This window comes from Ruegeria sp. HKCCA6707 (genome assembly GCF_013033515.1).
In the GTDB taxonomy this organism is placed as follows: domain Bacteria; phylum Pseudomonadota; class Alphaproteobacteria; order Rhodobacterales; family Rhodobacteraceae; genus Ruegeria.
Genome location: NZ_WQEG01000003.1, coordinates 336,045 through 391,431, shown reverse-complemented (window position 1 = coordinate 391,431; position 55,387 = coordinate 336,045). Strand labels below are relative to the sequence as shown.

Below are 55,387 nucleotides of genomic sequence, written 5' to 3'. Positions count from 1 at the left end.
TCAAGATAGCGCGGATAGTCGATCAGCGAGGCGTGAATCAGCCCGGCCAGCGTAGGCCGCGCACCGCGACGAGCGGGCACACCGCCCAAATCGGTGGTCAGCCCCCATCCCGCATAAAATGGCGCGCCCAGAGTGGTCACCGGGATCTCGCGTAACAGGGCCTCAAAGCCCAGCAGTGAGGTCATTGTCCAGACCTCGTTCACATGCTGCAACAGGTCAGCAGGATCCGTGTGGCGCAGGATCACATCCGCAAGACCTTGGGTCTCGACTGCTCCGTCCCGCAACCCTGCTTCGACATCTGGGTGAGGCTTATACAGGATGACCGCATCCGGGTTGGCATCCCGAACAGCCTGCAACAGCGCCAGATTGCTGCGCACCTGGCTCGTTCCCAAACGGATCGAGGCGTCGTCTTCCACCTGTCCAGGCACCAGAATCCGATGACCCTCGGGCAGAGGCGGTGTCGGTTGGCCGATATTGTATTTGCTCAAGCCAGCCTGGCGCAGCTGAGTGATCAGTGCTTCGGCCCGCAGCTGTTGATCGGGTCGCAGAGCTTCCCGTTTGGTGATCCAGTGTTCCAGCTGGCTGGGCCGGGTCGGGTCATAGTAAATGCCCTCGTTATCCGTGACCAACGACAGCGGCGGTACAAGCTGCGCCCCCAATCCACGCGACCGCAGAAACCCATCCTCGACCCGCGTGACGGCCGATGCTTCGCCCGCGCGGCTGGCCCAGACCATGTGCGGCTGGTTCGGGGTGCCTTCTGTTGCGGCGGTAAACCTGACTTTCTTGTACCGGCCAAACATCCGTTGCAGATGCGGGCGCTTCCACAGACGCATGCCCGAGGCGGTCCAGCCCTTGTGATCCGCACGCCAACTGCGCGTTTGCGCCTCAAGCGTGTCGAGCACCATTTCCAATTCACAAAGCCGGTCGCGATAGGGGTCGTACCAGGTGGGATAGAGGATCATCGCGGCAGCAAAAAGTTGCGCTCGGGTCAGGCTGCGCTGGCGCCGAGGCAGCGGGTCTTCATCCTGCGTCAGGCCCCAACCCGAATAAAAAGGCTGACCAAAGACGCGCGGCTTATGCCCGGCTAAAATCGCCTCGAACCCCAGCTGCGAAGACAGGGTATAGACCCCAACTGCCCCCTCCAAAAGCGCCCAAGGACTTGCAGGGGCTTCCAGCAGTGAGATGCGCTGATTTTCGTCCTCGGCGGTGAAAAAGCCCGGGCGATGCCCCGCAGATGTTTCAGGATGGGTCTTGATCACAACCTGCGCTCCGGGGTTTTCCTCTTGCGCCATGACCAGCATTTCAAGGAATCTGGCCCGTGTGCCGCGATTTGCAGTGACCGAGGCATCGTCGCGGGTCTGGTCGACGACCAGAACATATCCGGGCTCGGGCAGTGCGGTGTCGTTGTCGAACGCAGAATACTTGCTGAGCTGCAATTCCTGCATCCGGGCCATCGCACCGCGCGCGCGGTTCAGTAGAGCGGTATCGTCCAGCGGTTCATTGACCAGAAGCTGCTCCAGGTCCGTCGGCGTTGACGGATCGAAATGCACCCCGGATCTGTCCAGCAGCAGTCCCAAAGGTGGCTCGCCGCCGCGCCCCGGGTGCAATGACCGCAGAAACGCATCTTCGACCCGCAGCACTGGCGCTTCGTATTTCTGCGCCATGCCCAAACCGCGATGCGCTGTCGGGCTGTTTCCCCAAACGCCAACCCAGTCACCCTGGCCCGGCACCCCCAAGCGGATATCGTAGCCCGACAGAGACAGAATGCGCCGGACGCGCCGCTGGGTCAGAAAACCGCCATTGTAAACCAAAAGCCGGGACCGTTTGGCCCCGGCCTGGGTATCCGTTGCAGGATCGGGCGTCATCCGCCTGTCAGGGTCGTGATATTGGCAAAGGGTGTCAGGCCACCGGCGATCAGAGAGACCGATTTACTCCACTGGGCGTAGGGGGCTTCAGTCACATAGATCGTATCGTCGTCACGGATGACAAAATCACGGGCCACGAACAGACCATTGGGTGCAGTCAGGTTCAACAGATAGATCACACGCTGTTCACCCTGCAAATTGGGCTGCCCCATCACATTGCGGGCGACATCCTCACGCTCATTACGCAGAACAAAAATACCGGTAGGGTCCGAGGACAGCGACTGCAAGCCACCAACTTGAGCCAGAGCTTCGAGTGCTGAAAGATCCTGACTGTCGAACGCGACGCGCGACTGCCCGCCAGTGGCCCCCAGCGCGATATAGGAGCGGCTGTCTTCTTCCACCAGGATACGATCACCGCCCCGCAAGGCGATGTCGGTCGTTGGCATACGAAACAGATCGTCGTACCAGATTGTTCCCTTCTTTCCGTCGCGGATGACCGTGACCAGGGCAATGTCGGTGGCGACCGTAACACCGCCTGCACCGGCCAGCATGCCCGAGAGCGTCCGTGTCGGATGTTCGATCGGATAAAGGCCCGGCACGCCGACTGCACCAGTCAGAGATACAGCAGAGCCGTTGCCAGGCGCGCGGCTGATCTGGACCTGCGGATCAGGGGTTTGATCTTCCAGCTTGCTCGAAATCAACATGCGCAATTGTTCAGGCGTATTACCGGCTGCGCGGACACGACCGGCGTAGGGGACAAAGATAAACCCGTCTGCATCCACCTGAACACCTTCCAAACTGGTTGCGTTGCTGGTCTCGCCTGACAACAGGCCGTCATCCACATTTTCCCAGATTGTAAGGCTAAGCACGTCGCCCGGACGCACCGTATCTGCCGTCACGCTTTGTGCATTGCGGAAATCATGAGAAAACCCATATTGCGGAACGGTCGACGTGGCGCGCGCAACGCGATCATCGACTTCAACGACGAAGGCGTTGCCGCCATTCGCGGTCGATCCTGCCAGAATTTCTGTTTTGTTCGGCCCTGCCTTTGGCAGCTGACATGCTGCCAAAACTCCGCAAACAGCTGCTATCGCAGCCATGCGCGCCCATCGCATGGAAGATAAATGCACTGCCGGATATCCTCAATATTCTGTGGTTCTTGTCTTTTGTTTTCGGCAACGTACCTGTTTTTTACGCCAACTTCCAGTTGCAGGTCTTTGAGATTAGCCGATGATTCGCAACTGTGGCCTCTCAGCCGCGCTGCTGGTGAAACGGGCCTGATAGGGGTCTTGCTCATTCAGCATCATATCGACGGCGCGCCTTAACAATTGACGGCGACCGCGTCGCGAATAAAACCCCCCGGGAACCTGGCTGGTCGCCAGCAAAAACCGTCGGTAGGTTCGATAGTACTCGGCGTCTGGTGGCTGAGGGTTGGCAAAGAACTCCGACACAGATTGTCGGGAGACAAATTCGGGCTTGTCATAGACCGACTGCCCGAAACTGCGCAACGGCAGGCCGCGCCACAAAACCTGCTGTCCTGCGGTCGAGTTTATGGTGACCGCCGATTGCGCATCGTCCAGCAGACCGGCCAATTTGCCCCCCGGAACATAATGTACGCGATCATCGATCTTCAGCTTGCGGGCCAGTTGCGCGACCAACCGGCGCAAAGGTTCGCGGTGGTTTTCCAGGGGATGTTCCTTGATCACAAGGTGGTGGTGTCGGGGCGCACCTTCGGCAAACCCTGTTACCATCTCCTGCACAAAGTCAGACATCCGCGCATAGCCGGAATGCGACTGGACCGAGCTATCATGTCCCAGTTGCAATAAAACGAGGTGGTAGGGGAAGCCGCTGCGATTGACTTTCCACGTTGCCAGCTCGCGCCGCAGGCGGTGAACCGGCATGCGCAGCAATCGTTTGAAATACAGCGCAAATTCCTGAGATACAGAAACCTCGCGATGTGACCGAAAATGGCGGTAATTTCGGTTCAAAAACATCACGAACCAATGATAGAGCGCACCATAGAAAATATGCTGCCGCATATCTCCCCAATGGGTTGGCGGCGGGGGTGATCGCTGCTCGGACCGATCCAGACATTGCTCCATGTCAGCCACGCTCATCTGCATCAGGCGGGAGTTTCCATTCGAGCCGTCGCGCTCATATGTGACCCACCAAGGGCGCAAATAGCCTTCTTCGAAGACATGAACCGTAAGGCCCGCAGCTTTTGCAATCTCAACAGCTTGTGCGTGAACGGGACGGGTGTCGCCATATAGCACCAGATCTGTCACGCTCAGTTCCGCGATCATCTGCCGGAAGGTGTCGGGCCAGTTCTCGGGCGTGTCCATGAAGGGCACGTAGCTTTGCGCATCGCGCCAAAAGGCCTGGTCACCTGCGTTGAAACCAACCCGCCATGCTCTCGCACCAGTCGCGCGTAGAACTTTTGCCAACGACCAGAAAAACGGACCATGGGGTCCTTGAAGGAACAAAAAACTACGCTGCCCTGAAGCGGAATAATCAAAGGACATGGGACTGCTTCTGCCTCTTTTCTTTCTGACAATGCCTGTTTGTGCCCATCGGAGCAAGGCAGGGCTTGCCCGCAAGCTCACTTGCCCTTACCTCGGTGCCAGTCAGCCTAAGCGAAAGAGGGTTAAGGAATGTTCACTGGGATCGTTACTGATATCGGCACCATTGCCGAGTTGGACCAGCAAGGTGATCTTCGCGCACGCATTCGCACTGGCTATGACACCAACGGGATCGATATCGGAGCTTCGATTGCCAGTGATGGCGTGTGCCTGACCGTTATCGCGCTGGGTCCTGACTGGTATGATGTCCAGATCAGTGCCGAGACCGTGTCAAAGACCAACCTGGACACATGGAGCCTCGGGAAGCGGGTCAACCTTGAACGCGCGCTCAAAGTCGGGGACGAATTGGGCGGGCATATCGTGTCGGGCCATGTGGACGGTGTGGCAGAGGTGATTGCCGTAAAAGATGAGGGCGACAGCAAGCGCGTGACATTGCGCGCGCCCAAAGACTTGGCGCGGTTCATCGCGCCCAAAGGCTCGGTCGCGCTGAACGGGACATCGCTGACGGTCAATGATGTGGATGGGTGCGATTTCGGCATCAACTTCATTCCGCACACCAAAGAGGTCACAACCTGGGGCGATGTCGCTGTTGGCGACCGTGTGAACCTCGAGATCGACACGCTCGCCCGCTATGTGGCGCGTTTGGCGGAAACGGTCTGAACTTCAGGCGTTTGGTCCAAACCGCGCGGTCAGCTTTTTGGCCAGCCACCAAAAGAAGACCATCAGCAGTCCCGAGGCATAGCCGTCAATCGCATAGTGCCAACCAAGATGCACTGACCCCAACAGGATAGTGAAGGCGAAGCCTGTCAGCGCCCAACCGGCCCAACGTGCATAGCTGAATCCATAGAAGGCCAAAAGCACGCTTGAGGCGACATGCATACTGGGCATTGCGGAAATGCCCCGCGCGGGACCAGCATTGTGATAACCCTCCAGCAACATGTTTTGCACGCTCAGCGACCAGACCGGGCTTATTTCATTTGATTGGCGCAGCATTTCCATCTGCGGCGCAAACTCGAGCCCCAGACCAAAGGCTTCGAAATAGACCGGGCCGACCGAGGCGAAAACCGTAGCTAAAAGGTTGCCACCGACGAACCAGCACAACACGAAAGCCACAAGAAACACGGTGCAACGATTTGGGTCTCTTCGATCCAGGCAAGCCACGCAAACCGCAATATAAAGCATGGGAAACCACATGTGATAAGCGACGTTCAGCGCGGTGGTCACGTAAGGTGACCCAAAGATGGGCCAAAGCAATACCCAGGGATCAAAGCCGCCGTGCAGCCATCTATCCCATCTCGCGAACTCGGCGTCCCAGAGAGACGGGTTCACCGCATGAATTTCATTCTTAAGGAACGTGTACGACGCAATCAAAGCAACGATGCTGCCAAAACAGAGCACTGCATCAGGAGCCTTTTGGGGGTCGGTCAGTTTAGACCACAGATCGTGTAGCAGCCATTTTATCGGTTTGGCAGGGCGGATCGAAAAAACGGCCACGCCAAAACGCCAAAGCACGAAATTGGCGAACATAAAGAGAAAAAGCTTGAACGAAAGCCCCAGCATGAGTGATGTCGAGGCATCCCAGAAAGACCTTCCGACATAAATGCTGACTGCGACCGCGCAAACCAGTTGTAATCCGACAAGCGACAACAGCAATCGATTGCGCCAAAAGGCGGTTCCAAAAGCGACACTTGAGGCGGGCACGTCAACGGTCTTGAACATGGTGCGGAGGGTCTTGTCTGACGTTGGAAATACTGCATACAGAACTCTGCCAGCTATCGGGCGATCAAAGGGCTTGTTTTGGGCAATTTGAGGACAAACCCGGGAGAGATCCGCCAAACGTCGGGTAAATGGCAACAATCGCAGGGCGCATACGCTCTGGTCTTTGCCTTGCGCGTGGTCTATCCCGCGTTGCAGAAATGCTCTTGTGAAAGGCTGCCCCATGAGCTTTGAAACCCCCGGTCCGGTCGAGGCCCAATTGCGCGACGCGATCAGCCCGATCGAGGACATCATTGATGAGGCGCGCAAAGGCCGGATGTATATTCTGGTCGATCACGAGGACCGCGAGAATGAGGGCGATCTGGTCATTCCGGCAGAATTTGCCGATGCGGATGCGATCAATTTCATGGCCACCCATGGGCGCGGATTGATCTGCCTGCCGATGACCGCCGAGCGGATCGATTCCTTGGGCCTGCCGATGATGGCGGTCAACAATTCCTCGCGGCACGAGACGGCCTTTACCGTGTCGATCGAGGCGCGAGAAGGTGTCAGCACCGGGATTTCCGCCGCTGACCGGGCGCTGACCGTGGCGACCGCGATAAACGAACAAAACACCATGGCGCATATCGCGACACCTGGTCATGTCTTCCCCTTACGCGCCAAGCGGGGTGGGGTGCTGGTGCGGGCAGGCCATACCGAAGCTGCCGTGGATATCTCGCGTCTGGCGGGGTTGAATCCCGCTGGTGTGATCTGCGAGATCATGAACCCCGACGGTACGATGGCGCGCCTGCCGGATCTGGTGGAATTCGCCAAAACCCACGATATGAAGATCGGAACCATCAGTGACCTGATCAGCTATCGCGCGCGCAATGACAATCTGGTGGTCGAAACCTCGCGCCAGATGGTGACATCGGAATATGGTGGCGAATGGGAGATGCGGCTCTTTACTGATCAGACCCATGGGATCGAACATGTGGTCATGATCAAAGGGGATATTGCAACGCCCGAGCCGGTCTTGACCCGTACCCATGCCTTGCATGAAGCGCCGGACATATTGGGGCTTGGTCCCAAATCCTCACGCGAGTTGCCGCGCGCGATGGAGAAGATTGCCGCCGAGGGTCGGGGCGTTGTGTGCCTTTTCCGTCAGCCGCGCAACTCGCTCTATGCGGCCGAGGACGAAGGCCCGCGCACCATCAAACGCACGGGTCTGGGGGCGCAGATCCTGTCCAAAATGGGGATTCAGGAACTGGTGTTGCTGACAGACTCACCGGAAACGAAATACCTGGGGCTCGACGCATTTGGTTTGTCCATCGTCGGCACCCGCTCAATTCTCAAGGATGACTGATCGTGGCTGAACAAGACAAACACGGCGTTCTGCCAACGCCGACATTCGACAAACCCGTGAAGCTGCTGATCGTGGCGGCTCCGTTCTATCGCGCCATCGCTGACAATCTGATCGCCGGGGCCAAGGCCGAGATCGAGGCGGCTGGTGGTACCTGCGAGGTGGTCGAGGTGCCCGGAGCGCTGGAAATTCCCACGGCTATCGCGATGGCAGACCGCCAATGCGATTTTGACGGTTATGTCGCGCTGGGCTGTGTAATCCGGGGCGAAACAACGCACTATGAGACGGTCTGCAACGATTCCAGCCGCGCCATCCAGTTGATGGGGCTGCAAGGTCTGTGCATCGGCAACGGAATTCTGACTGTCGAGAATGACGAGCAGGCCGAAGTGCGCGCGAACCCCGAAAAGATGAATAAAGGTGGCGGCGCGGCAGCTGCGGCCTTGCATCTGATCGCGCTCAGCCGTAAGTGGGGCTCTTCCAAAAAGGGCGTGGGCTTCAAGCCGCCGTCCGAGTCCATCCTTGTGGCGGGCGACAGCAACGGATCCACGACAGCATGACCCAGACAGACGCGCCCAAACCGGCCAGTAAAAAACGACTGATGAAATCCGCCGCCCGGCTTTATGCCGTGCAGGCGCTGTTCCAGATGGAGCAGTCGGGTCAGACGACCGAAGCGGTTGTGGCCGAGTTTCTGGATCACCGGTTTGGCGCTGTCTATGAAGGCGATGAAATGCTCGAGGGTGACACCAGCCTCTTCCGCAAGCTGGTTGACGATGCGGTGAACTATCAGGCGCCCATTGACCAGATGACCGACCGCGCTCTGGTCGCCAAATGGCCGATCGGCCGCATCGATCCGACTCTGCGCGCCGTGTTCCGTGCAGCCGGCGCAGAGCTGACCCAAAGCGATACACCGCCCAAAGTTGTGATCACTGAATTCGTCGACGTCGCGCGCGCCTTTTTCCCGGAAGGTAAAGAGACGAAATTCGTCAACGCCGTGTTGGATCACATGGCGCGCGAAGCCCAGCCCGAGGCATTCTGACACCTTTACGCGGCCCAAATATGCGCTAACCTGAATGTCACAGCGCAAAGGGGTTCGTCATGCCAAAACTGATCCGTCTGTATATCACCCAAGTGGCAATGGGCTTTGTCATCTCGGCAGTCTTTGTCGGTGTTCTGCTGGTCTTGAACGTGGCCAACCTGCGCACGCTCATCTTGGGCTCGGATATTGGCCTCGTTGCCTTGGCGATGATCTGGTTCATGAATGGTATCGTCTTCGCAGGCGTTCAGTTCGGGTACAAGATCATGAGCATGGCTGAGAAACCGCAAGGTCCGCGTCGTGGTACGTCGGTCGTCGCCGGCTTGAAGCCCGCAACAATCCGAGTTGAAAAAACCTAAGAGCCGCGTCGGAAGGCTCATCCTGCCGCGGGTGTGGCCTACGGAGCGTATTTTTGGTTCAAACGGCTTGAACATGACGCTGCGTTGTCCTTTCATGCCTGTCAGCGACAAGAAAAGGCAGCAAAAGAGCCGAGCTTTTGAACACTCTCACATATGAAGAGGTTATTGCGTCCCCGAGTTTTCGCGATGATCTTGAATCCTTAAACCACGCAATTGCCGAAGGGTTGTCAAAGGCTGGTGAGCCAGTGGCGATAAACGGTAACGTGTGCTACGGCCATATGCAGGAAGACTTCCACTTGACGGCTATGTCGCCTGGGATGGAGCCGAAAAGGCGTGCGCTTTTTCAAATGGCTCAGAGCAGCTCGTGTTTTGCAGAAGTGGGTGTGGCCGGAGGCCACGCTGCATTGTTGGCCCTTCATTCCAATCCATCGCTGAAGTTCATAGGGATTGACCTTGGTCAGCGGCTACGGGCGTCGTGGCCACCCGTGAACATCTATGTTCCTATTGTTTTCAAGTGGTTTGAGACCAGGTTTCCGACGCGCGTAAAGCTTTATCTGATGGATGCGATTGATGGTCTTCGTCAGGCGGTGGCAGAACGCCCCTTTGGTTCAATTGATTTGCTGCATTTGGACGCCGCGAAGAACAGCAGAGTCTCCGAGCTCGAGACAGCTTGGCCGGGATTGGCTGGTCGATGCTACTTGTTCCAAGGGGATAACAAAAACGGGAAGGTGAAGGAGAGTTCCAATCAGTTGATCGCAGAAGGGCGCGCGCGGCGGGTTAGCTCGTCTAGGTTTCAGAATTTCGCAAACGCCAATTTTGACGTATTGGAAACCGGGCCAGACGTGGCAGCGGGCAAGGTTAGTCTTGCCAGCCTCAAGGATGACAGGATTCTTCTTTGCGTTTGCCATCAGGATGATGAGACGTTGTTCTGCGGCTCCACCTTGGCGCATTTGAAAGATCGGGCGGATGTGACCATCGTCAGTTTCTTTCGACCCGCTCCAAACCGCAAAGACACAAGTACGCGTGAGGCGGCAATGCAGCGCGTCTGTGACTCACTTGGTTTTCAGAGAGTCCAGTTCCCATTTGCCGTAGAGCCTGATCATCGCAGGCTGAGGCGATTCATTCAGATGCCGACAGGGCCCGAGCAGACGCATCCCAAGATCGTGCGTCCGCTAAACCGTCACCCCTTGTTTAATCTTTTGGAGGGATCGGTCTTTGCCATGATGCAGCAGTTCGCCCCGTCGACTGTCATAACCCATAACAGCATTGGAGAGTACGGTCACATTGAGCATGTGCTTTTGCACCATGCGGTTTCGCGTGCGGCCACACGATATAAATCCGCTCGAGTGCTGAATTTCGGGGTTGGGCTAGATAAGCCGGATTTGCTTGTGCCGTCTTGTCCTGATCAGAAGAACAGGTTCTTTGACGAATACATGCCGCAATGGAATGGTCGTAAGATCTATGATTTTGCGCTTTCGGACGAAAGTTTTGTGAACCACAATCTTTCAGACCCCGAAGTCTAGGATGCGTATGTGGCGGGACCACCAGTCAACCGTGCGGTGTGATTCCCGAGGACCTGTATGTACAGGTGGGCGCCAGGTAATCAGGCCAGGACCTGAACAGAGCCAGCCCCCTCGGAATTGCTTAAGGCCACCAGAATGCTACCAGTCACAAGAAGGGCAGAACCCGCCACACGCCTAACTAGGGCGAATGGCGGGCAGGTACAAGGGGTCAGGCGTCAACAGGTTCGTGCAAGGCCGTACGCATCTTGCCAAAATGTTCGTCCCAGCCATTGTCCAGTGCCAGGATCAGTCCAAAACCTTCGGCGGTCTGAGGCAGCCCTTCATGGCGCAGGGCCAGACGGGTGCCACCCGGAACAGGATCGAGCGTCCATTTGACCACGCTCACCGCATCGCCCATCGGTTTGACGGTAAAAGTGTATTCCAGATATTCGGGCTTGCGCGCGGCTGTCACCGTGCCCCAGATCAGCAGATCGCCGCTGGTGGTTCCAAACATCTCCAGCTTTTGACCAGCGGCCAAGGGGCGCTCGGGTTTGTGGAACCACTCGGCCAGCCGATCAGGTTCGGTCAGATAATCCCAAACCGTGTCTGGATCGGCGCGCAGAAAGATGGTCTTTTGCAATATAGTCTCGGTCATTTTGCTTTCCTTTCAATGGCTTCTTTCAGATTGGCCAGGCGATCATCCCAGAACTGGTCAAAATAGCTGAACCAGTCCAGAACAGGGGCCATGCCCATGGGTTCCAGTCGATTGATACGTTCGCGCCCCCGGGTTTCGACTGTGATCAAGCCGCCATCCGACAACACGGTCAGGTGCTTCTTCACCGCAGCGCGGGTCATATCGAATTGATCCGTCAATTGAGCGATCGTCATGTCCTGTCGGGCCAGTATATGAACGATGTCCCGTCGGGTCGGATCGGCCAGCGCGCGAAACGCGTTTTGGGTTTGTGAGGTCATGGCAACTCCATTGTGATACCATTTGGTATCGTATTAATGGGATACCAAATGGTATCATGTCAACCCTGATGTGCGGCTTGATTTTTGTTCACGAATTGTTCACATTCACCACATGACCCTGGATCTGCAACCCGGACAAAAACTGGCCCGCGGCGTTTCGCGCCACTTGCTGACGCATGGCTTTGTATCTGTTGAGGAATTTGTGCCTGCGCGCGGGCTGCGCGTGGATGTCATGGGGTTGGGCCCAAAAGGCGAGCTTTGGGTGGTCGAGTGCAAATCCAGCCGCGCCGATTATCAGTCGGATGCGAAATGGCAGGGCTATCTGGAATGGTGCGACCGATTCTTCTGGGCGGTCGATACCGAGTTCCCGGTTGAACTATTACCGGATGAGACCGGCCTGATCATCGCCGATGCCTATGATGCCGAGATCATTCGGACCGGGCCGGAGACCAAACTGGCGCCAGCGCGGCGCAAGAAGATGATCCAGAAGTTCGCTGTCGACGCAGCCCGCCGCCTGCAAACCTTGCGCGACCCGCGAATTTAGCCTTTGACCGCACGCGCGGCTTGGGCGGCTGCGCGGATCTCCTCGGCGATCTCTTCGGCTTCTTCCGGGTCGAAATCCATCGGAATCTCGATGCCTGCGCCTTCAATGAACAGGCGCACCATACCTTGATCGGTCGGGCCGATTTGCAGGTTCGCTTCGATATCGCGTTCGGTGTTGATACCCATGGGTGCCTCCGGGGACTGAGATTGTGTGCTATCGCGCAGAGGGTTGAAAATCAAGCGAAGGATGCCGACAAAGACCGCATGTCGGATGTTCAGCTCAGACCGTTTCGCGCCGATGATGCGCCTTGGCTGGTGGAACGCCACGCCACGCTTTATGCCCGCGACGAAGGGTTTGACGACAGTTTCGGGCAGTTGGTCGCGCGTATTCTGGACGATTTCATCGCCGATCACGACCCCGAACGCGAACAGGGCTGGATCGCGGAGCGGGGCGGAACACGACTAGGCAGCATCTTTTGCGTCTCGCAAGATGATCAGACTGCCAAGCTGCGCCTGTTTCTGTTGGTGCCCGAAGCGCGCGGGCAGGGCGCCGGGAAACGTCTGCTGCGCACCTGTATGGATTTCGCGCGCACCGCAGGTTACCGCGAAATGGTTCTGTGGACCCACGAAAGCCACCGCGCCGCCTGCGCGCTCTATCGCTCCTTTGGTTGGCAGCTTTTGGACAGCAAACCAGTCCATTCCTTCGGTGTCGATCTGGTCGAACAAAGCTGGAGGATTCAGCTTTAATCCCCTTGCATTCCCCGCACGCCTTCGCTACATCGCCCTCCACAAGTGCCGCCTTAGCTCAGTTGGTTAGAGCGCTGGATTGTGGATCCAGAGGTCCCCTGTTCAAGCCAGGGAGGCGGTACCATCTTCCCAGCTTGATCGTTTCCAGTTAGTAAGCTGTTTCCGGGCACTATAGGGCGTCGGAGATGGTAAATTCTGTCAAAGGCAAGAGGCTTTATGTCGGTAAAAGCTCAACCTGACCTCCAATCTGCGGCCCGACTAAGCGTGGCGCCAATGATGGATTGGACCGACCGTCATTGCCGGTACTTCCACCGCCTGCTTAGCGCTCGGACGCTGCTCTATACAGAGATGGTCACGGCACCTGCGTTGGTGCGCGGTGGGGCGTTGCATTTGTTGGACTATAGTCCTGAAGAACATCCTGTGGCGTTGCAACTGGGGGGCTCGGATCCGCAGGAACTGGCGCAGGCGGCAGTGTTGGGTGCCGAGGCTGGCTATGATGAGATCAACCTCAATTGCGGATGCCCGTCGGATCGGGTGCAGTCGGGGACGTTCGGGGCTGTTTTGATGAAAGACCCCGCGCGGGTGGCAGAGTGCGTGGCCGCGATGCGAGAGGCGGTGGATGTCGATATCACCGTTAAGTGCCGTATTGGGGTGGATGATCAGGATCCCGAGACCGTCTTGCCTGAATTTCTGGACCGGATCCGCGCGGCCGGGTGTCAGCGCGTGACGATCCATGCGCGCAAGGCTTGGTTGCAGGGGCTCAGCCCCAAGGAAAACCGGGATATCCCACCTTTGGACTATGATCTTGTCCACCGGATGAAAGCGGAGTTTCCAGACCTGCATATCTCGATCAACGGCGGGATCACTTCAATTGCGCAGGCCAAGACCCATCTTGAGGCGGGGCTGGATGGGGTGATGATCGGGCGGGCGGCCTATCACCAGCCTGCGGATATTCTGGCCAGTGCCGATCCGCAGATCTTTGGTGCGGGCGAGGTCGCCGATCCGGTGGCGGTTGTCCATAAGATGGTGCCTTATGTCGAACGTCACCTTGCCAGCGGTGGACGGTTGCACCAGATCACCCGGCATATGCTGGGGCTGTTTGCCGGACGTCCTGGTGCGCGGGGATGGCGGCGTACGCTGTCAGAGGGCGCGGTGCAGGACAAGGCTGGCCCCGAGGTGATGCTTGACGCGCTGGCCCGCGTGACGCAGACGCAAGTGGAACAGGCGGTGTAAGACGGCCCCGGTGCCGTGGATGGGGGAATGATGCCCGAAACGATGTTGCTGGCCCAGATGCTGGGCCTTTTGCTGGTGATCGGCGCATTGGCCGGAGTGCTGGCGGGATTGCTGGGCGTGGGCGGCGGTATCGTGCTGGTGCCTGCGTTTTTCTATGCCTTTCAGACGCTTGGATATGGCGGCCCGCAGTTGATGCAACTGTGCCTGGCCACGTCGCTGGCGACCATCATCGTGACCTCGGTGCGCTCGGTTCTCAGCCACAACAAGAAAGGCGCGGTAGATTGGGAGATCCTGCGCGGTTGGGGCCCCGGCATCGCAATTGGCGCGATGGTTGGTGTTCTGGTGGCGTCGGCGCTGCGGACCGAATGGCTGCAGGCCCTGTTCGGTATTCTGGGTGTGGTGATTGGCCTCTATCTGGGGCTGGGTCGGTCGGAATGGCGTTTGGGTGATGCGATGCCCAAGGGGGTGCGCCGCGCGATCCTGTCACCGGTCATGGGGTTTCTGTCGGTGCTCATGGGGATCGGAGGTGGCAGCTTTGGTGTGCCGCTGATGAGCCTTTACAACACACCGATCCACCGCGCCGTGGCCACCGCTGCCGGGTTTGGCGTAATCATCTCGGTGCCTTCGGTGCTGGGCTTTTTGTTCGTGCCGATTGCGCCGGAACACCGCCCGCCTCTGACCATCGGAGCGGTGAACCTCGTCGCGTTTGTCATCGTCATAGCCATGACCACCGTGACGGCACCTTGGGGGGTCAAGCTGGCGCATGCGATGGATCCAAAGCCGCTCAAGCGCGTGTTTGCCGTGTTCCTGACGCTTGTGGCTCTGAACATGCTGCGCAAAGCGCTGGGCTTTTGATCGGCTTTGACGATACGGGCTGGATCCGGTTCCCAAAAGATTCGGTTCTGCTGAACTGGATCCGGCACGCTTTGCCCGCCGCACGCACCGCAGTCACTGACCCGACCCATGCGCGCTGGCTGGAATGCGAAGGCACGTGGTTCATCGGCGTCGATGCGCTCGACAATGACTTGCAGGGCCGAGTGGGACAGTCAGGGCCTCTGGCCGGGCAGGCGATGACATTCGTTGCCGAAAGATACGGAACACTTCCGCTGCACAAAGGGCAGGTTTCGGTGATCTATCCGGGGTATCCACGTCCCCGCGCGGGTGAGAGCGCGGCGGCTGCACGTTATCGTCGCAACCGCGACGCGGCCCATGTGGACGGGTTGCGCCCCACAGGGCCGGATCGTCGCCGCCGGGTGGAAGAGCCGCATGCCTGGATACTGGGTATCCCGCTGACCGAAGCCAGCGCTGACGCCGCCCCTATGGTTGTGTGGGAAGGCAGTCATAAAGTCATGGGCGCGGCTTTTGCCCAGGCGCTGGAAGGCAAGCCGCGTGACAGGATGCACCTTGAGGACATCACTGACATCTATCAGGCGGCACGGCGCAAGGTGTTTGACAGCTGTCCGCGTATAGAACTGCCTGCTGGGCCGGGTGAGGCATACATTTTGCACCGCCATTGCCTTCACGGGGTTGCACCCTGGGGTGAGACGGCGACAGCCGGGCCCGATGGAAGAATGATCGCCTATTTCCGACCCGAATGCGCTGGCGGTGTAGCCGAGTGGACCGAATCCCCGTAACCTCTTGCCATTGTTGGTTTGGGAGGTTGTTGAAATGATTTCTATTCAGGTGAATTCCGACGGCTCGATCATCGAAGCGGAGCTGTCAGGAGAGGTGACCAGCGCGGACTATTCCTCAAAACTGGTTCCAGCGATCGAGACGGCGCTTGCAGACAACGATGCTGTGCGTCTGCTGGTGATCGTGACGCCGGAATTCAAAGGGTATGATCTGGGCGCCGCGTGGTCGGATACAAAGCTTGGCCTCAGTCACTGGCGCGGGTTTGACCGTCTGGCTGTTGTGGCCGACCAGGGTTGGGTGCAGACCAGTGTGCGCCTTGCGGCGCCAATCCTGCCATGCCCGGTACATATCTTTAGTTTAGAAGAGCTGGAAGAGGCCCGTAGATGGATCCGCGAATCCCTTGGTGCGATCCATGTAACGGATTTGGGTGGGCCTTGCGTTCAGGTCAGCCTGATGGGGAAGGTCGACTCAGCCGAATACGCGCAGGCGCAGACGGACCTGGATGCCCTGCTGCACGAGCGCGAAGGGTTCCGGCTGTTGATCGACCTGCGCGAATTTGACGGTTGGCAGGGGCTGACGGCCATGGCATCGCATTTCCGCTTGGCTGCGGGTCACATCGGGATGCTGGATCGCGCTGCCATCGTCGGGGACAAGGCCTGGCAGAAAATGGCGCAGCGGATGGCAAGCCATGTCTTGGGAACGCGCACGCAGTATTTCCCGTCAGACGAGTATGAGAATGCGAAGTCTTGGCTGGCATCAGGATAAGGGGTCGGAAAGATGTCGATCCGCCAAGAGCTTGAAGCCGTGTTTGAAGCCTATGTTGCGGCCTACCGACGGTTGGACGCCAAAGGCTGCGCAGCTTGTTTTACACCAGACGGGCAGCTTTTTTCTCCGTTCGGTCATGCCAAGGGGCAGGGTGCAATCCAAGCCTTGCATGCGGACTGGCTTGCCGGAGGGGGCGAGACCAAAGAGATGTCGATTTTGGATGCGCACCAATCTGGAAACACCGCCTGGTGTGTTGCGCAATACTCCGAAAGTGACAGTGACGAACGGGGCGTTTCGGTCAATATCCTTGACCGTCAAGCCGATGGAACGTGGCGCATTCGGGTGTGCAGCCTGAACGAAGACTAGTCGCGATTCAGTCGAGCGGCACGCCCGCCACGGCGTTTTGCCAGACGCGGCTTTCGGTCAGGCAGGTCCTGCATGATCTTTGACCGTTCCGAACTGTCCATTTTGGACCAGCGGGTGATCTCATCGATGGTGCGGTAACAGCCGGTGCAAATACGCTCGGTCGGATGAACGACGCAGATCTGGATGCAAGGGCTTTCGACCTCGTTCCGTTTCCAAACCATCTTTGTCATATCTGTGTTCCGATCCATCAAAGAAAGCGCAGCCGATCCAGCGCGCCTTGCAGAATATAGCCTGCCGCCACGTGATCAATAACCTCTCCGCGACGTTTTCGTGTCGTATCCGCCTCGAGCAGTGCTTTTTCTGCCGCAACCGTGCTCAGCCGTTCGTCCCAGAACCCGATCGGTATTTCGGTCAAACGCGAAAGGTTTCGTGCAAAAGCGCGGGTCGATTGGCAGCGCGGGCCCTCGGATCCGTCCATATTGCGCGGCAGACCAAGAATTATGCCTCCGATCTCGCGATCCGCGATGATTTCAAGCAAACGGGCCGAGTCCAGCGTGAATTTCTTGCGCCTCACCGTCTCCAGAGGGCTGGCGACCGTGCGCATCCGGTCGGACACCGAAACCCCGATGGTCTTTTCGCCAAGATCGAGCCCCATCAGGGCTGTCATCGGGGCCAGAGATCCGACGAAATCTTCGAAGACGTCATGGATCATTTGGCAATTCCTGCACGCAGCGCGGCTTCTTCGATCAGTCGCAGCGCTTCTGGGTCATCGGCAAAGACTGTTTCGGCCTCGTCCCGGATCGCGATTGCGCGCCCGGCTTCGCCCAACACGCCAAGAGCTGCGATCAGACGTGCCCAATCCTGCGGCGATCCACCTTCGGTTGCCAGCCGGTCGGACAAATTGTTGACCATCCCTCGGATCATTTCTTGCCGCTCTTCGGGGGTCATTTCGGCGGCAGCGTCGACATCTGCCTGGGTCGGGCCTGGCGCAGACGGGCTTAGGTTCGGCGCGTTGAAGACACCGGCCCGGAAGGCAAGTTCATCCAGTTGGGCACGTATGGCCTGAACCCAAGGTGCGTCTGCCGGGGAGGTACGCACAATGTCCACCCACAGGCGGTAGGCCAGATCAGGGCGCCCGGTCTGTGCCAGCATCTGCCCCATGTAATAGCGCGCAGGCCCCAGATCCGGGTTGCGTTCCAGCGCTTGGGCCAGGGCCTGCTCAGCCTCGGGTGAGACATAGCCGCCGGCCGCAAGGATCATCATCTCGGCCAGATCCGCATAGTTTTGGGCACTCGCCGCGTCGCCGGAGAGTTCGATCACACGGGTCTGAGCCTCATAGCCAGTTTTGAAATTGCCTACATTGGTTTCGTGCTGGGCCAACAAAATGTGGCCCTGCAGATCATCCGGCCTTTGCCCGACCGCATCGCGCAGCTGGGTCAAAAGCGTCTGGTACTCTTCCGTCAAAGCGCTGGGCTGCGCTGGTGGCGCTGCTGCTTCGGCGGCTGTCTGGCTTGGGCGGTTCGCGTGGAACTCGGTCGCCAGAGCAATCCGCTCGGCCAGGGGCATGTCAGGAAAGCCAACCGCGCCCATCTGGCGATACATCAGCATCGCGCCTGCGATCAGAAAGGCGCCAACACTAACCAGCGTGATGACGGTAACAGCGCGCGACGGGCCGGTGCCGGAATGCTCGCCTTTCATCTGGGCATCGGCGGCCAGAATCCGACGCGAGATCTCGGTCCGGACACGCTCGGCATCCTCGTCACCGATCACTCCACGGGCCAGATCACGATCCACGCTTGCCAATTGCTCGCGATAGACGCGCAGGTCATAGGCCGCTGTGGGCTCGCCCTGGCTGCGCCCACGCAACAACACGAATCCCAGAAAACCGCTGACGACTGCCGCGATGAAAAAGATGAGAATCCAGAACGTCATCGTCCCTCCTGACCCAATGCTTCGATTTAGACCTCTGAGGGCTGCGAAAAAAGAGGCAAAAGACCGCGAAGCGCGCTCATGTCGCAATAGTGCGATATTGCGGCGCTGCATGGCACGGCTAAAATGTCGCCGCGCGGCATATCTGCGCCAATCACCGAACCGGATGGATTCGCTCATGAAACACTACTCAGCTTTTGCTGTTGCCCGAGAAGCGTTGCGCTATCACACAGGGTGGGAACGCGCATGGCGCTCGCCCCAGCCCAAGAAACGCTATGACGCAATTATCGTGGGCGCTGGCGGGCATGGTTTGGCGACGGCCTATTACCTGGGTCGGAACTACGGCATCCAGAATGTGGCCGTGATCGAAAAGGGCTGGCTGGGCGGTGGCAATACCGGGCGCAACACGACGATCATCCGGTCGAACTATCTGCAAGACCCGTCTGCGGCGCTCTATGAAAGGGCGCGCAGCCTCTATGAGGACCTGAGCCAGGAGCTGAATTACAACATCATGTTCAGCCCGCGCGGGGTGATCATGTTGGCGCAGACCCAGCATGAAATTCGCGGCTATCAGCGCACCGCGCATGCCAATGCGCTGCAAGGGGTCAAGACCGAATGGATCGGGCCCCAGCGCGTGAAAGAACTGGTGCCGATCATCAACCTCGATGGTCCACGCTATCCGGTTTTGGGCGGGCTATGGCAGGAACGCGGCGGCACCGCGCGCCATGACGCGGTGGCCTGGGGCTATGCGCGCGCCTGTTCGGCCATGGGGATGGATATCATCCAGCAATGCGAAGTGACCGGCGTGCGCTCGGACAATGGTCGGGTCGTTGGTATCGACACCACCAAGGGCGCCATCGATTGTGACAAGCTGGGCATCGTGGTTGCGGGCCATTCCGGTCAGTTGGCCGAGATGGCGGGCTTCCGTCTGCCGCTTGAGGCCGTCGCGCTACAGGCGCTGGTGTCCGAGCCGATCAAGCCCTGCATGGATGTGGTGGTCATGGCCAACACTGTGCATGGGTACATGTCGCAATCCGACAAGGGCGAAATGGTGATCGGCGGCGGCACCGACGGGTTCAACAACTACACCCAGCGCGGCAGCTTCCACCATATTGAAGAAACCGTCCGTGCATTGGTTGAAACCTTCCCGATGATCTCACGCCTGAAGATGCTGCGGCAATGGGGCGGGATCGTGGATATGACCGGTGACCGCTCACCCATCCTGTCGAAAACGCCTTTGGGCAATTGCTTTATCAACTGCGGCTGGGGCACCGGTGGCTTCAAGGCCATTCCGGGATCGGGCTGGGGCATGGCACAGCTGATGGCCACGGGCCATTCACCCCTCACCGAAGCCTTTACTCTGGATCGCTTCAAGGAGGGTCGCTTTATTGACGAAAGCGTGGCCGCCGGGGTGGCGCATTGATGTCAGTCGACACTATCTCCACCGCTATCGCTCGCGTCGAACCATTCAGAACGGTTCGGCCTGCGGCTGCGTTGTCGAGCGGTTTTGCGCTCTTCGGATCGAAATATCAGTGCGGCCACCAACGAGATTGCGGCAAGGGTACAAATAACAGTCAAGAAAATTGTAAAAATATCCATCCGCTCAATTTGCGCGTGTGGAGTGCGAAAATCAAGCAAGGAGTGGCGCAATGCTGATCCTGAGATGCCCCTGTTGCGGAGTCGACGCAGAAGAAACCGAATTGGCCGCCGGTGGCGAAGCGCATCTGAAGCGTTTTGGGCCAGGATCGTCCGATGACGATTTCCACGACTATCTGTTCATGCGCGAGAACCCCAAGGGCGTACATTTCGAGCGCTGGCGCCACGCCAATGGCTGCGGCAAGTGGTTTCATGTCGCCCGCTGCACCCGGACGCTCGAAGTGTTCGGCACCTATTCCGCCCAGACGACAGAACCCCCGCAAGAGATCAAAGACGCCATCACCGCAAAACGCCCAGGCTGGACCTGGAGAGAGTTCTCGTGATGCTTCATCTTTTCCAAAATACTCCCGCCGGAGGCCCTGACGCCTCCACCTGCGAAAGGTCCGCAGCATGAGCACCCGCCTGACAAAACAGGGCCGGCTTATCGACCGGTCAAAGAAGATCTCGTTCACCTTCAATGGCACAACGATGCAGGGCTATGCGGGGGATACGTTGGCCTCGGCGCTTCTGGCGAACGATCAGATGATGATGGGACGGTCGTTCAAATACCACCGCCCGCGCGGTGTGGTGGCCAGCGGCGCGGAAGAGCCCAATGCTCTGGTCGGTTTGGGTCAGGGCAATCGGTTTGAACCGAACCAACGGGCCACCACGACCGAGTTGTTCAATGGCCTGACATCGGTGTCGCAGAACCACTGGCCCAATCTGGATTTCGACATCGGTGCGGTGAACACGGCGCTGGCGCGGTTTTTGCCAGCGGGCTTCTACTACAAGACATTCATCCACCCAAAACCGTTCTGGAAACATATTTACGAGCCGTTCATCCGTCAGTCTGCGGGACTGGGCAAAGCGCCTGACAAAGACAGCCGGGATGCGGACACTTATGAGCATTTCTATGCCTTTACGGATGTTCTGGTAATCGGTGGGGGCGTTGCCGGACTGCAAGCGGCCAGGGCGGCCGCTCAGTCCGGTGCCAAGGTGATGCTGATCGAGCAATCGGCCCATTGGGGCGGGCGTGCTCCGGTGGACGGCGGAACCGTTGACGGCCAACCTGTGGATAAGTTCGTGGAACAATTAGTTTCCGAATTGGAAACAATGAAGAACGTCACCCTGCGAAACAGATGCATGGGGGCAGGCGTTTACGATCATGGCTATGCGCTGGGATACGAGCGCCTGACCGACCATAACCCCGGCATGCAAGGCCCGCGTCATCGCTTGTGGCGCATCCGGGCCAAGCAGATCGTAACAGCCACGGGTGCTATCGAACGCCCGTTGTCATTCGCGGGGAACGATGTACCCGGTGTGATGCTCGCGTCGGCCATGCGCGACTATCTTGTGAACTGGGGCGTGGTTCCGGGCGAACGAGTGATCATCGCCACCAACAATGATGACGCCTATCGCAGCGCGATCCTGCTGAAACAGGCAGGTGTGGATGTTCTGCGTGTGGTTGATGCCCGCGCCACCGCCGGTCCACTGGCGGAAGAAGCACGGCAACTGGGTATCCGCGTTGATCCCGGCAAGGCGATTGCAAAGGTCAAGGGTGGTAAGCGGGTCAAATCGGTGCAACTGTGCAATCAGGACGGTATCGGCGGCGCACGTGAAGAGGTCGAGGCCGACGCGGTTGCGATGTCGGGCGGCTGGTCCCCGGTGGTGCATCTTTGGTCTCATTGCGGCGGCAAACTGATTTGGGACGAGGCGCAAGCGCATTTTCGCCCCGATCCGACGCGTCCTCCGCTGGGCGCAGATGGCGAAGGCTTTGTCATTGCTGCTGGCAGCGCAAATGGACCTTTGGCGCTGGGCGACATTCTGGCCGATGCCGATGCGGCAGGCAAAGCGGCGGCCAAGGCGGCGGGGCACAAGCCCAAGCGCGCGAAGGCTCCGGTGGGTGAGGCCAGTTCCGAGGCTCCGATGGAGCCTGTATGGCTGATGCCCGCCAATGCTGACATCCAACTGCGCGGTAAGGCATGGCTGGATTTTCAGAACGATGTCAAAGTCTCGGACGTACAACTGGCCGCGCGCGAAGGCTATGAAAGCGTCGAACATACCAAACGATACACCACGCTGGGCATGGCGACAGATCAGGGTAAATTAAGCAATATCAACGGTTTGGCGATCCTTGCTAATGCGCTTGATGCTGAGATCCCTCAGGTCGGAACAACCACCTTCCGCCCGCCTTATACCCCGATTTCGATGGGGGCCATCGGTGGCGAAGCGCGGGGCGAGGTATTCCAGCCGATCCGCCAAACCCCGATGCATGACTGGCACGACAAGCATGGCGCTGATTGGGAGCCCGTGGGCCATTGGCGCCGGACATACGCCTATGTCCGACCCGGCGAGTCGGTGCATGATGCGGTGAATCGCGAGGTTAAAAACACGCGCGATAACCTTGGCCTGCTGGATGCCTCGACCCTTGGCAAGCTGATCGTCAAAGGCCCCGATGCGGGCCGTTTCCTGGACATGATGTATACCAACATGATGTCCACGCTGAAGGTCGGCAAATGCCGCTACGGTCTGATGTGTTCCGAGAATGGTTTCCTGATCGACGATGGCGTTGTGGCCCGGATCGATGAGGATACCTGGCTCTGCCACACAACCACAGGCGGAGCGGAGCGCACTCATGGCCATATGGAAGAATGGCTGCAGACAGAGTGGTGGGACTGGAAAGTCTACGTCGCCAATGTGACCGAGCAATATGCGCAGGTCGCCGTGGTCGGCCCCAATGCCCGCAAGGTATTGGAAAAGCTCGGCGGCATGGACGTGTCAAAAGAGGCGCTGCCCTTCATGGAATGGCGCGATGGCAAGATCGGTGATTTCGACTGCCGCGCTTACCGAATCTCTTTCTCGGGTGAGCTGTCCTATGAGATCGCGGTTCCCGCAAGTCAGGGTCAGGCGTTCTGGGACGCGCTGTTGGAGGCGGGTCAGGAGTTCGGCGTGATGCCCTATGGCACCGAATGCTTGCACATTCTGCGAGCCGAAAAGGGCTTTATCATGATCGGGGATGAGACCGACGGCACCGTGATCCCGCAGGATCTGGGGCTGCATTGGGCGCTGTCCAAAAAGAAAGAGGACTACTTGGGTAAACGCGCCCATGACCGCAGCCATATGACCGACCCAGATCGTTGGAAACTGGTTGGGCTTGAGACTGTGGATGGATCGGTTCTGCCCGATGGCGCTTATGCCGTAGGCGAGGGCGTCAACGCCAACGGCCAGCGCAACATGATCGGGCGTGTGACGTCGACCTATTACTCGGCCAATCTGGGCCGGGGCATCGCCATGGGCTTGATCAAACACGGTCCCGACCGGATGGGCGAGATCGTCGAGTTCCCCGGCACCGATGACAAAATCTACAAGGCCAAGATCGTCGACCCGATCTTCTATGACAAAGACGGGGAGAAGCAGAATGTCTGAACCCATCAGCGCACTGAACCACGCCAGTTATGACGGGATCGCAAGCGTCAAGGAATGTGGTCTGCAAGGCATGATCACCCTACGTGGAGACCTGTCTGACAAGCTTCTGGACAAGGCCGTAAAAGATGCTACCGGTCAGAAAGCGCCAGGTCAGCGCGAGGCTTTGGTCAAAGGCGACACGGGTGTCTGCTGGATGTCTAGCGACGAGTTGTTGGTGCTTGTTCCCTACGCCGAAGTGGGCGCAAAGCTGTTGGCCATGACCGCAGCCCTGAGCGGCACGCACGCTCTGGCCGTCAATGTCTCGGACGCGCGCGCCGTTTTCAGCGTCTCGGGCAGCCATGCACGCGATGTGATGGGCAAACTGGCCCCAGTCGATTTCTCACCTCAGGCCTTTCAACCTGGCCAAATCCGCAGAACCCGCCTGGCACAAGTAGCCGGGGCATTCTGGATGGATGACGCAGACACCTTCCGCGTGGTCTGTTTCCGTTCGGCAGCCGACTACGTGTTCAAACTCTTGAAGACTGCCGCGCAGCCCGGCAGTGAGGTCGGAGCCTACAACCGCTAGGCCCGCCCAGGGGCACCATGAGATAGCAAAATTGTTGCTCGCATCCGCATGCGCTCGGTTGGGAATTGGCAGCGCTGCCCTTTTTTGTTGCTTCGGTTTGCCTTGCATTTCAGCGCTCGACATCATTCATCTCTAGATAGATTGAATTTTGTTCCCATAATCTATTGCGAGAATTTTTTCGCTCCGCTATCGTACCCGTAATAAAGAAATAGTGTACGGATTTTTAAGGGTTTATGCGCAAAAAGATTGCGTCTGCATTGTGTATTGCAGCATTTTTAGTGTCTTCTTCGGAAACAGTCGCCGAGTCATATTCCGAAAGTTTCGAATGTACGTTTGATCGTGGACTTGCGAACCTATCGACCCCCACGCGGGTTGTGTTTTCGGTCGATGAATCTCGGCGCTCTGCATTGTTACACCAGGTCGATATTCCCGGAATCGTCACCAGCAGGCTTGCAGCAAGCATCGATCGGGATAGCTTCCGCCTTATTTCGATTTCCTGGCCCGGTGACACATACCTGTTTGCTGCAACCAATCGGCCCACGCATGCTGGCGATAATCGAAGCAGAATTCGCGATTTAAGATAAACAGAGTTTTCCCTTTTTCTTGATCGGGGAAACAACCAAGCCATCGTGCGATCGAAGGTCGCTGACGGGGCTTCTCTGATCGGAAACGCAAAGGGGAAGTGCGTTCCCGTAGATCTCAACAATTGAAAGCAAACAAAAGGGTACGATTTTGAAAACAAAGGTTATTGCATTTGCAATTGGTGTTTCGCTTTTACCGTTAACGGCTGCAGCGCAGTCCTACTAAGAGACATTTGAATGTAGTTTCGCAAAAGGTCTTGCAAACCGACCAACCCCTTCGAAAGTTATCTTCTCAGTGGATGAATTTGGTCGATCTGTCGTTTTGCACGACGTCGAGATGCCCAAGATAACTACAAGGCCCGGGACGGGGCGGGTCAAACGCGACACGTTACGCGTATTGTCGATCACCTGGAGCGGTGAAACATATGTTTTCGCGGATAGTGGGCGGTCATATGCGTCCAACGAGTCGAGATACGATGCTGTTGATCTTCTGGATGTCGATTTCTCGCTGACACTGGATCGTCGAAACATGAAAGCGATCGCGAAATCGAAAACCTCGGTGGCCTATGCCTCGCGAGATGGTTTTGCCGATGGCTCCTGCACAAAAATTACAAATCCAAACAGCTAATAGGGGACAGGAATGAAAACGAAACTGCTTACGATAGCATTCGCAATGATGGCCTGCGGCGCAAACGCCGCCGTGCAGAACTATGATTGCCAATTGCACAGTATCGAGGCGCAGGGTTGGATTCCGCAGCGCGTGATCCTGAGCGTTGATACAGACGGCAAACAAGCCCGCGCCTTCGACGGCCATATTCGCGAGTCCAACAATCTGGCAGGCTTGGAAGAATTCACACCAGCTAAAGCCAAGCTTAAGACAACCTCGAAGGGCGAGTATCGTCTGACATGGAAAGTCAGATTGTCGTCCAATGGCAGCCGCCGGTACCGCGTGAACTATATTGCGACACTGGATCCACAAACCAACCAGTTGGGCCTGCGGGCGACATTCCCAATGGACGGCCTTTCGAACAGGCCCAGTGGTGAGGGCCCTTGCAAGTTGATCGAAACAAGCCTTTTCTGAATACGCAAAGTGATCAAAAGGTCGCGCGCTGATCAAGATGGCCGCGCGACCCAAAACGTTTGACGCTGGTGCGGCTTTTCTTGTCTCTGCCCTTGACCTGCGGCCCTTGCCAAAGCATTTAACCCTTGGAAACTGCAACATTCATTTCAACAGGGGGCCGAGATGGCTTTTGAACTTCCTGATCTTCCTTATGCACATGACGCGCTGGCAGCCAAAGGCATGTCGGCCGAGACGCTGGAATATCACCACGACCTGCACCACAAGGCCTATGTCGACAATGGCAACAAGCTGATCGCAGGCACCGAGTGGGACGGCAAGTCGCTGGAAGAGATCATCGTTGGCACCTACGACAAGTCCGCGGTCGCGCAGAACGGTATCTTCAACAACATCAGCCAGTTGTGGAACCACAACCAGTTCTGGGAGATGATGGGCCCCGGCGGCAACGCCATGCCTGGTGAGTTGGAAAAGGCTCTGACCGAAAGCTTCGGTTCGGTTGATGAATTCAAATCGCAATTCAGCGCGGCCGGTGCCGGTCAGTTCGGCTCGGGCTGGGCCTGGCTGGTCAAGAACGCAGACGGCTCGCTGGCCGTCACCAAGACCGAGAACGGCGTGAACCCGCTGTGCTTTGGCCAGACCGCGCTGCTGGGCTGCGATGTGTGGGAGCATTCCTACTACATCGATTTCCGCAACAAACGCCCGGCCTACCTGTCGAACTTCCTCGACAATCTGGTGAACTGGGAAAACGTCGCCTCGCGCATGTGATCCGACGAATAGCCGTTTGATGGCCCGTCGGCAGAGATGCCGGCGGGCTTTTTGTTTGGAGTGTATTTGCCCGGATCGCTTTTGCTTCTTCTGAAAGTCGTAGCGGAGCCCAAGTTGGTGGCTAGCGATCCGTAAGTTGCCACCCCGAACAATTCGACCTGATTGCAGGCAAGGCTCTGTTTATGTTCATAGCGGGAGAACACGCGATCAGCATCGAGCGCAGTCATATATGTGGACCGGAAGGATCGGACTACCTGAGAGCGATTTGACAGGCGTTGCGCTTTATATCATTTTTGCAGTTGCAAGACGCTGCCCCCTCGAAGCTTCTTATAATTTTGTTGACGTCTTGTGAGTAGCAAGCCCGTCATTAGATGAACGCCGGGGGGGCGTGATATGCGCCAATTTCTGTTAGTTTTTGTTCTTTGTTTGGCTGGATGCGGTGAAGCATCCCGGGGCTTTTCGGAAACAGAATACTTGCAAAATATAGATAATTATTTGCAGGCGGATGATCGTTGTGGAGTACATCGATATGTGGTCTTGCGACCACGTGCTCTTTACCGCGACGACGAGTTATCAAGGGAATTGCGCGATTTTGTGAGGAATTCACGCGAGGAATGCTCCCCACCTGTCAGACCTGGCTCGAATGGTTCAAGAACTGATCAGCAGGGGAACACTCTAGAAAATGCAAACAATCGCACTACGCGAGCGACAGCCGACAATGGAACCAACAGCGCCGAAACGAACTCAAAAGAGTCGGACGGACTAGAACGGGACGAAAATGAGAGTGAAAGCGGCGCCAGCAATGGCAAAGGCAATGGCAACCGCAACGGTAACGGCAAAGGAAATGGCAACGGCAATGGCAAAGGAAATGGTAAAAAGTAATCTCGTCCGAGCCAAAAACAGCACCATCGAAACGGCAGTTTTGTCTGCTTAGCAGACCTTGAAAACCGCGTGTACGCCGAGGCGACCTTATCGCTTCACCACAGGAGAAAACCTGCCGAGGCGCCAACTTTCGAGCTGACGCCTATTGTACGGCCCCCCGCAATACCTAGCTATAGTAGGCGGGAGGGAGAAATCCGCCAAATACTTGATAAACAACAGCGTTGTGCACCGAGAATGCCTGGGCACACGTCGCGAGAGTTGTACCAAAAATCGAAGGGAAACAAGAGTTAACCGATACAGGAGATCACCATGGCAGCACTTGAACAGGGAACTTGGGTCATTATCGCAGACGGCGAAAAGGCGCTGGTGATGGAGAACATCACGGATGCGCAGGACCCGAATCTTGTGATCGTATCCGTCGAAGAGCAGGACGGCGCGCCTTTGAAACCCTCTGATCGGGCCGGGCGGCGCTATGACGCCGGGCCGAACCAGAAATCGGCAGTTTCGGAAGGGACGTGGAAAACGCACGCAAAAACGCTCTTTGTTCAGGATGTCGCCAACTTATTAAATAAAAAGGGCCTGAAAGGGCGTTTTGACCGGTTGGTTCTGGTCGCAAGCCCCCATGTTCTGGGCCTGTTGCGCCGCAGGTTGCACAGCAAGGTGCTGAAGAAAGTGGTGGCCGAGGTCGACAAGACCCTCACCAACCACCCGCTGCACAAGGTCGAAAGGCTGTTGACGGACCGGCTGGCAAAGCCTGCCTGATGCGGGTCACAGGCTCGGGCGGTACGGGCCGCCCGGCGCCTCAGGTCAGATGCGTGCGTAAAGCCTCCATAGCTGTTTCCGCATCCTCGACCCAGGTGACAAATTCAGCCAGTGAGGCATCGGCAAAGCCCTGATCGATCACCTGTTCCAGCAGGGCTTTCAACGCATCCCAATAGCCATCCACATTCATCACCAAAATGGGCTTTTCATGCAGGCCCAGCTGTCGCCATGTCAGGGCCTCGAACAATTCATCCAGTGATCCCGGACCGCCCGGCAAGACGACCACGGCGTCGGCATTCATGATCATCACCTTCTTGCGCTCGTGCATTGTTTCGGTGATCACGAAATGGGTCAGGTCGGTCTTGCCGACTTCGCGTTGCACCAGATGCACGGGGATCACGCCAAAGGTCTCGCCCCCGGCGGCTTGTGCGGATCGGGCCACTTCGCCCATCAGGCCCACATCTCCGGCCCCGTAGACCAGCCGCCAGCCTTCCTGCGCCAGTAAGCTACCGAATTGCTGTGCGGCCTGCGTATAGGACAAATTTACACCATTGCGTGACCCGCAATACACACAGACGGACTTCAGGGGCATATTTGTGTTTCTCCGGGCTTGTGTCTGAGGTTTTGACCCCTGATAGCGGGATTGATAGATTGTCTCAACCGCCGGGCAGAAAGCTTGCGAGACAAGGCGTTTCTGCGGCGGAATGGAAGGATAGGGATGGACGACAAGTCGGGAAGCAATGGCAGCGGATCGTTTGTCTGGGGAACGATCGCCGGTATCGCCGCAGTGATTGCTGCTGGCGGGTTGTATTTGTCGGGGTATTTCGGCACTGCGCCGCAAGAGGCAGAGGTTGAGCCTGTTGAAGCCTCGGCCCCTCAAACGTCTACCGCGCCGACACCAGAGACAGATCCCGCGCCGGATACAGCCAGCGCCCCGGCTGTTTCGGCCGACGAGGATGTAGCAGAGCCAGCCAAGACCGCAGAGGCGACCGGGCAGCCCGCTGCCGAGGACCCCGCCGCAGAAGAACCAAAGCCGCAACCCGAGATCGCCACGCCAACTCTGGACCAGATTTTTGTCGAACGCGATGGCTCGGCCCTGCTGTCAGGCAGCGGACAGCCTGGCACAAAGGTCAGCGTCAAGCTGGACGGTGAGACGCTGCATGACTTCATGGTTGATAGCAGCGGCCAGTTTGCCGAGTTCGTTTCGATCCCATTTGCGAACAATGCCCGCGGACTGGTTTTGGAAACCGGAGATGGTGCTGAGCTGCGTCGGTCCGACGACTATGTAATCGCGGCTTTGCCGGAACCTGAACCCGCGCCCGCGACGGACGCACCGCAGCCTGAAAGCGCCAACACTGAAACTGCAGCCTTGGACGCAACGGAGGAAGATCAGACAGAGGCCTCGCCAACTGTCAGCAATCAGCCTGACGATGAGGTCGCCAGCGAAGCGGACGAGAACGCGACAGGCCAAGAGAAGGTTGAGGTCGCCACGGCAACACCCGAGCCAAACTCGGAAGCGCCAGCTCAGACTGCCGAAGACACGACAACCGAGACAGAAGAACCGCAACAGCAGGTGGCGATCCTGCGTTCTGGGGAGGAAGGGGTGGAGCTATTGACGCCGCCCACCGTGAACGAAGCGCCGCCCAAACAGATTGAACTGGATACGATCGGCTATTCGGACACGGGTGAAGTTGAGCTGACAGGCCGTGTTCAAGCGGAATCTTCCGTACGCCTGTATTTAAACAACGAGTTGGTCGCCGATCTCAATCCATCGGATGACGGTGACTGGCGCGGCGAAGTTGAAGGCATCGATCCCGGCGTCTATACGCTGCGCGTGGACGAGGTTGATGACGCTGGCACCGTGGTCAGCCGGTTGGAGACACCATTCAAACGCGAACCGGTTGAAGTATTGCAGGCGGCTGAGGCTGCGGCGACACCTGACCCAGGGGCAGAGGTGCCGACAATTCGGTCTGTCACAGTTCAACGCGGCGACACGTTGTGGGCGATATCGCGAGAACGGTTCGGCGATGGAATCCTTTACGTCAAACTGTTCGAAGCAAACCGGGATTCGATCCGCGATCCTGATTTGATCTATCCCGGTCAAATCTTTACCGTCCCGGAATGATACTCGCCTCTGGCCCGTTCTGGGCCCGGGCCACTTTCTGAACAAAACCAAGGCACGCCATGAGACGTAAGGGCGCGACCCAATCCGAAGATATGCCTGACGCTGACGAACGTCGCTCGGGTTTGCGCACGATCCGCAAGGTGGCGCCTTACCTGTGGCCCGATGATCAGCCTTGGGTGAAACGTCGTGTTGTTCTGGCGTTGTCCATGCTGGTTCTGGCCAAGCTGATCGCGGTTTACACGCCGATCCTTTATAAGGGCGCGGTGGACAGTCTGGCCGGTGAAGGCGTTCCGCCCTTGGCTTTGGGGGCCGTTGGCTTGACCGTTGCCTATGGTGTGGCGCGCATGATGACCGTTGGGTTCCAACAGTTGCGCGATGCTCTTTTTGCCCCTGTCGGGCAGAGGGCACTGCGGGCGCTGGCGCTTGAGACGTTCCAACATATCCATCAGCTTTCGATGCGCTATCACGTGGCACGCCGAACTGGTGGGTTGAGCCGTATCATTGAACGCGGTGTCAAAGGGGTCGAGTTTCTGCTGCGGTTCCTTCTGTTCTCGATCGGCCCGTTGATCCTTGAACTGTTGTTGGTCGCAATCGTTCTGATGTGGCTGTTTGATGTGTGGTATCTGGTTGTCGTGGCCGCCACGATCGCGCTCTATATCTGGTTCACTTTTGCCGTGACCGAATGGCGGGTAAAGCTGCGGCGTGAGATGAACGATCAGGACACCGAGGCCAACCAACGTGCCATCGACAGCCTTCTGAATTTCGAAACTGTTAAGTATTTCAATGCCGAGCAGCGCGAAGCTGAACGCTATGATGTGTCGATGAAGGCTTATGCAGGTGCGGCACTCAAGACAGCCTATTCGCTGGCGTTTCTGAATTTCGGTCAGTCGATGCTGATCACCGGGGGTCTGATCGGTGTGATGGTTCTGGCCGCGTTTGGGGTGCAGAACGGTTCGCTGACCGTGGGCGATTTTGTCATGGTCAACGCCTATATGATCCAGATCACCGTGCCGTTGAATTTCCTGGGAACGGTGTATCGCGAGATTCGCCAATCTCTGGTGGATATGGGGCAGATGTTCGACCTGCTGGAACAACCTGCCGAAGTGGTCGACAAGGCCTGCGCTCCGAACCTGCGCGTGCAGGGCGGTGCGGTGACGCTGGAGGATGTGCACTTCGGCTATGATCCCGACCGAGAGATCCTCAAGGGCGTGTCATTGACCGTTCCCGCAGGCAAGACTGTGGCGATTGTGGGCGCGACCGGCTCGGGCAAATCCACCATCGGGCGGTTGCTGTTTCGCTTCTATGACGTCACCGGCGGTGCGCTGAAGATCGACGGCCAGGATGTGCGCGATGTCACGCAGTCCAGCCTGCATGCCGCGATTGGGGTTGTTCCCCAGGACACGGTGCTGTTCAACGACACAATCCGATACAACATCGCCTATGGCCGCGACAATGCCACACAAGCTGATGTGGAAGAGGCCGCCAAGGCCGCGCAGATCCACGACTTCATCGAAACGCTGCCGCAAGGCTATGACACCAAGGTGGGTGAGCGCGGGCTGAAACTGTCAGGCGGTGAGAAACAGCGCGTCGGCATCGCCCGGACATTGCTGAAAAACCCGCCCATCCTGCTGCTGGATGAGGCGACCTCGGCGCTGGACACCGACACGGAGCAGGAGATCAAGGATGCCCTGGCCCGTGCCGGAGAGGGGCGCACCGTCATCACCATCGCTCACCGTCTCAGCACCATCGCCGAGGCTGACCTCATCGTGGTGCTCGAACGTGGCGAGATAATCGAGCAGGGCACCCATGACGACCTTCTGGCACGCGAGGGGCGCTATGCCCAGCTCTGGAACCGTCAGCAATCGGATGTGCAGGCCGCCTGACCTCAGGCTGCGAGATCAATCTGGAGCTTGCCCTGATGCAAAAAGAGAATCCGGTCGAACAGCGACAGGTCCAGTGGATTGGGCAGGCGTATGTCTGACCGGTCGGGCATGGGCTTGCCGCTCAGATCAAAGGATCGGTCGATTTGTGAGATCAGGACGCAGATCGCGCCGGTGGCCTTGGCATAGTCGCGCAGGGCAAGGGCCTGATCGTTCAGGCTGGGATTGCTTCGCTTTTGGTCCAGCAGTTGCAAATAATCCACCACGATCAGGGCAGGGCGCTGCGCCTGTTCCACGCGGCTGATGTCATAGCTCGCGGATACGTCATCCGAGGTATCAACACAGAGCGCCTTTTGCGCTTCTGACAGCCCCAACGCTTGCAGGCGATCCGCGATGTCGCGTTGGTGATAGTCGAGGGTAAAGAAGTATCCGTCTCGTCCCAGCGTTTTGGCCTTTGAGGCCAGTTCCAGCCCCAACAGCGTTTTGCCTTGGTCGGGTCTGGCCCCAAGCAAGATCAACTGTCCTGGCTCCAGCCGTGACAGGATCTTCGTTGCGGCTGTGTCGCTGGACGATGCGAGATGGCTCCAGCTTTGGAATCCTTCTTGTTGTGCAATTCGGTCCAGCGCTTCGTGCAATGGGATTGCGCGCTGACGGGCAAGCTGTTTGGCCTGTCGTTTCAACACATAGATGGGGGCGGATAAAAGCATAGGTGGTCCTCCTCTTCCGAGCAGCCGATGCAATCCCTCCTTATGCGTGCGCTCGAATGAGTCGGGTTCAGATTGGATCAACTCCGCATGACAGATGCTTCCCGGATGGAGGGCGGAGGCCCGAGCAAGACCTTAAGGAAGAGTGCCCAAAATCAGCCCCCAAGACAAGGTTCAAAACGAAAACAGGGCCTGCCATTGGCAAGCCCTGTGATCAATGCTGAGGGGTCATTCAGCCGCGCGAAGCGGGGGGCCGGGGGGCAGGTCCAGCTCAGGATCGCGCGGTTTGCTTGGGGGCGGGGCCTCGCCCTCGGTCCATACAATTTCTGTCGATTGCATGTTGCGGGCGGTGCGTCCGATGGCCATGTCGCGTGCGATCTGGCTGGACCGGCCAGCGGTGACCCGTGCCAGCGACTTGGCGATCCAGACGATATAGGTGGTCACCCAGACCCGCAGCGCCAGCAGCGAGGGCGTCACAATCAGCGTCAGCACCGTGGCGGTGCCCAGGCCAAAGACCACGGCGGTGGCCAGCTGTTTCCACCACAGCGCGGTGGGGCTGTCGATCGAATAGCCGCCGCCGATAAAGTCCAGCGACAGGCCGAACATCATCGGTGTCAGGCCCGCCATCGTGGTCAGCGTGGTCAACAGAACCGGGCGAATCCGCGCCTCGGCCGTGCGCACGATGGCGTCGATCCGGGGCATATAGCGGCTGTATTCCTGATATGTGTCGATCAGAACGATATTGTTGTTCACCACGATCCCCGCCAGCGCCACGATGCCTGTACCGGTCATGATGATCGAGAAAGGCTGTTCCATCACGATCATGCCGATCAGAACACCGGTGGTCGACAGGACCACGGCCAGCAGGACCAGAACCGAGTTGTAGAACGAGTTGAACTGCGCCAGCAGGATCACGAACATCAGGCCCAAAGCGGCCAGGAACGCGCTGGACAGGAAGGCCTGGCTTTCGGCCTGATCTTCCTGGTCACCGGTCCATTCCCAGGACACAGAACTGGCGAAGGGCGACGTGTTAAGCCATTCGGTCAGAACCGCGATCCGTTCGTTCGGGTTGACCAAGGAAAACCGCGCGTCGCCATCATCGATCATTGCGCGCAAGGCGTCCACGCTGTCCGCTCCGGTCAGTTGCACCAGTTCATAGGTTTTACCGTCTGCGCTGGTGATCACGGTGCCCGCAGGCTCGGCCCCGTCGGCCACTTCGCGAACCAGAGCCTGACGTTGCTCGGACCCGTCCGCGCTAGTGGTGACCACTTTGCTGAGGCCAGGTTCGACATCCGCCTTCACGTCATAGTACCGCTGCTGATCCACACGGTTGATCTGCGCCAGCTTTGCGACCGGCTTGCGGGTCACAAAGTTCGACAGCGGAACCAACCCGTCCGGTGTGCGTACTTTGAGCGTATCGAGCGTAGACAAGACGCGATCCTGATCGGGCAGACGGACGCGTATCTCGATTTCTTCGTCGGTGCTGTCGGGGCGCATCTCGCCCAGCAGGATACCGCGCGTGACCAGTTGCACCATGGCACCCACCGTGGCCACATCCGCGCCAAAGCGACCGGCCTTGGCCACATCCACGTCGATCTGCCAGTCGATGCCGGGCAGGGGCAATGTGTCTTCGATCTTGATCAGGCCCGGTGTGTTGTCGAACGCCTCGCGCGCCGCCAGCGTGGCCGAGGTCAGATCCTCCCAGCCTTCGCCCTTGATGCGCAGATGAACGGGCTTGGCCGAGGCCGGGCCTTGTTCCAGCGGCAGGATTTCGACGACAAAACCGGGCAGTTGCGCCAGCTGCGCGTTCAGCTCATCAATCACAAAGTCGCCATCAAATTCGGGCGCGACGAAATGCCGGTCAAACAGACCCCAGAACACGGTTTCCGAGACGTTCGGGCGGTCTTCCCAGGGGATGATCTCGAACTGAACCTGGCCGATTGTATCGGCAGGCGGTTGGGCTCCACCATTGTTCTGGTTCAGTCCGCCTTCGCCAGCGAAGGCAAAGACGTTGATCACCGCAGGGTGGGCCGCGATGACCTCTTCAGCGGCCAGAACCAGTTGGTCTTTTTCAGCCAGCGATACGTTGCCGCGTGCGCGGACATAGGCGGTGGCCTGCTCTGGTTCGCTTTCGACAAAGAACTCCACACCCCGGGATTCCTGCGGGAACCAGACGAAGGTGACGTAGAATACCACCCCGAACACAGCCGCCAACGACACCAGCGGCATCACCGGGTTGCCAACGAGGAATTTCATCAGATAGCCGAACGGCGTGTGTTCCTTCGTGGTTTGGATACGCTCTTCGCGGTTGCGTTCGATCTTTGCCGCGCTCAGCGTTACCGAACCTGCAAACGCGCCGAACAGGAACAGGAGTGCCCCCAAGACGACCCCGCCGCCGGGCACCAGATAGTCAGGGTTCAGCATCTGCATCGCGCCCAGGAAAATCATGTAAAGCGCCGGGGGCACCAGCAGCGCCCGGACCCACCACGGTGTGCGTGCCCGCAGCCAGTTCGAAATACGATCAAATACGCGGCTCAGGCGGCCCGATACCCCACCCATCACCGGCAGGTAGATCAGCGCCACAATCAGCGAGGCCGAGAGAACAAAGATCAGCGTGACGGGCAACATGCCCATGAACTCACCGGGCACACCGGGCCAGAACAACATGGGCAAGAAGGCACAGAGGGTTGTGGCGGTGGATGAAACAATGGGCCAGAACATGCGTTGCGCTGCCTCGACATAGGCGTGCATCGGGCCAACGCCTTCTTTGATGCGCTTGTCGGCGTATTCCACGACCACGATAGCACCATCGACCAGCATTCCGACGGCCAGGATCAGACCGAACATCACGATGTTCGAGATCGTGACGCCCATGACGGCAAGGAAGGCAAAACACAGCAGGAACGAGGTGGGGATCGCAAAGCCGACCAGCAGCGCCGCCCGTGTACCCAGGGACGCCAGCACCACGATCATCACCAGTGCGATCGCCGTCAGAACCGAGCCTTCAAGCTGTCCGACCATTGACGCAACGATACGGCTTTGGTCATTCGAGGTGCCCAGGGTGACGGCGGCCTGTAGCTCGGGTGGCCATTTCGTCTGCGCCTCGGCGATGGTCTCTTTCACCAGTGCGACTGTGTCGATCAGGTTGAAGCCCTTACGCTTGACCACCTGCAAAGCTACAGTTGCTTCGCCATCAAAACGGGCCGTACCTTCGCGATCTTCGAATGTGTAATTGATCTGCGCCAGCTCGCCCAAGGTAACCACCCGGTCACCATTGACCTTGACGGGCAGACCATAGACATCCTGCGCGGTCTTGAACGACGAGGGGATCTTGACCGAGAATGTCCCTTGCGCTGTTTCCACCTCACCCGCCGCGATCAATTGGTTGTTGTTTTGCACAACATTGATCAGCTCTGCTGCGGTGACGTTGTAAGATTCCAGTCGAAGCGGGTCGATCACGACCTCAAGCATCTCATCGCGGTTGCCCGCAATACCGGCCTCAAGCACCGCGTCAAGCGCTTCAAGCTCGTCCTGCAAATCTTTGGCGACGCGGGCCATAGTCCGCTCGGGTACGGCACCGGTCAGATTGACGATGACAATGGGGAATTCCGAGAAATTGATCTCGGTCAGCGTGTATTGTTCGGCCCCGGCGGGGAAATCCGCCTGCGCGCTGTTCATGGCATCGCGTACGTCGGCAGTAATGGCCGTTTTGTCCCAACCAAAGTCGAACTCGAGCGCGACACCGGCATAGCCTTCGGCAGCGGTGGCGGTCATTTCCTTCAGACCGTCCAGATCGGCCAGCTCGGTCTCCATCGGTTTGACAAGCAGGCTTTCTGAATCTTCTGCCGAAATACCGGGGAATTGCACCGATACAAAGAGAGCCGGGATTTCGATATCCGGCTCACCTTCTTTGGGCAGACTGACATAGGCAAACCCGCCGATGATCAGCGAAATCGCAATAAAGGCCAGGACCATCCTGGCACGATCTGCAGCCCAACTGACAACACCGGTCATTGCGACGCTTCCCGATAGGTGGGCGCGACCTGGACGCCGCGCGTGACAAATTCCTGGCCGACAACAATAACATCAGCCGTTTCGGCCAGCCCTCCGACCCAGACGCCTTCGGACGTGTCGCGCAGCAGACGGATGGGCATGAAGTCCACCACGTTGCCAGCTCCCACGGTTCTGACACCCAATGTGCCATCGTTGTTCAGGGTAAGAGCCGATTGTGGCAGCTTGTGGGCTTTCACGCCTTCCGCCGCGATCTGAATGTCAGCCGTCTGGCCATCCCGGATCAGAAGCTCGGGGTTTGGAACGGTGATTTCCACTTCGAACGTGCGGGTCGTTTCATCGGCGGAACGGCTCAGGAAGGTAACACGACCTTCGACCTGCAGGCCTGTTACCAGCTGCGCCTGCGCCATCGAGCCGACAAGGATGCGGTTCACCTCGGTTTCCGGGACAAAACCCACCAGTTTGATCGGGTTCAGTTGGATCACGGTGGCGCAAAGCGATCCGGGCTGCATCAGGCTGCCCAGCTCGGCGGTGTCACTTTCCAACAAACCACGGAAAGGAGCTTTGATGGCAAGTCGACCCATTTCGCGCTGCGCGGCAGCGACCTCGGCACTTGCGGCTTCGATACCTGCTTGCGTTGCCTCAAGTCCGGCCTCGGCAGATTTCACACCGGCAAGGGCAGAACTCATCGCAGCTTCACTTGAAATACGGCGCGTTTCCGACCCGAACCCTGTCTCAGAGAGTTTACGGGCAGCCTTCAGATTGATGTCCGCCTCGGCCACAAGTGCGTGGGCTTCTTCAAGGCGGGCTTCGGCTTCGGGTACACGGCTTTCGGCCTCGAGTTGAGCGGCCAATGCCTCGGCAAGGCTGGCCTGACGCGTGCCAACGTCGAGTTCGCACAACAAATCGCCGGCCTCGACGAAGGCGCCTTTGCGTTTTGGCTCGGATACAACCGTCGATGTCGTTTCTGCCAGAACTTCGACCTGACGGTTCGCCTTGGTCTGCCCGCGCAACTGAACGGCACTGCCGATTTCCTGGGCTGTGGAGCGCAATACAACGACTCCAATCGCGTTTTCAGACGACGCCGTGACGTCAGCTTCGGCAGATGCGGGTATCTCTGTTTCTGAGTCTTCGCGTCCGGCAAAGGCAAACAATGCATCACGCTCGAACACTACGAAATAGAGCACGGTGATGACCAATGCGGCGTTTACGAATGAAATCAAACGCATGTGAAGCCTCTTTAACATCTACAGCCGGAAAAACCAAAGACTCAGTATGCCATGAAGTGGGGTCAGAATCCCAATTTGTCCATACTGAACTGAATAGTTCGGTTTAGTTTTTTTAGCAAGCCCTGCGGCTATAGGGGGAAATGTGAGGAAACCGACCCTTGGCTTGCCCAAAGCACCGGGGTATGACATGGCGCTAGGAAATCGAGAAATACAGCCTGGGGGCGGGGATGAGCGACGTCGACAGTTTCATTGATGAGGTCACCGAAGAGGTGCGCCGCGACCGCATGTATCTGCTGCTTCGGCGATGGGGCTGGGTCGGCGTGGTCGCAGTTGTGGCCATCGTTGGTGGGGCCGCCTTCAATGAATACCGCAAAGCCAGCAAAGCGGCACAAGCTGAGGCGCTGGGCGACTCCATTTTGGCCGCGTTGCAGCAAAACAACTCGGCCGAGCGCGCCAACAGCCTTCAAGCCGTGGTCACAGAGACACCCGGAGAAGACGCAATCTTGAAGATGCTTCTGGCCGAGTCGCAGGTTCAAAACGGCAATCTTGACGAAGCGGTCGCCAACCTGAACGCGGTCGCCGTTCAGGGCGACCTGCCGGAAATCTACCGCGCAATGGCCACTTTCAAAGCGCTGTTGCTTCAATCGGAAAGCCTGCCTGCGGCGGATCGCCGGCAACAATTCGAAGCATTGACCGCGCCAGGTGCGCCGTTGCGGCTGTTGGCCGAAGAACAGATAGCTCTGATAGATGTGGCTGAGGGCAATACCCAAGCTGCTCTGGATCGTCTACAAACCCTGCGTCAGGACGCCGAAGCCAGCACCAGCTTGCAACAGCGCGCGGCGCAGATGATTGTCGCCTTGGGGGGCGAGCCCGAGCCGGTTGTGGCCCCGCAGGGCTAACCGGCGATCAGAGGAAGAAATGACAGGCGGGTTCAAAGACACATGGTAACACGACTTTTCCCACGCTTCGGCCTCGCGACTGCGGCGCTGGCCCTGACGGTGCTGAGCGCCTGTGAAGAACCCGAAATCATTCTGCCCGGCCCGCGTGAGGATATTCGGCCCGTCATCGACAACGAAACGATAGCCATTTCCGGGGCCAGCCCGATCAGCCTTCCGGCCCAGACCAACAATGCGAGTTGGGCACAAAGCCCGGGCACTCAGGCATTCCGCACCACTCATGCCGCGCTCAGTTCTGCGCCTCAACGGATCTGGTCGGCCTCGATTGGCAAAGGGGATAGCCGAAAAGAGCGGATCACAGCGGACCCGGTTGTTGCTGGGGAGCTGATCTATACGCTGGATTCGGGCGCGACCGTCTCGGCGGTGAATGCGCAAGGGCAGGTTGCCTGGCAGACCGGTCTGATCCCGGCCAGCGAGAAAGAGGGCGACGCCACGGGCGGCGGCATGGCCTATGCAAATGGTGTGCTCTATGTCTCGTCCGGGTTTGGTCGTCTCACGGCAATTGATGCGCAATCCGGTGCGATCCGCTGGCAGAAACGCCTGAACGCGACCGGCAGCGGAGCGCCGCTGGTCAGCGATGGGTTGCTCTATGTTGTTGCAGGCGATGAAACCGCTTGGGTGGTCGATACCAAAGACGGGCGCATCGCCTGGCAGATTCAGGGTACACCCAGCGTGGGCAATGTGCTGGGTGCGCCTGCTCCGGTGCTCGCCTCTGATCTGGCTGTCTTTGCCTTTGGCTCGGGCGACATCGCAGCCGCGTTCCGCCGGGGTGGTATTCGCCGCTGGAACGCATCGGTTGCAGGCGGGCGGCGCGGACGCGCTGCGGCGCTGATCGTCGATGTAACCGGCGGGCCGATGGTTGTTGGCAACACTGTCTATATCGGTAACCACTCTGGCCGGACTGTCGCGTTAGACGGCGCCACGGGTGAGCGGAACTGGACCGCGCTGGAAGGGGCTGTTGATACCGTCTGGCCTGCGGGCAACAGCATATTCCTGATCAGTGACCGCAGCCAGTTGGTGCGTCTTGACGCGGCGGACGGTTCGATCGTGTGGGCACAGGACTTGCCGGGTTTTATCAAGGACAAGCCCGGTCGGCGTGGTCCGATTGTGGCCCATTATGGCCCGATCCTGGCCGGTGGCCGTATCGTGATTGCCTCAAACGATGGTTTTTTGCGGTTCTTCAACCCGGTTGACGGAGCGCTTGTGCATCAGGTCGAGGTGCCGGGTGGGGCAACCACCGCGCCGGTTGTGGCGGGGCAGACGCTCTATGTCGTGTCGACCAAGGGTGATCTACACGCTTTCCGTTGACCGCAAGATGCGCTAAAGGGCGCATCTTGAGTCTTGAAAGTTGAGTATCATGTCGCTGACCCTCGCCATCGTGGGGCGCCCGAATGTGGGCAAATCCACCTTGTTCAACCGCCTTGTGGGCAAACGTCTGGCCTTGGTCGACGACCAGCCTGGCGTGACGCGCGACCTGCGCGAAGGCGAAGGCCGTCTGGGCGATCTGCGCTTTACCGTGATTGATACCGCCGGGCTTGAGGATGCAACCGATGACAGCCTGCAAGGCCGGATGCGCCGCCTGACCGAACGTGCGGTTGATATGGCTGATGTCTGCCTGTTCATGATCGATGCGCGCTCCGGTCTGACCCCAACCGACGAGATGTTCGCCGAAATCCTGCGCAAACGCGCCAAGCATGTGATCCTGGCGGCCAATAAGGCCGAAGGGTCGGCGGCAGATGCCGGTGTGCTTGAAGCCTATAACCTTGGGCTTGGAGAACCTGTGCGCCTGTCGGGCGAACATGGCGAAGGGATGACCGACCTCTATGCGCAGCTGATGCCTTTGGCCGATGCAGCGGCCGAGACGGCGCAGGACGACACACCGGAAACCGATATCGAGCTGGACGAAGATGGTGAGGGCGATGCGCCGCTGATCTCGGACGCCAAGCCATTGCAAGTGGCCGTGGTGGGCCGCCCGAACGCAGGCAAATCGACGCTGATCAACAAGATCATCGGCGAAGATCGCCTGCTGACGGGCCCCGAGGCCGGGATTACCCGCGACGCGATCAGCTTGCGCGTCGACTGGGCTGACCCGGATGGCGGCAGCACGCCAATGCGGATTTTCGACACCGCCGGAATGCGCAAAAAGGCCAAGGTGCAGGAGAAACTTGAGAAGCTCTCGGTCTCGGACGGGCTGCGCGCGGTGAAATTTGCCGAAGTTGTGGTGGTTCTGCTGGACGCGGCCATTCCGTTCGAACAGCAGGACTTGCGCATTGCCGATCTGGCCGAGCGCGAGGGCCGTGCCGTTGTGGTGGCCGTGAACAAATGGGACGTTGAGGATAACAAGCAGGAGAAACTGCGTGATCTGAAAGAATCCTTCGAACGTCTGTTGCCGCAGCTGCGCGGCGCCCCCCTGATCACCGTATCAGCCAAGACGGGTCGGGGGCTAGAGCGTCTGCGCGCCGCGATCCTGCGCGCCCATGACGTCTGGAACCGTCGTGTGCCAACCGCTGCGCTGAACCGCTGGCTGACGGCGATGCTGGAGCAACACCCGCCACCGGCCCCTCAGGGCCGCCGTATCAAACTGCGCTATATGACCCAGGCCAAGACACGGCCGCCGGGTTTTGTTGTCATGTGCTCGCACCCGGACAAGATGCCCGAAAGCTATAGCCGTTATCTGGTCAACGGGCTTCGTGAAGATTTCGATATGCCCGGAACTCCGATCCGCCTGACGCTGCGCGGGCAGGGCGACAAGAACCCCTATAAGGGCCGGCGCAAGAAAAATGCCGGCGCACTGGCCAAGCATCTGAAAGGACGGGCGTAACCGCGCCAATTTTCAGCATTTTTGTTCTCAGGGCGTGACAGGCTAGTGTCATCGCGATACCCTTAACCTGCGCGCCTCCCGTTTTGCGTGCAAGCTGCTTGTCTGCGGGTCAACCGCATCTAGTTTGAAAGGTGAATTGGCCGGGCCACTGTGGGGACAGGACTGGATGGATCTGAGAGAATACACAAGACAATATGCGGTGCAGGACAATCGACTGGCTGCGTTGAGCTATTTTGGAACCTTTGCGGTGTATTTCGCGTCGCTGGCGCTGGCGATCGCCTATGTTCACCAGTGGTACATCATGCTGCCCGCAGGCATCGTCTTTGCCTTTTCCGCTGTGCGTCTCTATGTGCTTCAGCATGATTGCGGCCATCATTCCCTGTTCGAAACACGCGCGCAAAATGAATGGGCCGGGCATGGTTTGTCGCCCTTCACCTTTGCCCCCTTTGAGGTGATGAAGCAGAACCATAACCTGCATCATTCGGGCATCGGCAACCTGGAGCATCGCGAAACCGGTGAAATCCACACCATGACCTTGCGGGAATGGAACGCAGCCGACTGGAAAACGCGCCTGTTTTACAGGCTTTATCGCAATCCGTTCATCCTTGTGCCGGTGGGCGCTCTGTTCACCTATTTCATTCGTTATCGCTGGCCCAAGAACACGCTGCGCTTTGGTGTGACCGGAGTTATTCTGCACAACCTGTCCATCGTGGTTTTCCTTGGGCTGCTCTATCTGATCGCCGGAGCGACCGGTGTGCTGGTCTGGCTGGTCTTTTCCTTTGTGGGCGGGATGCTGGGCGTCTTTCTGGTGTATCTGCAACACAATTTCGAAGACACCTATTGGGACCGTAGACCCGAATTGGATCCGAAAATTGCAGCGCTTCAAGGCTCGTCCGCGCTGGATTTCGGGTGGTGGTTCGACAATGCGGTGGCGTGTATCACGCTGCATGACATCCACCATTTCAACGCGCGCATCCCATCCTACCGGTTGCGGGCCTGCCACTATAACCTGCCCGAAGAGTACACCCCGCGGCGGATCAAATTCCCCGAGGCGGTGGCGGCTTTGAACCTGAAACTTTGGGATGAGGATGCCAAACGCCTGGTGCCGTTTCCAAAGCCCGACTCAGACATCAGGTTGGCGCAGAGCAGTTAGCAGCGAAACTTCTGTTCAAGGCATAGGCTTGCGTAGGTGTATATGCTGTGTATATACCGTTTCCTGAGACGTTAGTGAGAGGACCAACAATGACAGCAGTTACCGAGGTGCGCGGAGTGGGGTCAGCATTGGCTCAGGCTTTGAGTGGTGCCGGTTTCAAGACGGCCGAAGACCTGGCCAAGGCCACACCTGAGGATCTGCTGAAGGTTCCACGTATCGGTTCCGCGCGTGCGGTTGCTCTGATCGCGGCTGCGAAACAGGCGGGTCAGACGAAACCGGTGGCCAAGGCACCGGCCACGCGCAAGCCCGCTGCACGCAAACCCGCGACCAGATCGGCGACGCGCCGGTCCACTGCTGCTGCCAAAAAGGCGGCGGCGGAAAAGAAAGCGGCCGAGCAGAAAGCAGCGGAAGAAAAGGCAGCGGCAGAAAAAGCTGCAGCAGAAAAGGCTGCTGCCGAGGCGAAGGCCAAGAAAAAGGCCAAGGCCAAAGCCAAGGCCGAAAAAGCCGCCAAAAAGAAATCCGAGATCGAAACCGCCTTCAAGAAAGCCAAAGAGAAGGTGAAGGAAAAGTCCAAGAAGGACAAAAAGTCCAAATCGAAGGACAAGAAAAAATCGGATAAGAAAAAGGATAAGAAAAAGGCGAAGAAGTAAACCTTCCTCGCCCGTTGTATCGGAACCGGTTCGTCTGCCGACGCGCCGGTTTTCTTATATCAGCGTTCCGTCCGCTGTCAGAGTACGTTTGCCACCCAGATAGGGCGCAAGCACTTCGGGCAGGGTGACAGTGCCGTCTGCATTCTGACCGTTTTCCAAGACCGCAATCAGGCAACGGCCGACGGCCAGGCCCGAGCCGTTCAGCGTGTGAACATATTCCGGCTTGCCACCACTTTCGGGGCGGAAACGCGCGTTCATGCGGCGGGCCTGAAAGGCGCCGGTGGTCGAGACCGAGCTGATCTCGCGATACGCGTCCTGACCGGGCAACCAGGCTTCGATATCGAAGGTCCGGCGCGCGCCAAAGCCCATATCCCCGGTGCACAGGACAACGGTGCGATAGGGGATGCCCAACTGCTCCAACAAATCCTCAGCGCAGCGCAGCATGCGTTTCTGCTCCTCATCGGATTTGTCCGGATGGGTGATCGAGACCATCTCGACCTTTTCGAACTGGTGCTGGCGCAGCATCCCGGCGGTATCCTTACCAGCGCTGCCAGCCTCGGACCGGAAACAGGCGGTATGGGCGGTCATGCGAATGGGCAGGGCGGCTTCGTCCAGAATGTCACCCGCCACCGAATAGGTCAGGGTAACCTCGGACGTGGGGATCAACCACCAGCCATTGGTGGTTTGATAGCTCTCTTCGCCGAATTTCGGCAGTTTGTCGGTGCCGTACATCGCCTCGTCCCGGACCAGAACCGGAACTTGCATTTCGGTCAATCCGTTCTTGTCGATATGGGTGTCCAGCATGAACTGAGACAGCGCGCGGTGAATCCGCGCGACGCCTTTGGACAGGTTCACAAAGCGGCTGCCGCTGGTCTTGGCCGCTGTTTCGAAATCCATGCCAGCAGCGACGGCAGGGATTTCATAGTGCTCTTTTGGCTCGAAATCGAACGCGCGTGGTGTGCCCCAGCGGCTGACCTCGACATTGTGGTCTTCGTCAGCCCCTTGCGGGACGTCATCGGCAGGCAGGTTGGGAATGCGCGCAAGTTGATCGGTCAGCAGAGCATCAAGGTCCTTGGCCTCGGTCTGCATTCGAGCGATCTCGGCCTTCTTCTCGGCGACCAAGGCGCGCAGCCGCTCAAACTCGGCCTCATCTCCGCGACCCTTGGCTGCGCCGACCTCTTTGCTGGCCTTGTTCTGTTCAGCCTGTGCGGTTTCAGCTGCCAGGATCTTGGCCCGGCGGCTCTCGTCCAGTCGCAACAGATCTGACGACACCGGCGCGTCCCCACGGCGCGCAAGGGCGGCGTCGAAGGCGGCAGGGTTTTCGCGAATGGCGCGGATGTCGTGCATATCTCAGATCCTTGATAGGTGAATCACTGAAGCTGCTTATGCACCATATGGCTGCAAGGGTGTAGCACTGGTTGCCCAAATTGCGCTAACTGTCTGGCACTCCTTGCTGATGTGCCAGATGACCGTCCCATTCTTCGGCCGGTATCTTGGGTTCGGGCGGGTCCGCCATGTAAGAAGGCGTCATGATCTGAACGTTGTTCTCATTGAACACGGCCACAATGTTACGATGCAGATCTGATCTGATTTTGGGAATAATGCTGCCCCGCGTGGTATAGCCGTTGATCTGATAGTTGATCGCGTAATCCGCCAGCGCGGTCCACAATACAAAGGGTTCGGGCTTGGCCTTGAGACCCTTGGTGCGATTGGCGGCTTCAACCAGCATCGCCTCGACCTTCTCGGGCGGTTCCTCGTAGCCGATCCCAACCGTGGTATGCAGCAACAACCCGCTGCCATCGGTCTTTTTCGAAAAGTTCACCACATCCGAGTTCATCAGCTGCCCGTTCGGGATCGAGATCAGCTCATTCTTGATGGATTTCAGATGTGTCTCCATCAGTTTGATTTCGACCACATCCCCAATATGTTCACCGATCTGAATCCGGTCACCGATCGAGGTTGAACGGCGATAGATCACAAACAGGCCCGCCAACATATTTGACACGACCGAGTTCGCACCTAGCGACAGCATCGCGCCAACCAGAATGGTCAGTCCTTGGAACGCTGCCGAATCCGAGCCGGGTATATAGGGCACCGCAAAAACCAATGCGATCAAAACGATGACGACTCGTGCGATATTGAAGGTCGGGTTGACCCAGTGTTTCTCGAAGTCTCCCAGGTCGAACGTGCCGGCTTCGACCGCATCAAAAAACACTCGCAAGCCTTTGATAATGTACAACGTAATCCATGAAATAATCCCCAGCATGATCAGGTTGGGAATGTAACTGAGAATGCCCTTGAATATCAGCAGAACCGGTTCGGTCAAATAGGTCAGCAGCAACTGGGCAAGGTACCTTGTCTCGGCAAAGGCCATAAGGACAAAGGTCAGGTAATAGTAAAAACCCAGGAAGAAGATGATGAGCAGCAAAAAGTTCAAAGCATAGCGGATCAGGGCAGCAATCGCTTCGGCCTGAACGCTCTTGGCCGTAGCGGTCTCGACATCCTTGAGATAGCGCTTCACCACTTTCAGCGTGCGGCGTCTAATGCGTCTATGCAGCCAAAGGATGACCACCACAAAGACAGCAAAACCGATGGTCCAAACACCGGCTTCAATCGCGCCCGAAACCAAGGCTTCGTCGGTCCGGTTGGCGCGGTAGGTGGTAATCGCTTCTTCGATGGCCTGCCCATGCAAAAAGCTCAGGACATCCAATTCCATCTGGTCCAGTTCGGCATCCGCTACCGTAACGATCGAGACCATAACACCATCGGCCAGGATGCGCGTGCCTAACTCTGTGTCTTCAAAAGTGATTTCGACGTCCGTGTCGTCGGACGCCTCGGCGACTTGGATTATCGCGTTTTGCACCGTCTCTGCCCGTTCTGGCGCAGGCAGCGCGCTGGAGCCGCGCAAGAAAAACAGCATATCCCCATCAATGATCACCGGGGCCTTGAAACTGTCGCTTTCGCTGTCTGCAGGTTCGGGCAGTTCCGGCGGCACCTCTTGTGCGTAGATTGATGTCGAAACCATGATTGAAAGAACCACGGTCGAAATCAAAAGCCTAAGCAATCGGAAGGGGTTATAAGTGCTTCTCATTGCATCTCCTGAGCGGAAAGTATATCGAAACCCGCATATTTTCCTAGCAGTTTTCTGAGCTTGTTCGTTCTTCAAAGCGAAGACCGCGAAAAGAGTTGCCGCACCAGAGTGCCGCCTTACCTTGCAAAGCCACGGATCAACGCATAGGTTCCGGCCAAATTTGCGGACAGCTCCGCATCCACAGAACAAAGGAATATCCCATGGAAGGTGGCGCAATCGCCCAGTTTCTCCCGCTGATCCTGATTTTCGGGATCATGTATTTCCTGCTGATCCGTCCGCAGCAGAAAAAGATGAAAGAGCACAAGGCCATGGTGGATGCTCTGCGGCGCGGGGATCAGGTTGTGACCCAAGGCGGGCTGATCGGCAAAGTTGCCAAGGTCAAGGATGACGGAGAGCTTGAGGTCGAAATTGCCGATGGCGTCAAGGTTCGTGTGGTGCAGGCCACCATTGCTCAGGTCCTGAACAAAACCGAACCAGCGAAGTAACTTCGCGCGATACTCCGTTGAAAAGGCAGGGTAATGCTGCAAATTGATACCTGGAAGCGGGTTCTGATCTGGTCGGTCTGTGTGATCGGCCTTTTTATGGCTCTGCCGAATGCGTTTTACACACGCGTCGAAACGTCGAACGACGCCAAGGCCGCGATTGAGCTTGGCGTGGACACGCCGGAAAATCAGGCCGAAGCGGCGGAATGGCCCAATTGGTTGCCCTCATCGCTTGTCAATCTGGGCCTCGACCTGCGCGGCGGTGCGCATCTGCTGGCCGAGGTAAAGGTCGAGGATGTCTACGAATCCCGGATGGAGGCGATGTGGCCGGAAATCCGCGACGCTTTGCGGGATGAGCGTGCGACGGTTGGCACTATCCGTCGGCAGGAATCGCCCCCAGACCAGATCCGTCTGCGCATCAGCCAGCCCGAGGGTATGCCCCGCGCGCTTGAAGTGGTGCGCGGTTTGGCCCGTCAGGTGCAAACGCTCAGCGGCGTGGGCGCAACCGATATTGAGGCCCGCGCGCAGGGTGACACAATCATCGTGCAGCTGTCCGAAGCCGAAAAGCTGGCCACTGATGATCGGACCGTGCGGCAATCGCTTGAGATCGTCCGCCGCAGGATCGACGAGGTTGGCACGCGCGAACCGACGATCCAACGTCAGGGCGCGGATCGTATCCTGATTCAGGTCCCCGGGATCGGCAGCGCGGGTGAGCTGAAAGAGATCATCGGAACCACGGCACAGCTGACGTTCAACCCGGTTTTGGGGCGCGGAACGGATGAGAACGCCTCGGTTGGAATAGGTGAGAAGCTTGCGCCGTCATTGGACGAGCCTGACGTCTACTACACTTTGGATTCATCGCCGGTCGTTACTGGCGAAGAACTGGTCGATGCGCAGCCCGCTTTTGACCAGAATGGTCGCCCAGCGGTCAGCTTCCGGTTCAACACATCTGGCGCGCGGAAATTCGGCGACTATACGCTGGAGAATATCGGTGCGCCCTTCGCCATCGTTCTGGATGACGAGGTGATCTCGGCCCCGGTGATCCAAAGCCATATCCCGGGCGGATCGGGCATCATCACCGGCAATTTCACCGTCGAGGAAAGCACCAACCTGGCCGTGTTGCTGCGGGCAGGGGCCTTGCCTGCGGAACTGGAGTTCCTCGAAGAACGCACCATCGGCCCGGAACTGGGGCAAGACAGTATCGACGCCGGTAAGGTCGCCACCATCGTGGCCTTTGTGGCGGTTCTGGCCTTCATGGGTCTCAGCTACGGTCTGTTCGGCATCTTCGCCAATATCGCGCTGATCATCAACGTTGGACTTCTCTTTGGCCTGCTGTCGCTGATCGGGGCCACGCTGACCTTGCCGGGTATCGCAGGGATCGTGCTGACCGTCGGCATGGCAGTGGATGCCAACGTACTGATCTTTGAGCGCATCCGGGAAGAGCTGAAATCGGCCAAAGGCCCGGCCCGTGCCATTGAGCTGGGCTATGAAAAGGCGCTGTCGGCCATTCTGGATGCCAACGTCACCACATTCATCACCGCCGTGATCCTGTTTGCCATGGGCAGCGGTCCCGTGCGCGGCTTTGCCATCACATTGGGCTTGGGTATTCTCACCTCGGTCTTCACTGCGATCTTCGTGACCCGTTTGATGATCGTGATGTGGTTCGAACGCCGCCGCCCCAAAACGATCGAGGTTTGATCATGAGACTGAAACTCGTCCCCCAACAAACCTCGTTCGATTTCTTCAGCCGCTGGAAAATCTGGCTGGGCATTTCGGGCCTTATGATGGTCATCGCCTTTGCGTCCTTCATGCTGCAAGGGCTGAATTTCGGCATTGATTTCCGAGGTGGGACCACGATCCGCACCGAAAGTACGCAGCCGATTGATGTCGGGGCATACCGTGAAGCCATAGCTCCGTTGGAATTGGGAGATGTCTCGATCACCGAGATCTTTGACCCAACCTTTGGCCCCGATGAGCATGTCGCAATGATCCGCATACAGGCCCAGGAAGGGGCCGAAGCGGTAAGCGCCGATATGATCACGCAGGTCGGTGAAGTTCTTGCCGCTGCCGATGCGGGTTTGAAGCTGCCTTTTGAATCCGTCGAATCCGTCGGCCCCAAAGTCTCGGGCGAGTTGATCCAGACCGCCGTTATCGCGGTGGTTCTCGCGATTGGCGCGGTCTTGGTCTATATCTGGCTGCGCTTTGAATGGCAGTTCGCACTGGGCGCGGTGGCCGCATTGGTGCACGATGTGATCCTGACCATCGGTATCTTCTCGGAGCTGCAAATCCGCTTTGACCTGGCCATCATCGCGGCCCTTCTGACCATCGTGGGTTACTCGTTGAATGACACCGTGGTGGTCTTTGACCGCGTGCGCGAAAACCTGCGGAAATACAAAAAGAAAGACCTCAAAGAGGTGCTGAACATCTCGATCAACGAAACCCTCAGCCGGACGGTGATGACCTCGGTGACCACATTGCTGGCGCTGATCTCGCTCTATGTGCTGGGCGGTGACGTGATCCGGGGCTTTGTCTTTGCGATGATCTGGGGCGTGATCGTGGGCACTTATTCGTCGGTCTTTGTGGCCTCGACCATTCTGCTGTGGCTGGGGGTCAAGCGCGACTGGTCGAAACCGTCAAACACGGCGGGCAACCAATTCGCAAATATCGATGCCTGAGCTTTTCGGCCAGTCCCCACAGGGGCTGGCCATAATTATAGTCGGAGCATTGCTTGGCGGCATCGTCCGCGGCTTCTCCGGCTTTGGCACTGCATTGGTCTTCCTACCCATCGCAAGCCCGTTCCTGGGCCCGTTTGGTGCCATTATCGCTTTAGTGATCATGGATGTCTTTGGCCCCCTGCCAAATCTGCGCCGCGCCTGGGCGGATGTGAACAAACCCGATCTCGCCCGCCTGCTGCTGGCTTGCGGCCTGATTCTACCTATGGGTCTCTGGCTGCTCGGTCGAACCGAGCCCGAGGTCTTTCGCTATGTGGTCAGTGGGTTGTCGCTGACGATGCTGGTTATCTTGATCTTTGGCCTGCGCTATCGCGGGACTGTCACTGGCCCGATGGTCTTTGGCACGGGTGCCGCTGCCGGGTTCCTGGGAGGTATCGCGGGGCTGCCAGGCCCTGCGGTGATCCTGTTTTACATGTCGCGCCCGCTGCCCGTTGCGGTGATCCGCGCCACGATCCTGCTCTTCCTCTTGGGCTTCGACGTCCTGATGCTGGGTTATCTGACCGGGATGGGAGAACTCAGTTGGACAACCGCATCGCTGGGCCTAGTGCTGGCAATCCCGAATGTGGTGGGTAACCTGCTGGGCGGCTGGGTCTTCCGCCCCGAAAAGGAACATCTCTATCGCGGTGCAGCCTATGTGGTCATCGCGGCCGCCGCCTTGTTTGGCCTGCCAATTTGGAGCTAGAAAGACCTATGCGATTGAACGAAATCACCTATAGCGATGCAAAGCCCGTCGACGGATACGGCCCCGGTTTCTTCCGCATCGGTGGCACTGTCCACGACGGCGCGGTCCTTACTGGCCCCACCGGTACTTCTGCTTGGGGCGGCCTTAGCGACGCGGACCTGCTGCTTGAACTGGCCACCCACGTGGATGTCATCCTGATCGGAATCGGGCCCGAGATGGCGCATATCCCGTCAGACCTGCGCAGCCAGTTGGAATCCGCGGGCCTGGGCGTCGAAATCATGAACTCCCCCGCCGCCTGCCGCACCTATAATGTGCTTCTGTCGGAAGGACGCCGCATAGCGCTCGCTCTACTTCCCGTCTGACGAGATCCGCCTTCATCTGGCTGAAATCACCCGATGGTGTACGAGGGACTGGCCGCTCACGCCGTCCCGCACCAACCACAGCCGGGGGTATTCCTGCGGCAAATCCCACCTTTTGCGCGGCCCAACAATCAGTTAAGCGGGTTTCATGACGCTAAAGGTTTCCGATCTGGCCATCGCCCGTGGTGGCATCCCTGTGCTCGAAGGGCTCAGCTTTACCCTGCCCCCGAGCGCGGTGCTGATCCTGCGCGGGCCCAACGGGATCGGAAAAACCACGCTCTTGCGCACCCTGGCCGGGTTGCAGCCCGCCTTGTCAGGGCAGATCGCTGGGGCAGAGGACCAGATAGCCTATGCCTCACACGCGGACGGAATTAAGCCAACCCTGACGGTGACCGAGAATCTCAGATTCTGGGCCTCGGTCTTCGGCACCGCAGATATCAACACGGCTCTGCAAGCCTTTGCTCTGAGCGACCTGGCGCACCGCCCCGCCGGGCAGCTCTCGGCCGGGCAAAAGCGGCGCTTGGGTCTGGCGCGCATGCTGGTCACGGGCCGTCCGATCTGGAGCTTGGATGAGCCCACGGTCTCGCTGGACCAAAATGCCGTGACGCTGTTTGCCGACGTCATCCGCGAACATCTGGGGCAGGGCGGTTCGGCCCTGATCGCAACCCATATCGACCTTGGTCTCGACGCCAAGGTTTTGGAACTGGCGCCCTTCAAAGCCAAACCAAAACCGATCGACGACACGGATGGAGGGTTCCTGTGATTGCCCTTCTGCTGCGTGACCTCAAACTCGCCATCCGCGCCGGAGGCGGGTTCGGCCTGGGTCTGGCCTTTTTCCTGATCGTCACCATCCTGGTCCCATTTTCGGTTGGGCCGCAATCGGCGCTGCTCGCCACAATTGCACCAGGTGTTCTGTGGCTTGGCGCGCTCCTCGCTTGTCTACTGTCCCTCGACCGACTGCTGGCGCTGGATTGGGAGGACGGCTCGCTTGACCTGCTGGCCACCGCCCCGCTGCCACTGGAAGGCGTTGTTTCGATCAAGGCGCTGGCGCATTGGATCACCACCGGGCTGCCCCTGGTTCTGGCCGCGCCGGTTCTGGGTGTGCTGCTCAGCCTGCCCGGACAGGGCTATGTCTGGCTGGTGATCTCACTCTTGCTGGGCACCCCGGCGCTCAGCGTGATCGGAACCTTCGGAGCAGCCCTAACCGTGGGGCTGAAGCGCGGTGGCTTGCTGCTGTCGCTTCTGGTTCTGCCGCTTTACGTCCCCACACTGATCTACGGGGCCGAGGTCGCCCGACGCGGCGCCATCGGAATGGAGGTTGAAACCCCTTTGCTGATGCTGGCGGGGATAACAGCGGCCACTGTGGCGCTGCTGCCTTTTGCCAGCGCGGCGGTTTTACGTGTCAATCTTCGGTGACAAGTGGGCGCGATTGATTGATGTCAATTGAGAACCGGGCCGAGTCAGACTAGATACAGCACATGACAATTGCAGCCAAAGCCAACTCTGTTTGGGAATACGCCAACCCCAAGAAATTCCTGGCGACCAGTGAACGCGTCTTGCCGTTCTTCTGGGTTACCTCTGCGCTGTGCGTGGGGATCGGGCTGATCTGGGGGTTCTTTTTCACCCCCGATGACTACAAGCAGGGCTCGACCGTCAAGATCATCTACTTGCATGTGCCCTCGGCGCTGATGGCAATCAATTGCTGGCTGATGATGCTGGCAACCTCATTGATCTGGCTGATCCGCCGCCACCATGTCAGCGCTCTGGCCGCACGCGCCGCAGCACCGGTTGGCATCGTGATGACATTGATCGCTCTGGCGACCGGAGCAATCTGGGGGCAGCCGATGTGGGGGACATGGTGGGCCTGGGATCCGCGTCTGACCTCGTTCCTGATCCTGTTCCTGTTCTATCTGGGCTATGTGGCCTTGTGGCAGGCGATTGATGACCCGGACACCGCCGCCGATTTGACTTCTATCCTTTGCCTCGTTGGCTCGGTCTTTGCCATCCTCAGCCGCTATGCAGTGAACTTCTGGAATCAGGGGTTGCACCAGGGTGCCTCGGTGATGCGGGCCGGTGCAATAACGGGCACCGACACAGAGGAAAAAGTCTCCAACGTCTTCTTCTATCCCTTACTGTTCTGCATCATTGGCTTTGTCCTGCTGTTCATCGCGCTGGTGCTTTATCGCACCGGGACCGAAATTCGCGCCCGACGCATGCGGGCACTGTTGGCACGTGAAAGGGTAGGTGGATGATCCCCGATCTTGGAAAATACGCTGACACGGTGCTGTCAGCCTATGCGGTCTCGATCCTGCTGTTGATCGGGTTGGTGGTCTTCAGCCTTCTCCGCGGTCGCAAGGTGCGCACCCAGATGGAGCAGGTCGAGCAGAGGGTCACCCGAAATGGCTAGGATCTCACCCCTGATGATCGCGCCGCCGCTGATCTTTGGCGCTTTTGCCGTTCTGGCCGGGATCGGCATGTTCCGCGATGACCCCGATGCGTTGCCCTCTGCGCGCGAAGGGCAACCCGCACCACCTGTGGTACTTACACCTTTTGCCGACAAGACGGGTTTTGATGACGCCACGCTGCGCGACGGAGAGGTCAAGCTGGTCAATTATTGGGCCAGCTGGTGTGCGCCGTGCCGGGCCGAACACCCAAACCTGCAAGCGCTGTCGGATGAGGGCATTCCGGTCTATGGTGTGAACTACAAGGATCAGCCCGATAATGCGCAGGCCTTCCTGAATGAACTGGGCGATCCCTATGCGGGCATCGGTACTGATGCGCAGGGACGCATGGCGCTGGATTGGGGCCTTTACGGCGTGCCCGAAACCTATGTGATCGACGGTGACGGCACTATCGTCCTGCGCTTTGCCGGCCCCATCACCCAGCGGGTGATCGCCAGCACAATCCGCCCGGCGCTTGAAAAGGCCGCGCAAAACAGAACGTTACGCTAAAGGCGATACCCTCCGCCCACGCCCAGAATTTCGCCAGTAATGAAATCGGCCGCATCCGAGGCCAAAAACCGTACTGCCTTGGCGATATCCTCGGGCTTGCCAATTCGGCCCAGCGCTGTGTCCTTGACAAAGAGCGCGGTCAACTCCTCTGACCGGGGGGCTTCGGGAATGTTGATCGCACCCGGTGCAACAGCATTCACGCGGATCCCCTCCGGGCCCAGCTCTTTTGCCATGGCGCGGGTCCACAGGTTCAGCCCCGCCTTGCTGGCCCCGTAGGTCGCGGCCCCGCGCGGGGGCAGGACGGCGTTGATTGATGAGATATTGACGATCGCCGCGCCTGCTTTCAAATGCGGCAGCGCGGCAGAAAGCAAGGCCGCGGGAACTGACAGGTTCAAATCCAAAATGGCCTGCTGGTCCTGCCAGTTAAACGCCTCTTTCGGCGACATCAGCACGGCACCGGCATTGTTCACAATCACGTCCAGCCGCCCGAACCGCGCAATCACCTGCGCTACAACAGCCTCTGCCTGGCCTTCCTCAGTCAGATCAGAGCGAATCGCCAAAGCGTTGCCTTGCAGCAGATCCTCCGACGGCTCCGAGTTCAGATAGGTAAACGCAACCTGATGATCGCGCCTCAGCTCTTCGACAATCGCACGCCCAATGCCGCGCGCGCCGCCTGTGATCAATGCAACTTTGTCCATGCGCTCATCACATCGACAAAATCGCGAAAAATCAACTTCTTCTGTTCAAAAATACCTCGGAGCGCGAGGCAGAGCCTCGCAAGAAAAAAGGACGCCCGAAGGCGTCCTTTCAGATGCTATCCGCTATTCGCGCTCAGCCCGCTTTGGCCAGGTTGCGCAGAACATAGTGCAGAACACCGCCGTTTTCGATGTATTCAATCTCGGGCGCGGTATCGATGCGGCATTTCAGGGTGATCGTCTTCTCGGTACCATCCCCGTAGACGATCGAACAAGGCACTTCCTGAAGCGGTTGGATCGTATCCAGACCATGGATCGAAACTGTCTCATCACCCTTCAGACCCAGGGTCTTGCGAGTGTCACCACCGGTGAACTCGAACGGGATGACGCCCATTCCAACCAGGTTCGAGCGGTGGATACGCTCAAAGCTTTCGGCGATCACAGCCTTCACACCCAAAAGCGCGGTGCCTTTGGCCGCCCAGTCGCGCGAAGACCCCGCGCCATATTGCTCGCCACCGAAGACGACCAGCGGTGTGCCCTGTTCTTGATAAGCCATGGACGCCTCGTAGACCGAGGTCTGTGCGCCATC

The 55,387-nt window shown here is 58.4% G+C and carries 57 protein-coding genes and 1 tRNA gene (2 of these 58 only partly in view); 40 read left to right on the top strand and 18 right to left on the bottom strand.

All coding sequences use genetic code 11. The features are described from left to right. The 3 genes from GOW40_RS10435 to GOW40_RS10425 form a co-directional block, all read right to left on the bottom strand. A protein-coding gene (locus GOW40_RS10435) for a capsular polysaccharide biosynthesis protein (RefSeq protein ID WP_171130230.1) crosses the window boundary here: on the bottom strand, positions 1-1,865 show its 5' portion. Its footprint begins 142 nt before the window's first position; the window shows 1,865 of its 2,007 coding nt (coding positions 1-1,865); its start codon is at positions 1,863-1,865; its stop codon lies beyond the left edge, outside the window. Continuing rightward, entirely contained in the window at positions 1,862-2,980 is a 1,119-nt protein-coding gene (locus GOW40_RS10430; RefSeq protein ID WP_254444393.1) for a polysaccharide biosynthesis/export family protein, read from the bottom strand. The genes GOW40_RS10435 and GOW40_RS10430 overlap by 4 nt, the downstream gene beginning before the upstream one ends. A gap of 108 nt (positions 2,981-3,088) precedes the next feature. After that, entirely contained in the window at positions 3,089-4,387 is a 1,299-nt protein-coding gene (locus tag GOW40_RS10425) for a capsule biosynthesis protein (RefSeq protein ID WP_171130228.1), read from the bottom strand. A 129-nt stretch (positions 4,388-4,516) separates the two neighbouring features. Here GOW40_RS10425 and GOW40_RS10420 point away from each other — a divergent pair, with 129 nt between their 5' ends. Continuing rightward, positions 4,517-5,104: a riboflavin synthase gene (locus tag GOW40_RS10420; RefSeq protein ID WP_171130226.1), complete on the top strand. Its 588-nt coding sequence runs from the start codon at positions 4,517-4,519 to the stop codon at positions 5,102-5,104. Positions 5,105-5,107: 3 nt separating this feature from the next. Here the strand turns inward: GOW40_RS10420 and GOW40_RS10415 are convergent, their stop codons facing one another. After that, the gene (locus GOW40_RS10415) at positions 5,108-6,163 is read right to left on the bottom strand and encodes a phosphatase PAP2 family protein (protein WP_171130224.1); all 1,056 of its coding nucleotides are present in this window, start codon (positions 6,161-6,163) and stop codon (positions 5,108-5,110) included. A gap of 220 nt (positions 6,164-6,383) precedes the next feature. Here GOW40_RS10415 and ribB point away from each other — a divergent pair, with 220 nt between their 5' ends. The 5 genes from ribB to GOW40_RS10390 all read left to right on the top strand — a co-directional run bounded on the left by ribB (position 6,384) and on the right by GOW40_RS10390 (position 10,417). Further along, the gene (ribB, locus tag GOW40_RS10410; protein WP_171130222.1) at positions 6,384-7,505 is read left to right on the top strand and encodes a 3,4-dihydroxy-2-butanone-4-phosphate synthase; all 1,122 of its coding nucleotides are present in this window, start codon (positions 6,384-6,386) and stop codon (positions 7,503-7,505) included. A gap of 2 nt (positions 7,506-7,507) precedes the next feature. Continuing rightward, a complete protein-coding gene (locus tag GOW40_RS10405) occupies positions 7,508-8,059 on the top strand; it encodes a 6,7-dimethyl-8-ribityllumazine synthase (protein ID WP_171130220.1) in 552 nt (183 codons plus the stop codon). Beyond that, positions 8,056-8,538 (top strand): transcription antitermination factor NusB, encoded by a 483-nt coding sequence (gene nusB / locus GOW40_RS10400; protein ID WP_171099915.1) that lies wholly within the window; start codon positions 8,056-8,058, stop codon positions 8,536-8,538. Before GOW40_RS10405 ends, nusB begins: the two co-directional genes overlap by 4 nt. A gap of 59 nt (positions 8,539-8,597) precedes the next feature. Next, complete coding sequence (locus tag GOW40_RS10395; RefSeq protein WP_171130218.1) at positions 8,598-8,894, top strand: hypothetical protein; 297 nt, start codon at positions 8,598-8,600, stop codon at positions 8,892-8,894. A gap of 137 nt (positions 8,895-9,031) precedes the next feature. After that, on the top strand, positions 9,032-10,417 hold the full coding sequence (locus GOW40_RS10390; protein ID WP_171130216.1) for a PIG-L deacetylase family protein: 1,386 nt from the start codon (positions 9,032-9,034) through the stop codon (positions 10,415-10,417). A 208-nt stretch (positions 10,418-10,625) separates the two neighbouring features. On the opposite strand, the gene GOW40_RS10385 is transcribed toward GOW40_RS10390, so the two are convergent. Together GOW40_RS10385 and GOW40_RS10380 are read right to left on the bottom strand one after the other, a co-directional pair. After that, positions 10,626-11,051, bottom strand: coding sequence for an SRPBCC domain-containing protein (locus tag GOW40_RS10385; protein WP_171130214.1), 426 nt, complete (start codon positions 11,049-11,051; stop codon positions 10,626-10,628). After that, positions 11,048-11,368: a helix-turn-helix transcriptional regulator gene (locus GOW40_RS10380; protein ID WP_171130212.1), complete on the bottom strand. Its 321-nt coding sequence runs from the start codon at positions 11,366-11,368 to the stop codon at positions 11,048-11,050. Before GOW40_RS10380 ends, GOW40_RS10385 begins: the two co-directional genes overlap by 4 nt. A 112-nt stretch (positions 11,369-11,480) precedes the next feature. Between GOW40_RS10380 and GOW40_RS10375 the strand changes: the two genes are divergently transcribed. Beyond that, positions 11,481-11,912: an MmcB family DNA repair protein gene (locus tag GOW40_RS10375; protein ID WP_171099904.1), complete on the top strand. Its 432-nt coding sequence runs from the start codon at positions 11,481-11,483 to the stop codon at positions 11,910-11,912. Here GOW40_RS10375 and GOW40_RS10370 read toward each other — a convergent pair. Beyond that, positions 11,909-12,097, bottom strand: a complete 189-nt coding sequence (locus GOW40_RS10370; protein ID WP_171099902.1) for a DUF6324 family protein — start codon at positions 12,095-12,097, stop codon at positions 11,909-11,911. The genes GOW40_RS10375 and GOW40_RS10370 overlap by 4 nt on opposite strands. A 78-nt stretch (positions 12,098-12,175) precedes the next feature. On the opposite strand from GOW40_RS10370, the gene GOW40_RS10365 reads away from it, so the two are divergent. The 7 genes from GOW40_RS10365 (at position 12,176) to GOW40_RS10335 (ending at position 16,654) form a co-directional block, all read left to right on the top strand. Then, entirely contained in the window at positions 12,176-12,658 is a 483-nt protein-coding gene (locus GOW40_RS10365) for a GNAT family N-acetyltransferase (RefSeq protein ID WP_171130210.1), read from the top strand. Between the two features lie 47 nt (positions 12,659-12,705). Beyond that, positions 12,706-12,782, top strand: a tRNA-His gene (locus GOW40_RS10360). 92 nt (positions 12,783-12,874) lie between these two features. Continuing rightward, positions 12,875-13,891, top strand: coding sequence for a tRNA dihydrouridine(20/20a) synthase DusA (gene dusA / locus GOW40_RS10355; protein WP_171136417.1), 1,017 nt, complete (start codon positions 12,875-12,877; stop codon positions 13,889-13,891). A 30-nt stretch (positions 13,892-13,921) separates the two neighbouring features. Continuing rightward, complete coding sequence (locus GOW40_RS10350; protein ID WP_171130206.1) at positions 13,922-14,746, top strand: sulfite exporter TauE/SafE family protein; 825 nt, start codon at positions 13,922-13,924, stop codon at positions 14,744-14,746. Beyond that, positions 14,743-15,525, top strand: a complete 783-nt coding sequence (locus tag GOW40_RS10345) for a hypothetical protein (protein ID WP_171136418.1) — start codon at positions 14,743-14,745, stop codon at positions 15,523-15,525. Before GOW40_RS10350 ends, GOW40_RS10345 begins: the two co-directional genes overlap by 4 nt. A gap of 34 nt (positions 15,526-15,559) precedes the next feature. Continuing rightward, positions 15,560-16,288 carry an STAS/SEC14 domain-containing protein gene (locus GOW40_RS10340; RefSeq protein ID WP_171136419.1) on the top strand — a complete coding sequence of 243 codons (729 nt, stop codon included), beginning with the start codon at positions 15,560-15,562 and terminating at the stop codon, positions 16,286-16,288. A gap of 12 nt (positions 16,289-16,300) precedes the next feature. Then, positions 16,301-16,654, top strand: coding sequence for a nuclear transport factor 2 family protein (locus GOW40_RS10335; protein WP_171130200.1), 354 nt, complete (start codon positions 16,301-16,303; stop codon positions 16,652-16,654). Here the strand turns inward: GOW40_RS10335 and GOW40_RS10330 are convergent. The 3 genes from GOW40_RS10330 to ccmI are packed head-to-tail and all read right to left on the bottom strand — an operon-like array spanning position 16,651 to position 18,586. Further along, the gene (locus GOW40_RS10330) at positions 16,651-16,884 is read right to left on the bottom strand and encodes a DUF1289 domain-containing protein (protein WP_171130198.1); all 234 of its coding nucleotides are present in this window, start codon (positions 16,882-16,884) and stop codon (positions 16,651-16,653) included. The genes GOW40_RS10335 and GOW40_RS10330 overlap by 4 nt on opposite strands. A gap of 17 nt (positions 16,885-16,901) precedes the next feature. Further along, the gene (ruvX, locus tag GOW40_RS10325) at positions 16,902-17,366 is read right to left on the bottom strand and encodes a Holliday junction resolvase RuvX (protein WP_171099881.1); all 465 of its coding nucleotides are present in this window, start codon (positions 17,364-17,366) and stop codon (positions 16,902-16,904) included. Further along, the gene (ccmI, locus tag GOW40_RS10320) at positions 17,363-18,586 is read right to left on the bottom strand and encodes a c-type cytochrome biogenesis protein CcmI (RefSeq protein ID WP_171130196.1); all 1,224 of its coding nucleotides are present in this window, start codon (positions 18,584-18,586) and stop codon (positions 17,363-17,365) included. The genes ruvX and ccmI overlap by 4 nt, the downstream gene beginning before the upstream one ends. 175 nt (positions 18,587-18,761) lie before the next feature. Between ccmI and GOW40_RS10315 the strand changes: the two genes are divergently transcribed. The 9 genes from GOW40_RS10315 to GOW40_RS10275 all read left to right on the top strand — a co-directional run bounded on the left by GOW40_RS10315 (position 18,762) and on the right by GOW40_RS10275 (position 28,277). After that, the gene (locus tag GOW40_RS10315) at positions 18,762-20,006 is read left to right on the top strand and encodes a sarcosine oxidase subunit beta family protein (RefSeq protein WP_171130194.1); all 1,245 of its coding nucleotides are present in this window, start codon (positions 18,762-18,764) and stop codon (positions 20,004-20,006) included. Between the two features lie 226 nt (positions 20,007-20,232). After that, positions 20,233-20,562, top strand: coding sequence for a sarcosine oxidase subunit delta (locus tag GOW40_RS10310; RefSeq protein ID WP_171130191.1), 330 nt, complete (start codon positions 20,233-20,235; stop codon positions 20,560-20,562). Positions 20,563-20,629: 67 nt separating this feature from the next. Beyond that, complete coding sequence (locus tag GOW40_RS10305) at positions 20,630-23,644, top strand: sarcosine oxidase subunit alpha family protein (protein ID WP_171230952.1); 3,015 nt, start codon at positions 20,630-20,632, stop codon at positions 23,642-23,644. Beyond that, on the top strand, positions 23,637-24,209 hold the full coding sequence (locus tag GOW40_RS10300; RefSeq protein WP_171136421.1) for a sarcosine oxidase subunit gamma: 573 nt from the start codon (positions 23,637-23,639) through the stop codon (positions 24,207-24,209). The genes GOW40_RS10305 and GOW40_RS10300 overlap by 8 nt, the downstream gene beginning before the upstream one ends. 918 nt (positions 24,210-25,127) lie before the next feature. Continuing rightward, complete coding sequence (locus GOW40_RS10295) at positions 25,128-25,418, top strand: hypothetical protein (RefSeq protein ID WP_171099865.1); 291 nt, start codon at positions 25,128-25,130, stop codon at positions 25,416-25,418. A gap of 12 nt (positions 25,419-25,430) precedes the next feature. Beyond that, entirely contained in the window at positions 25,431-25,871 is a 441-nt protein-coding gene (locus tag GOW40_RS10290) for a hypothetical protein (protein WP_171130186.1), read from the top strand. 162 nt (positions 25,872-26,033) lie between these two features. Beyond that, positions 26,034-26,633 (top strand): superoxide dismutase, encoded by a 600-nt coding sequence (locus GOW40_RS10285; RefSeq protein ID WP_171130184.1) that lies wholly within the window; start codon positions 26,034-26,036, stop codon positions 26,631-26,633. Between the two features lie 393 nt (positions 26,634-27,026). Then, entirely contained in the window at positions 27,027-27,515 is a 489-nt protein-coding gene (locus GOW40_RS22055) for a hypothetical protein (RefSeq protein ID WP_217352276.1), read from the top strand. A 309-nt stretch (positions 27,516-27,824) separates the two neighbouring features. After that, positions 27,825-28,277: a host attachment protein gene (locus GOW40_RS10275; RefSeq protein WP_171130182.1), complete on the top strand. Its 453-nt coding sequence runs from the start codon at positions 27,825-27,827 to the stop codon at positions 28,275-28,277. Between the two features lie 40 nt (positions 28,278-28,317). Here the strand turns inward: GOW40_RS10275 and GOW40_RS10270 are convergent, their stop codons facing one another. After that, positions 28,318-28,869 carry a TIGR00730 family Rossman fold protein gene (locus GOW40_RS10270; protein WP_171130179.1) on the bottom strand — a complete coding sequence of 184 codons (552 nt, stop codon included), beginning with the start codon at positions 28,867-28,869 and terminating at the stop codon, positions 28,318-28,320. A 126-nt stretch (positions 28,870-28,995) separates the two neighbouring features. Between GOW40_RS10270 and GOW40_RS10265 the strand changes: the two genes are divergently transcribed. Together GOW40_RS10265 and GOW40_RS10260 are read left to right on the top strand one after the other, a co-directional pair. Continuing rightward, a complete protein-coding gene (locus GOW40_RS10265; RefSeq protein ID WP_171130177.1) occupies positions 28,996-30,402 on the top strand; it encodes a LysM peptidoglycan-binding domain-containing protein in 1,407 nt (468 codons plus the stop codon). A gap of 59 nt (positions 30,403-30,461) precedes the next feature. Further along, positions 30,462-32,285, top strand: coding sequence for an ABC transporter ATP-binding protein/permease (locus tag GOW40_RS10260; RefSeq protein WP_171130175.1), 1,824 nt, complete (start codon positions 30,462-30,464; stop codon positions 32,283-32,285). 2 nt (positions 32,286-32,287) lie between these two features. On the opposite strand, the gene GOW40_RS10255 is transcribed toward GOW40_RS10260, so the two are convergent. From GOW40_RS10255 to GOW40_RS10245, 3 genes are all read right to left on the bottom strand, one after another. Next, the gene (locus tag GOW40_RS10255; RefSeq protein ID WP_171130173.1) at positions 32,288-32,989 is read right to left on the bottom strand and encodes a DNA helicase; all 702 of its coding nucleotides are present in this window, start codon (positions 32,987-32,989) and stop codon (positions 32,288-32,290) included. Between the two features lie 225 nt (positions 32,990-33,214). Continuing rightward, positions 33,215-37,000, bottom strand: a complete 3,786-nt coding sequence (locus tag GOW40_RS10250; RefSeq protein WP_171130171.1) for an efflux RND transporter permease subunit — start codon at positions 36,998-37,000, stop codon at positions 33,215-33,217. Further along, on the bottom strand, positions 36,997-38,226 hold the full coding sequence (locus GOW40_RS10245) for an efflux RND transporter periplasmic adaptor subunit (RefSeq protein ID WP_171130169.1): 1,230 nt from the start codon (positions 38,224-38,226) through the stop codon (positions 36,997-36,999). Before GOW40_RS10245 ends, GOW40_RS10250 begins: the two co-directional genes overlap by 4 nt. A gap of 227 nt (positions 38,227-38,453) precedes the next feature. On the opposite strand from GOW40_RS10245, the gene GOW40_RS10240 reads away from it, so the two are divergent. From GOW40_RS10240 to GOW40_RS10220, 5 genes are all read left to right on the top strand, one after another. Next, entirely contained in the window at positions 38,454-39,125 is a 672-nt protein-coding gene (locus GOW40_RS10240; RefSeq protein ID WP_171130167.1) for a tetratricopeptide repeat protein, read from the top strand. A gap of 42 nt (positions 39,126-39,167) precedes the next feature. Further along, positions 39,168-40,490, top strand: a complete 1,323-nt coding sequence (locus GOW40_RS10235) for a PQQ-like beta-propeller repeat protein (protein WP_171130165.1) — start codon at positions 39,168-39,170, stop codon at positions 40,488-40,490. 49 nt (positions 40,491-40,539) lie between these two features. Next, complete coding sequence (gene der, locus GOW40_RS10230) at positions 40,540-42,003, top strand: ribosome biogenesis GTPase Der (RefSeq protein ID WP_171099842.1); 1,464 nt, start codon at positions 40,540-40,542, stop codon at positions 42,001-42,003. A 166-nt stretch (positions 42,004-42,169) separates the two neighbouring features. Continuing rightward, entirely contained in the window at positions 42,170-43,156 is a 987-nt protein-coding gene (locus GOW40_RS10225) for a fatty acid desaturase (RefSeq protein WP_171099840.1), read from the top strand. A gap of 89 nt (positions 43,157-43,245) precedes the next feature. Next, positions 43,246-43,806 carry a helix-hairpin-helix domain-containing protein gene (locus GOW40_RS10220; protein WP_171130163.1) on the top strand — a complete coding sequence of 187 codons (561 nt, stop codon included), beginning with the start codon at positions 43,246-43,248 and terminating at the stop codon, positions 43,804-43,806. A 54-nt stretch (positions 43,807-43,860) separates the two neighbouring features. On the opposite strand, the gene serS is transcribed toward GOW40_RS10220, so the two are convergent. Both serS and GOW40_RS10210 read right to left on the bottom strand, forming a co-directional pair. Then, positions 43,861-45,153 carry a serine--tRNA ligase gene (gene serS, locus GOW40_RS10215; RefSeq protein WP_171230951.1) on the bottom strand — a complete coding sequence of 431 codons (1,293 nt, stop codon included), beginning with the start codon at positions 45,151-45,153 and terminating at the stop codon, positions 43,861-43,863. Positions 45,154-45,238: 85 nt separating this feature from the next. Beyond that, complete coding sequence (locus tag GOW40_RS10210; protein WP_171130157.1) at positions 45,239-46,897, bottom strand: mechanosensitive ion channel family protein; 1,659 nt, start codon at positions 46,895-46,897, stop codon at positions 45,239-45,241. A gap of 200 nt (positions 46,898-47,097) precedes the next feature. Between GOW40_RS10210 and yajC the strand changes: the two genes are divergently transcribed. From yajC to GOW40_RS10160, 10 genes are all read left to right on the top strand, one after another. Beyond that, entirely contained in the window at positions 47,098-47,382 is a 285-nt protein-coding gene (gene yajC / locus GOW40_RS10205) for a preprotein translocase subunit YajC (protein WP_171099832.1), read from the top strand. A gap of 33 nt (positions 47,383-47,415) precedes the next feature. Beyond that, positions 47,416-49,077, top strand: coding sequence for a protein translocase subunit SecD (gene secD, locus GOW40_RS10200; RefSeq protein WP_171130155.1), 1,662 nt, complete (start codon positions 47,416-47,418; stop codon positions 49,075-49,077). 2 nt (positions 49,078-49,079) lie between these two features. Then, a complete protein-coding gene (secF, locus tag GOW40_RS10195) occupies positions 49,080-50,054 on the top strand; it encodes a protein translocase subunit SecF (RefSeq protein ID WP_171130153.1) in 975 nt (324 codons plus the stop codon). Then, positions 50,047-50,793 carry a sulfite exporter TauE/SafE family protein gene (locus GOW40_RS10190; RefSeq protein ID WP_171130151.1) on the top strand — a complete coding sequence of 249 codons (747 nt, stop codon included), beginning with the start codon at positions 50,047-50,049 and terminating at the stop codon, positions 50,791-50,793. The genes secF and GOW40_RS10190 overlap by 8 nt, the downstream gene beginning before the upstream one ends. Positions 50,794-50,801: 8 nt before the next feature. After that, the gene (locus tag GOW40_RS10185; protein ID WP_171130149.1) at positions 50,802-51,155 is read left to right on the top strand and encodes an Mth938-like domain-containing protein; all 354 of its coding nucleotides are present in this window, start codon (positions 50,802-50,804) and stop codon (positions 51,153-51,155) included. A gap of 145 nt (positions 51,156-51,300) precedes the next feature. Further along, positions 51,301-51,915 (top strand): heme ABC exporter ATP-binding protein CcmA, encoded by a 615-nt coding sequence (gene ccmA / locus GOW40_RS10180; RefSeq protein WP_171130147.1) that lies wholly within the window; start codon positions 51,301-51,303, stop codon positions 51,913-51,915. After that, entirely contained in the window at positions 51,912-52,568 is a 657-nt protein-coding gene (ccmB, locus tag GOW40_RS10175; RefSeq protein WP_171099821.1) for a heme exporter protein CcmB, read from the top strand. The genes ccmA and ccmB overlap by 4 nt, the downstream gene beginning before the upstream one ends. 62 nt (positions 52,569-52,630) lie before the next feature. Next, positions 52,631-53,404, top strand: a complete 774-nt coding sequence (locus GOW40_RS10170; RefSeq protein WP_171130145.1) for a heme ABC transporter permease — start codon at positions 52,631-52,633, stop codon at positions 53,402-53,404. Further along, a complete protein-coding gene (gene ccmD / locus GOW40_RS10165) occupies positions 53,401-53,559 on the top strand; it encodes a heme exporter protein CcmD (RefSeq protein WP_171099817.1) in 159 nt (52 codons plus the stop codon). The genes GOW40_RS10170 and ccmD overlap by 4 nt, the downstream gene beginning before the upstream one ends. After that, on the top strand, positions 53,552-54,103 hold the full coding sequence (locus GOW40_RS10160; RefSeq protein ID WP_171130143.1) for a DsbE family thiol:disulfide interchange protein: 552 nt from the start codon (positions 53,552-53,554) through the stop codon (positions 54,101-54,103). The genes ccmD and GOW40_RS10160 overlap by 8 nt, the downstream gene beginning before the upstream one ends. Here the strand turns inward: GOW40_RS10160 and GOW40_RS10155 are convergent. Beyond that, the gene (locus tag GOW40_RS10155; RefSeq protein WP_171130141.1) at positions 54,100-54,801 is read right to left on the bottom strand and encodes an SDR family NAD(P)-dependent oxidoreductase; all 702 of its coding nucleotides are present in this window, start codon (positions 54,799-54,801) and stop codon (positions 54,100-54,102) included. The genes GOW40_RS10160 and GOW40_RS10155 overlap by 4 nt on opposite strands. A 133-nt stretch (positions 54,802-54,934) precedes the next feature. Further along, positions 54,935-55,387, bottom strand: partial view of an aconitate hydratase AcnA gene (gene acnA, locus GOW40_RS10150; RefSeq protein ID WP_171130139.1) — the final stretch only. It continues 2,238 nt past the right edge of the window; the window shows 453 of its 2,691 coding nt (coding positions 2,239-2,691); the start codon falls outside the window, past its right edge; the stop codon is at positions 54,935-54,937.

What these genes read in the sequence shown, in the direction of transcription:
- GOW40_RS10430 (WP_254444393.1), bottom strand. Translation starts at nt 2,980, where the DNA reads ATGCGATGGGCGCGCATGGCTGCGATAGCAGCTGTTTGCGGAGTTTTG.
- GOW40_RS10425 (WP_171130228.1), bottom strand. Translation starts at nt 4,387, where the DNA reads ATGTCCTTTGATTATTCCGCTTCAGGGCAGCGTAGTTTTTTGTTCCTT.
- GOW40_RS10420 (WP_171130226.1), top strand. Translation starts at nt 4,517, where the DNA reads ATGTTCACTGGGATCGTTACTGATATCGGCACCATTGCCGAGTTGGAC.
- GOW40_RS10415 (WP_171130224.1), bottom strand. Translation starts at nt 6,163, where the DNA reads ATGTTCAAGACCGTTGACGTGCCCGCCTCAAGTGTCGCTTTTGGAACC.
- ribB (WP_171130222.1), top strand. Translation starts at nt 6,384, where the DNA reads ATGAGCTTTGAAACCCCCGGTCCGGTCGAGGCCCAATTGCGCGACGCG.
- nusB (WP_171099915.1), top strand. Translation starts at nt 8,056, where the DNA reads ATGACCCAGACAGACGCGCCCAAACCGGCCAGTAAAAAACGACTGATG.
- GOW40_RS10395 (WP_171130218.1), top strand. Translation starts at nt 8,598, where the DNA reads ATGCCAAAACTGATCCGTCTGTATATCACCCAAGTGGCAATGGGCTTT.
- GOW40_RS10385 (WP_171130214.1), bottom strand. Translation starts at nt 11,051, where the DNA reads ATGACCGAGACTATATTGCAAAAGACCATCTTTCTGCGCGCCGATCCA.
- GOW40_RS10380 (WP_171130212.1), bottom strand. Translation starts at nt 11,368, where the DNA reads ATGACCTCACAAACCCAAAACGCGTTTCGCGCGCTGGCCGATCCGACC.
- GOW40_RS10375 (WP_171099904.1), top strand. Translation starts at nt 11,481, where the DNA reads ATGACCCTGGATCTGCAACCCGGACAAAAACTGGCCCGCGGCGTTTCG.
- GOW40_RS10370 (WP_171099902.1), bottom strand. Translation starts at nt 12,097, where the DNA reads ATGGGTATCAACACCGAACGCGATATCGAAGCGAACCTGCAAATCGGC.
- GOW40_RS10365 (WP_171130210.1), top strand. Translation starts at nt 12,176, where the DNA reads ATGTCGGATGTTCAGCTCAGACCGTTTCGCGCCGATGATGCGCCTTGG.
- dusA (WP_171136417.1), top strand. Translation starts at nt 12,875, where the DNA reads ATGTCGGTAAAAGCTCAACCTGACCTCCAATCTGCGGCCCGACTAAGC.
- GOW40_RS10350 (WP_171130206.1), top strand. Translation starts at nt 13,922, where the DNA reads ATGCCCGAAACGATGTTGCTGGCCCAGATGCTGGGCCTTTTGCTGGTG.
- GOW40_RS10340 (WP_171136419.1), top strand. Translation starts at nt 15,560, where the DNA reads ATGATTTCTATTCAGGTGAATTCCGACGGCTCGATCATCGAAGCGGAG.
- GOW40_RS10335 (WP_171130200.1), top strand. Translation starts at nt 16,301, where the DNA reads ATGTCGATCCGCCAAGAGCTTGAAGCCGTGTTTGAAGCCTATGTTGCG.
- GOW40_RS10330 (WP_171130198.1), bottom strand. Translation starts at nt 16,884, where the DNA reads ATGACAAAGATGGTTTGGAAACGGAACGAGGTCGAAAGCCCTTGCATC.
- ruvX (WP_171099881.1), bottom strand. Translation starts at nt 17,366, where the DNA reads ATGATCCATGACGTCTTCGAAGATTTCGTCGGATCTCTGGCCCCGATG.
- ccmI (WP_171130196.1), bottom strand. Translation starts at nt 18,586, where the DNA reads ATGACGTTCTGGATTCTCATCTTTTTCATCGCGGCAGTCGTCAGCGGT.
- GOW40_RS10315 (WP_171130194.1), top strand. Translation starts at nt 18,762, where the DNA reads ATGAAACACTACTCAGCTTTTGCTGTTGCCCGAGAAGCGTTGCGCTAT.
- GOW40_RS10310 (WP_171130191.1), top strand. Translation starts at nt 20,233, where the DNA reads ATGCTGATCCTGAGATGCCCCTGTTGCGGAGTCGACGCAGAAGAAACC.
- GOW40_RS10305 (WP_171230952.1), top strand. Translation starts at nt 20,630, where the DNA reads ATGAGCACCCGCCTGACAAAACAGGGCCGGCTTATCGACCGGTCAAAG.
- GOW40_RS10300 (WP_171136421.1), top strand. Translation starts at nt 23,637, where the DNA reads ATGTCTGAACCCATCAGCGCACTGAACCACGCCAGTTATGACGGGATC.
- GOW40_RS10295 (WP_171099865.1), top strand. Translation starts at nt 25,128, where the DNA reads ATGCCCAAGATAACTACAAGGCCCGGGACGGGGCGGGTCAAACGCGAC.
- GOW40_RS10290 (WP_171130186.1), top strand. Translation starts at nt 25,431, where the DNA reads ATGAAAACGAAACTGCTTACGATAGCATTCGCAATGATGGCCTGCGGC.
- GOW40_RS10285 (WP_171130184.1), top strand. Translation starts at nt 26,034, where the DNA reads ATGGCTTTTGAACTTCCTGATCTTCCTTATGCACATGACGCGCTGGCA.
- GOW40_RS22055 (WP_217352276.1), top strand. Translation starts at nt 27,027, where the DNA reads ATGCGCCAATTTCTGTTAGTTTTTGTTCTTTGTTTGGCTGGATGCGGT.
- GOW40_RS10275 (WP_171130182.1), top strand. Translation starts at nt 27,825, where the DNA reads ATGGCAGCACTTGAACAGGGAACTTGGGTCATTATCGCAGACGGCGAA.
- GOW40_RS10270 (WP_171130179.1), bottom strand. Translation starts at nt 28,869, where the DNA reads ATGCCCCTGAAGTCCGTCTGTGTGTATTGCGGGTCACGCAATGGTGTA.
- GOW40_RS10265 (WP_171130177.1), top strand. Translation starts at nt 28,996, where the DNA reads ATGGACGACAAGTCGGGAAGCAATGGCAGCGGATCGTTTGTCTGGGGA.
- GOW40_RS10260 (WP_171130175.1), top strand. Translation starts at nt 30,462, where the DNA reads ATGAGACGTAAGGGCGCGACCCAATCCGAAGATATGCCTGACGCTGAC.
- GOW40_RS10255 (WP_171130173.1), bottom strand. Translation starts at nt 32,989, where the DNA reads ATGCTTTTATCCGCCCCCATCTATGTGTTGAAACGACAGGCCAAACAG.
- GOW40_RS10250 (WP_171130171.1), bottom strand. Translation starts at nt 37,000, where the DNA reads ATGACCGGTGTTGTCAGTTGGGCTGCAGATCGTGCCAGGATGGTCCTG.
- GOW40_RS10245 (WP_171130169.1), bottom strand. Translation starts at nt 38,226, where the DNA reads ATGCGTTTGATTTCATTCGTAAACGCCGCATTGGTCATCACCGTGCTC.
- GOW40_RS10240 (WP_171130167.1), top strand. Translation starts at nt 38,454, where the DNA reads ATGAGCGACGTCGACAGTTTCATTGATGAGGTCACCGAAGAGGTGCGC.
- GOW40_RS10235 (WP_171130165.1), top strand. Translation starts at nt 39,168, where the DNA reads ATGGTAACACGACTTTTCCCACGCTTCGGCCTCGCGACTGCGGCGCTG.
- der (WP_171099842.1), top strand. Translation starts at nt 40,540, where the DNA reads ATGTCGCTGACCCTCGCCATCGTGGGGCGCCCGAATGTGGGCAAATCC.
- GOW40_RS10225 (WP_171099840.1), top strand. Translation starts at nt 42,170, where the DNA reads ATGGATCTGAGAGAATACACAAGACAATATGCGGTGCAGGACAATCGA.
- GOW40_RS10220 (WP_171130163.1), top strand. Translation starts at nt 43,246, where the DNA reads ATGACAGCAGTTACCGAGGTGCGCGGAGTGGGGTCAGCATTGGCTCAG.
- serS (WP_171230951.1), bottom strand. Translation starts at nt 45,153, where the DNA reads ATGCACGACATCCGCGCCATTCGCGAAAACCCTGCCGCCTTCGACGCC.
- GOW40_RS10210 (WP_171130157.1), bottom strand. Translation starts at nt 46,897, where the DNA reads ATGAGAAGCACTTATAACCCCTTCCGATTGCTTAGGCTTTTGATTTCG.
- yajC (WP_171099832.1), top strand. Translation starts at nt 47,098, where the DNA reads ATGGAAGGTGGCGCAATCGCCCAGTTTCTCCCGCTGATCCTGATTTTC.
- secD (WP_171130155.1), top strand. Translation starts at nt 47,416, where the DNA reads ATGCTGCAAATTGATACCTGGAAGCGGGTTCTGATCTGGTCGGTCTGT.
- secF (WP_171130153.1), top strand. Translation starts at nt 49,080, where the DNA reads ATGAGACTGAAACTCGTCCCCCAACAAACCTCGTTCGATTTCTTCAGC.
- GOW40_RS10190 (WP_171130151.1), top strand. Translation starts at nt 50,047, where the DNA reads ATGCCTGAGCTTTTCGGCCAGTCCCCACAGGGGCTGGCCATAATTATA.
- GOW40_RS10185 (WP_171130149.1), top strand. Translation starts at nt 50,802, where the DNA reads ATGCGATTGAACGAAATCACCTATAGCGATGCAAAGCCCGTCGACGGA.
- ccmA (WP_171130147.1), top strand. Translation starts at nt 51,301, where the DNA reads ATGACGCTAAAGGTTTCCGATCTGGCCATCGCCCGTGGTGGCATCCCT.
- GOW40_RS10170 (WP_171130145.1), top strand. Translation starts at nt 52,631, where the DNA reads ATGACAATTGCAGCCAAAGCCAACTCTGTTTGGGAATACGCCAACCCC.
- ccmD (WP_171099817.1), top strand. Translation starts at nt 53,401, where the DNA reads ATGATCCCCGATCTTGGAAAATACGCTGACACGGTGCTGTCAGCCTAT.
- GOW40_RS10160 (WP_171130143.1), top strand. Translation starts at nt 53,552, where the DNA reads ATGGCTAGGATCTCACCCCTGATGATCGCGCCGCCGCTGATCTTTGGC.
- GOW40_RS10155 (WP_171130141.1), bottom strand. Translation starts at nt 54,801, where the DNA reads ATGGACAAAGTTGCATTGATCACAGGCGGCGCGCGCGGCATTGGGCGT.